This is a genomic window from Microbacterium sp. NPDC055312, assembly GCF_053645675.1.
Genome location: NZ_JBSHMU010000002.1, coordinates 574,638 through 629,177 on the forward strand (window position 1 = coordinate 574,638; position 54,540 = coordinate 629,177).

Genomic DNA, 54,540 nt, shown 5'->3' on the forward strand with positions numbered 1-54,540 from the left:
TGCAGTCGCCGGCGAGAGCGAAGTCACCGGTGAGCAGGATGACCGCGTCGTCGGAGCTCTCCGACGTCGAGGTGCGCACGGTGATGTCGGTGGCGTCGGCGGGGATCCACGGCGCGTCGACGTCCGCCTCGGCACGGAAAGCCGCGAGATCGTCGAAGGTGTGCGTGGACTGCTGGTGGACGAGCTCCTCGTACACCGCGCATCCGGTCAGGGAGAACCCCGCTGCGGCGATCAGAGCGGAAGCGGCGAGGGCTGTGCGTGCGTTCATGCTTCCAGCCTCGCCGCAGCGGATCCGCGCCGCGTCGTGCGTGCGAGGTATCCGCGTACCTCGCACGGATGATCCGCCACGCGGCGAGCGGCGTCAGCTGCCTGCTTCGGGCCGTCCCGCCCACCAGCCGATCACGTGGCCGATGTGCTGGTGCATGAGGCGCTCCGCGCGCTCGCCCTCGCCTGCCGCCAGCAGGTCCAGCAGCTCGTGGTGCTCGGCTGCCGAGCGCGACAGCTGCTCGGTCGCCAGCAGGCCGGCAAGGCCCGGCAGGCGGGTCTCCTTGCGCAGCTGCGAGATGAGCGCGGCCAGGCGCGGGTTGCCGCTGTGCACGTTGATGGCCTCGTGGAAGGCGCGATCGGCTTCGAGGTACGTGGTGAGGTCGCCGCTGGAGGCGCCCTCGACGATGGCATCCGCCGTCGCGCGCAGCTTCTTGATGACATCCGCCGGGATCTGTCCCGCGAGCTCGCGCATCACCGGCGGCTCGAGCAGTCGCCGCACCGCGACGATGTTCGCCACCTCGTCATCGCGCACCTCGGTGACGCGGAATCCCTTGTTGCGCACCGCCTCGACGAAGCCGAGCTTCTCGAGGTTCAGCATCGCTTCGCGCACCGGCGTGGCCGAGACGTTGAATCGGGCGGCGAGCGCGGGCGCCGAGAAGAGCTCGCCGGGGGCCATCTCTCCGGCGCGGATCGCCGCCTCGAGCGCCACCTCCACGCGCTCACGCAGGTTCATCACCGGCTGCAGGGGAGTGACGACGGAGGGGAGTGTCATGAACGACCACCGATCAAGAAGCGTAGGCAGTGCCATGCGGCATGGCACTGCCTACGAAACTATCGGATGCCGTGGATGCGCGGCGACAGCACGCCGCCCGCGCATCCACGGCGTGGATCACTTGCCGTAGCCCTTGGCGGCGGCTTCTTCGGTGTCGGCGACGATGCGGTCGGCGACGTCCTTCGGAAGGGGCAGGCGCGGCGGGCGGCAGGGGCCGCCGTACAGGCCGAGCACGTCCATCGAGAGCTTGATGGACTCGACGAACTCCGTCTTGGTGTCCCAGCGCAGCAGCTTGTGCAGGTCGCGGTAGATCACCTTGGCGCGCTCGAGGTCGCGCACGTCTCCCGAGGTCGACAGGCGGAACAGCTCGACGGTGGCCTGCGGGATGGCGTTGGGGTAGCCGGCCACCCAGCCGACGGCTCCCGCGATGCCGACCTCGAGAACGCTGTCGTCGGTGCCGATCAGGATGTCGATGTCGGGAGCGAGCTCCTTGATCTCGTAGATGCGCCGGGGGTCGCCGGTGAACTCCTTCACGCCCACCATGTGGCCGGCCTCGTGGATCTCGGCGATCAGGTCGGGCACGAGGTCGACCTTGGTGTCGATGGGGTTGTTGTAGCCCACGATGGGCAGGCCCACCGCTGCGACGGTGGCGTAGTGGTGCTTCACCTGCTCACGGTTCGCCCGATACGTGTTCGGAGGCAGCAGCATGACGCAGTCCGCGCCGGCCTTCGCGGCCTGCTCGGCCCAGTGCGCCGACTGCAGCGCACCGTACGCGCCGACGCCCGCCATCACCGAGAAGCCCTCGGGGGCGGCGTCAACGGCGACCTCGATCACCTTCGCGCGCTCCTGCTCGCTGAGGTTCTGGTATTCACCCAGCGAGCCGTTCGGCGCAATCCCGTCGCAACCGTTCTCGGCGAGGAAGCGCACGTGATCGGCGAAACGGTCGTAGTCGACCGAGAGGTCGTCCTTGAACGGCAGGGCGGATGCGACGATCACGCCATGCCAGGGAGCCTTCTGAGACATCTTTGTTCCTTTCCAGCTTTCGCGGCGCTGAAGCCGTTGGTCATATGTAACATATTACAGTACGGAGGCCATCCAGTGCTCCAACCCTGCGGAATCGATCGGCAGCGCGTCGCTGAGCACCTCGATCCCGCTGTCGGTCACGACGACGTCGTCCTCGATGCGCACGCCGATACCCCGCAGCTCCGGCGGCACGGTCTCATCCCACGCGTGGAAGTACAGACCCGGCTCGACCGTGAGCGCCATGCCCGGCTGCATGCTCGCCTCGAAGTACTGCGCGTACGATGACGCCCCGCAGTCGTGCACGTCGAGTCCGAGGTGGTGTCCGACGCCGCACACGATGTAGCGGCGGTGGTGCTGACCATCCGCCGCGAGCGCTTCGTCGACCGAGACCGGCAGCAGCCCCCAGTCGGAGAGACCCTGTGCGAGCACCTCCATGCACGCGATGTGGAAGTCCCGCCAGTCGCGACCGGGTGCCACCGCGGCGAGGCCGGCGCGGTGCGAGCGCTCGACCAGGTCGTGCACCTCGCGCTGCGCCGTGGTGAAGCGTCCGCTCGCCGGGAGCGTTCGCGTCACATCGGCGGTGTATCCACTGCGGTTCTCCACTCCCATGTCCAGCAGCAGCAGCGCTTCGGGATCGACCGGGCTGTCGGCGCGCACCCAGTGCAGGATGGGCGCATTCGCTCCCGAGCCGACGATGCTCGCGTACCCGGGTGCCTGGCCGACCGTGCGGGCGTGCCGGTCGAAGGTCCCCTGCAGCCAGCGCTCGCCGCCGTGCTGCACGGCGTGGGGGATCTCTCGGCGCACCTGGGCGAATCCCTCGACGGTGTGCTGCACGGCCGCGCGCAGCTCGGCGAGCTCCCACGCGTCCTTCTGCATTCGCAGCGCGGAGAGCGTCTGGGCGAGCTCGGCTGAGCGTGCCCGGCCGCCCAGCTGCCGACCGGGCACGGCGCCCACGACCGCACTGCCCGCGATGAGCGCGTCGTCGGGCACAGCGAGCTCGTCCAGCTCGCGTACGCGCACGTCCAGGGCGTCGGCCAGCTCAGCGGTGCCGGCGAGCGGACCGATCCAGAGCTCGCCGTGGGTGGGGTCGGCGTGGAAGGCGGCGGCGCCGGGACGCGCGGGCGGGATGATGTACAGCGTCGCGTCATGTCCTCCGGCACGGGGGGTGAGCACGAGCACCCCGTCCTCCACGCCGAAGCCCACCAGCCAGAGGAAGTCGCTGTGTGCGCGGAAGTCGAAGAAGAAGTCGTTCAGTCGCGCGTGTGCGCGCCCCGCGGCGACGACGAGGGTGCGACCCGGAAGGGCGGTCGAGAGGCGCTCGCGGTGACGGGCGGCCGCCTGCGCGGCGCCGGGCTCCACCCGAGGCGTGCGGTCGGCATCACCCCAACCGGTTCTCATCCAGTCGGTGAAACCCGAGGCGGCCGCGAGTGACGGCATCCGTGGATCCTGCGAGTCGGAGCGGGCGTTCGGGATGCCGCTCTCCCAGTCGACGACGTGCACCTCGGCGCCGTAGCCGGTGGGCTGGTGGTGGTGATTGCTCATGCTGTCTCCAGAGGGTCTTCGGGCGGGGAACAGGTGCGGATGGCGCACCCGCCGGGTCAGGATCGTTCGCCGCCGCGCCCGCCGAGGCGCCATTCGAGTGCGGTGAACAGCCGCTCGGCGACGCCGTCCATGACGATGCCGTCGTGCTCGTGCTCGTTGGTGACCCACGCGTGCAGCCCGCCCACGCGGGCCGCGGTGTCGAGCGAGAGTCCGGCGTCGACGTACATGTCGTCGAAGTACACCACCGCCTCGACCGGCACTTCGTTCGCGCCGAGCCGCGCGGTGTCGTACAGCTCGATCGGCCATTCCTGTGTGGCGAGCAGCTCGACCCCCGCGCGGAAGCCGCGCAGCGCACGGACTTCCTCGAACATCCAGGGGAACACCATCTCGCCGGTGAACAGCACCGGCCGCGCATCCTCGTCGAACTCCGGGTGCAGTTCCCGCTCGCGCTGCGCCGCCCAGCCCGTCGGCCCTGCGCCGTAGATGCTCTCCTGCAGGGCGATGAACAGCGGGTTGCCGGCGCACGCGGTGGCCGCGCCCACCGAGGCGAGGAAGGTGTCGCTCAAGCGTGTCTCGGCCCGATCGGCGAACGCCTCGTCGAACAGCCAGTGCACCCGATCGAAGCCCGGGCCCATGCCGAAGTCGAAGCCCAGCGTCTGCAGGCGGCGCACGGTGAGGCGGTCGCCGTCTGCGAGGCGGACGTCCTGCGCCTGCAGGGTGTCCGCGACCCGCGCGATGCGCTCGGCGAGGTGCGGGGCGCGCTCACGGAACTGCCGGTTCTTCTCCACCACGCGCGGGAACGTGCGCCGGTAGACCTCCGCCGGGTCGGGATCGAGCGAGGGGAGCCCGCCCGCGACCGCGGAGGCGACGATCGCCTCGGGGAAGGCGGAGAGGTAGTGCAGTGTGAGGAAGCCGCCGTAGCTCTGCCCGATCGTCCACCAGCGGCGCCCGCCGTAGTGTGCGGCGCGCAGCGCCTCGAAGTCGCGCACGATCGAGTCCGCCCGGTGCAGCGACAGCCGTCGCGCGGCCTCCTCGGCCGGCATCTCGGCGAACCGCGACCCCGACAGTGGCGTCGACCGGCCGGTGCCGCGCTGGTCGGGCACGATGAGCCGGAAGCGCGACAGCGCGGCGGCGACCCAGTCGCCCCGACCCACCGGTCGCACGCCCTTGCCGCCGGGACCGCCCTGCAGGTGCAGCAGCAGCGGCAGGTCGTCGTGGCGGCGCTCGGCGGCGACGAATTCACGGGCGAAGATCTCGATGGTCTCGCCGTCGGGGTCGTTCCAGTCCAGGGGCACGGTGGTCCACACGTCGCGGGCCACGATGTCCTTGCCGACGAAGTACGTGCTGTCAGAGGTCACGCAGGTCACCTTGCCTTCCGATGGGGATGCCCGCGGTTCGCAGGCTCCGATCCAGTCTGCCCGGGGCTGCCGGGTCCGGTGGCGCCGCGCCCGCCGTGACCGGTGCCGCGCTCACTGCGCCCGGGTGCGCACCCGGGAGTCGAGCAGCGCGTAGAAGAGGTCGACGATGAGGTTCGAGAGCACGACGAACAGTCCGCCGAGCAGCACGATGGCGATCACGACCGGCCGATCCTGCATGGCGACGCTGGTCACCGCGAGCGCCCCGACGCCCTGCAGGCCGAAGACCTGCTCGATCACGATGACACCACCCAGCAGCAGCCCGATGTCGATGCCGAGCTGGGTGACCAGCGGCGGCATGGCGCTGCGGAAGGCGTGCACGTAGATCACACGCCGCTCGGTTAGTCCCTTCGCGCGTGCCGTGCGCACGTAGTCCTCGCCGAGCACGTCGAGCATCTGCCCGCGGGTGAGCCGCGCGTACACCGCCGCGGTGACCATCGCGAGGGTCAGCCATGGCAGCGCCAGATGCCACGCCCACTGCAGAGGGTCGGTCGCGAAGGGCACGTACCCCGACGGCGGGAACAGGTTCACCCCGAAGCGGGTGGGCAGGTAGTACAGCAGGTACAGGGCGAGCATGCCCAGCACGAAGGTAGGGAAGCTGATGCCGACCAGCGCGAACCCCTGACCCAGGCGGTCGCGGACGCTGCCCGGACGCTTGGCCGAGGCGATGCCGATCGGGATTCCGATCGCGAGCCAAAGGACCACCGCGCCGAAGACCAGCGACATGGTCGCGGGGATCCGGGCCAGTACGAGATCGGCGACAGGCAGGCTCGAGCGGTACGAGAAGCCGAGGTCACCCTGCAGCAGGTTGCCGATGAAGATCAGGTACTGCTCCCAGATCGGCTTGTCGAGGCCGAGGTTCGCCCGAATCTGCGCCATGAGCGCCTCGGTCGCCTTGTCGCCGGCGATGATCCGCGCCGGGTCGGAGGGCGTCACGTAGAACAGCACGAAGATGAACACGCTGAGCAGGAACAGCACCAGCAGGCCGAACCCGATGCGCGACAGCAGGAAGCGGATCATGCCCGCGCTCCCTTCGCAGAGGACGGATCGAGCGCGTCGCGAAGACCGTCGCCGACGAGGTTGAACGTGAGGGTCAGCGCCAGCAGGGCAAGGCCGGGCACGAGCACCATCCAAGGAGCGACGATGTACATCGATCCGTTGGAGGCGTCGGCGAGCATGTTGCCCCAGCTGGGGGTGGGCGGCACGGTGCCGAGGCCCAGGAACGACAGCGTGGCCTCGAACACGATGGCGGCGGGGATCATCAGCGTCGTGTACACCACGATCGGCACGACCAGGTTCGGCAGCACATCGCGAAACATCGTGGCGATGGGGGACTGACCGAGCGAGCGGGCCGTCTCGATGAACTCCCGCTCACGCAGGGCGAGCACCTGCCCGCGGATGACGCGGGCCAGGCCCGCCCAGCTGAAGAACACGATCACCGAGATCGACAGCTGCAGGCTGGGCCCGAGCACCGACACCGTGGCGATCGCGACGAGCAGGAACGGCACGCTCATCACCAGATCGATGACGCGGCTGAGCACCGTGTCGACCACCCCGCCGAAGAAGCCGGCGGTCATCCCGATCAGGATGCCGATCGCCGAGGCCGCCAGTGACGCGACCACGCCGACCAGCAGCGACACCTGGGCGCCGTAGGCGAGCCGCACCAGCAGGTCGCGGCCGAGCTGGTCGGTGCCGAGCAGGAACTCGCCGTTCGGTGGCACGGGCATGCCGGCGGGCGACAGCCCGGTTTCGCGGAACTGCTCGGTGGGACCGTGTCCGGTCCACTGCGCGATCAGGGGCGCGCCGAGGGCGAAGATGACGATGAGCACGATGACGACGGCCGAGCCCACGCTGGCCGGGTCACGGCGCAGCCGGCGGAGGGTGAGCTGCCACGAGCTCTTCACCCCGGATGCCGCGTCGGCGGCGCCCTTCGCCGGGATGAGCAGGGTCAGGGTCTCTTTCGAGAACGGGCTCATGCGTGCGCCTCCGACGGGGTGGGGTCACCGGCATCGCTGAGCGCGCCGAGGAACGCCGCGGCCAGCAGCTTCTTCGTGAACGGCTGCTGCGGCGCGTCGTAGATGGTCTCTGCCTCGCCGAGCTCGATGATGCGCCCGTGCTCCATCACGGCGATGCGGTCGCACATGTGGCGGACGACGGCGAGGTCGTGCGAGATGAACAGATAGGTCAGCCCGAGCTCGCGCTGCAGGTCGTCAAGCAGCTGCAGCACCTGGGCCTGCACCGTGACATCGAGCGCCGAGACCGGCTCGTCGAGGATGATCAGATCGGGGTTGAGCGCGATGGCGCGCGCGATCCCGATCCGCTGACGCTGCCCGCCCGAGAACTGGGCGGGGAAGCGGTTGTAGTGGTCGGGGTCGAGGCCGACCTGCTCGAGCAGCTCGAGGACGCGGCGTTCGCGTTCGCGTGGGGTGCCCACGCCGTGGATGCGCAGCGGGTCGCCGATGATCGATCCGACGCGGCGCTTGGGGTTGAGCGATGAGAAGGGGTCCTGGAAGACCACCTGTACGCGCTGGCGCATCCGCCGCCACTGCGCACCGTTGAGGGTGCGCAGGTCGGTGCCGTCGAAGCGCACGGTGCCCTCCGACGGCGGTACGAGGCCGGCGATCGTGCGGGCGAGCGTGGTCTTGCCGCATCCGCTCTCGCCCACCAGGCCCAGCGTCTCGCCTCGGCGCACCTCGAGGCTGATGCCGTCGAGAACCTTGCGCTCGACGCCGCGCCGCGCCGAGAACGAGACGCTGACATCCGACACCTCGGCGATCGGTGCAGCCGTGACCGGACCGGCCGCGGCGGGGGCGGCATCGCCCGGGGCGGCCTCGGCGAGCTGACCGAGCGGAGCCCGACGCTCGCTCTGCGTGAAGGCGGACGACGCGATCAGGTCGCGCGTGTACGGCTCTCGTGGGCGGCGCAGCACCTCGTCGCTCGTGCCGACCTCGACCTGCTCGCCGCGGTACATGACCATGACGCGGTCGGCGACACTCGCCATCACGCTGAGGTCGTGGCTGATCATCAGCACCGTCGCCCCGAAGTCCTGTTTCATCTCACCGAGGAGCTGCAGGATCTGCGCCTGCACGGTGGAGTCGAGCGCGGTGGTCGGCTCATCCGCGATGATCAGCGCCGGGTCGAGCGAGAGGCTCATGGCGATCATCACGCGCTGACGCATGCCGCCGGAGAACTGGTGCGGGTATGCGTCGAACCGCGACGCCGCATCGCTGATGTGCACCTTGTCGAGCAGCTGGATCGCCCGCGCCTTCGCCGCTTGGCGGGAGACGTTCTCGTGTGCGCGGATCTGCTCGACGATCTGCCATCCGACGGTGTACTGCGGATGCAGGCTGGACAGCGGGTCCTGGAAGATCATGCTGATCTCGCGCCCGCGCTTGCGGCGCAGCCGCTCGGGATCGAGTGTCAGCAGGTCCTCGCCCTGGAAGCGCACCGCGCCGGAGGTGCGTGCCTGCGGGATGAGACCCATCACCGACTGCACGAGCACCGATTTGCCCGAGCCGGATTCGCCGACGATGCCGAAGAACTCGCCCTCGGCGACGTCGAACGAGACGTCCTTCACAGCATGCACGTCGCCGCCCTCGGTGGGGATGTCGACCTTCAGATGGGACACCTCGAGAATGGGCATTCGTTCTCTTCTCTTCCGAGTGGGGCTGCTGCGGCGCGAGCGGGTCGCGCCGCAGCAGCAGGTCGAGCAGCGGCTACTTCGTCAGCCAGACGTTGGCCCAGTCGCCGTTCTGCGCGAGAGCGTAGATCGAGAAGTTCTGCACACGCGCCGAGTGGTAGTTGGCCTTCTTCTTCGCCGCGATGCTGACGATGGGCGAGTCCTCCATGACCGTCTGGTCGACCTGGTGCCACAGCTTGGCGGCCTCTTCGGGCGTGCTGGCCGCCAGAGCCTGGTCGGCCAGGGCGTTCGCCTCGTCGTTGTTGTAGTCGACGTAGTTGTACGCCTGCGGCGTCCCGTCGAAGGTGAACTGGGGCTGGTACACGCTGCGCGCGGCACCGCCGACCCAGTCCGGCGACCAGCCGACCAGCGCGATGTCCCACTCGCCGCCGGACGCGTTCTCGCGGTTGGTCATGAAGTTGGCGTAGTAGTCGGTGGGCGGGACGGGGAAGAGCTCGACGGTGATGCCGGCCTTCTCGAGGCTCGCCTGCACGGTCTGGGCGATGTCGGGCTGCGAGCCGAGGTTGCGGTAGGGGAACTTCAGGGTGAGGTTCTGCACGCCGGCCTTCGCGAGCAGCTCCTTCGCCTTCTCGGGGTCGGCCTTCCCGCTCCCGTCGCCGTACGGGGAGTACTCCTCGTACCCGTTGATCCCGGGTCCGAAGATGCCGTTCGTGACCGTGGCGATGTCGGCACCGCCCATGACCTGCACGACGGCGCTCTTGTCGATCGCGTACTGCAGGGCCTGGCGAACCTCGAGCTTCTGCAGCGCGCCGCCGTTGTTGTCGGACATCGTGTTGATCCACATGAACTGGTCGACCCCGCCGTTCTCGAGCGTCGAGAACTTCTCGTCATTCGCGGCGGTGAGCTGCTGGATGTTCGCAGGTCCCGGCTGGATGTCGAACAGCATGTCGGCGGAACCTGCCTGGAGCTGCTGCATGGCGGCATCCACCTCCACACCCATCGTCATCTCGATGCTGTCGACGTACGCCTTGCGCAGCGGGTCGCTCTTCGCGTTCCACGACGGGTTGCGCGTGAGGGTCAGCTTCACGTCGGGCTTGTGCTCGTCGATCGTGTACGGGCCCGACGAGATGAAGTTGTTGCGGTACTCCGGGGAGTCGGGAAGGTAGTCGAGCACCTCGACGGGGGCCGGGTTGGCGGTCGTCAGGCTGAGCATGGACGTGAAGTCGGATGCCGGCTCGGTGAGGCGGAACACGACGGTCTTGTCGTCGGGCGTCTCGATTCCGGTGATGTCGTTGGCCTCGATGTACTCCTTCATCGCGCCGGCCTCGGGAGCGACATCGGCGAAGCCGTCGCAGAACTGCGCCATGCCGTCGATGAGCGTGATGAAGTAGCTGCCCAGGGCGGCACCGATGTGCGGGTTGCAGATGCGCTTGATGCCGCGCTCGACGTCTTCCGAGACGATCGGGCGGGCGCCGTCGGGCGCATCCCAGGTGGCGCCGTCGCGCAGGGTGATGGTGTAGGTCAGCCCGTCATCGGTCGGCTTGGGCACCTCGGTGGCGAGGTCGCCGACGAGCTTCGAGCGCGTCTCGGCGTCGTTGGATGCCTCGTAGCTGAGCAGCGAGCGGGAGATGACGCGCGTGATGCTGTTCGAGGGCACGTACGCGATCAGCTGCGGATCGATGCGATCGGTGTCGCCGTTGGAGAGCACCTTGAGGGTGCCGCCGGTCTGCGGTTCGCCGGCGTCGCCACCACCGCCGCCGGCGGACGAGCAGCCGCTGAGCACGAGCGCGAAGGCTGAGGCGACGATGAGGGGAGCCAGGGGGGACAGCTTCTTGCGGGCCATAGAGTCGTCCTTGATTCTCGGTCGGATGCCCGCGTCTTCGACGGGCGATGGTCACGGGCCGGCCGTGACGCGCATGTAACATAGCACATGTGAGATGGTGGTCACCAGGGGTGTGAACGTCCTCGGGTCGGCCGTCTCGGACGTCGGCCGCGGGGCCCGAGGTCACTCCGCCGGCGCGGCGCCCTCCAGCCGGTAGCCCATGCCGGCCTCGGTGATGAGGTGCACCGGCCGTGCCGGATCGGATTCCAGCTTCCGGCGCAGCTGTGAGAGGTACAGCCGCAGGTAGCCGGTGTCCTCGACATGCTCGGATCCCCAGATCGTCGTCAGCATCGTCTGGCGGGTGACCAGTCTGCCGGGGTTGCGCACGAGGATCTCGAGCACCCGCCACTCGGTGGGTGTGAGACGCACCTGCCGCACGCTGTCGGCGCTCGAACGGGTGACGCTGCGAGCGGCGAGATCGACGGTCACGTCTCCGAAGCGCACGATCGGCAGCGAGTCATCCTGTGCAGCGCGGCGGGTGAGCGCGCGGATGCGCGCGAGCAGCTCCTCCACGGCGAATGGCTTCGTCAGGTAGTCGTCGGCGCCGGCGTCGAGGGCCTCCACCTTGTCACCCGCTCCGGCGCGACCGGAGACGACGAGGATCGGAGCGTGGGACCACCCCCGGATGGCGCTGATCACCTCGAGACCGTCGAGCTGCGGCATCCCGAGGTCGAGCAGGAAGAGGTCGGGGCGGTGGTCGATCGCCGCGGCGATCGCCTGCGTCCCGTCCGCAGCGGTGACGATCTGGTACCCCTTCGCCGTCAGGGTGATGCGCAGCGCCCGCACGATCTGCGGATCGTCGTCGGCGATGAGGATCTTCACGGCGTCTCCTGTTCGGCGGGCTCCTCCACGACGACGGTGGGGAGTGAGATCACCATCGTGAGGCCCCCGGCGGGGGTGACCTCGGGAGTGAGAGTACCGTGCATCGCCTCGACGAAACCTCGCGAGAGAGCGAGGCCCAGGCCCAGGCCGGTGGTGTTGTCGGTGTCGCCGAGCCGCTGGAACGGCAGGAACATGTCGTCCCGTTTCTCGGGTGGGATGCCGGGGCCGTGGTCGACGATCCGGATCTCGAGCACACCGGAGAACGTGCTCGTGCTGACATGCACCGGCATCCCGGCCGGACTGTAGCGCAGCGCGTTGGTGAGCAGGTTCACGATCACCCGCTGCAGCAGCACCGGATCGGCGCGCGCGAGGACATCGTCGTGATTGACGGCGAGCGAGACATCCCCGGGGCCGAGGTCCAGCTCGTCGAGCGCTGCGGCGATCGCCCCGGCGGGATCGGTCGGGATGTCGGCGATGGCGAGCGATCCCGCCTGCAGCCGACTGACGTCGAGCAGGTCGGTGACCAGTGCCGACAGCGCGGTCAGGCTCTCGTCGGCCGTGTCGAGCAGCTCCTCCCTGTCGTCGGGTGCCATCTCGGCGCCGGCCGACTTCAGCCCGCCGACAGCGGCGGCAGCGGCGGCAAGAGGGCGCCGCAGGTCGTGGCTGAGTGCCGAGAGCAGCGCGCCGCGGACACGATCGGAGGCGGCGATGGGCTCCATCTCCTTCGCGGTGCGCTCGAGATGCTCGTGCTCGAGGGCCGCTTTCAGCTGGGCTGTCACGACGGCGAGCAGCCTGCCCTCGGACGCGGCGAGATCCGCGCCGTGCAGCTCGAGCACCACATCGTCGGCGATCGCGATCACCGTGTGCCGGTTATCCGCCAGCGGCTCGCCGGAGCGGGCGAGCACGTCGCCGGCGGCGACGAGACGGACGCCGGACAGATGAAACGCCTCGCGGGTGCGGTCGACGAGCGCCTGGATCGCGCTCTCACCGCGCAGCACGCTGCCGGCGATCGTCTGGATCAGCTCGGCCTCAGCGGCTGAGCGTCGTGCCGCGCGCGTGAAGTGAGCGGCACGGTCGACGATGAAGCTGACCAGGCTGGCGATCACGACGTACAGCACCAGCGCCAGCGCGAGGTGCGGCTCGTAGATGTGCACGGTGAAGAGCGGCTCGACGAACAGGAAATCGATCGTGAGCCCCGAGAGCACGGCCGCGAACAGCGCCGGCCAGAATCCGCCGACCAGGGCGACGACCACCACGAGCAGCTGGAAGCTCAGCACGTCAGTGGTGATGGAATCCTCACCGCGCACGAGGAAGAGCGCACCGGTGAGGAGGGGGCCGGCGATCAGCGCCAGCACGAAGCCGAGGATCCGCCTTCTGATGCTGAGCGCGCCCGTGAGAGGCGGAAGCGTCATCCTGCGTCCCGCCGCGGCGTGGTTGACCATGTGCACGTCGATGTCGCCCGACTCGCGCACCACGGTCGCGCCGATGCCAGGCCCGGTCACGGCGGCGGCGAATCGGCCCCTGCGACTCGCGCCCAGCACGAGCTGCGTGGCGTTCACCGAGCGGGCGAACTCGACGAGCGCCGTGGGGATGTCTTCGCCGACGACCTGGTGGTACGTGCCGTTCAGCTTCTCGACGAGCGTCTGCTGCTGAGCCAGCGCCCCGGGGCTCGTGCTCTTGAGCCCGTCCTGACTGGTGACGTGCACGGCGATCAGCTCGCCGCCTGCCGATCGCGCGGCGATGCGCGCCCCGCGGCGCAGCAGCGTCTCTCCCTCGGGGCCGCCGGTGAGCGCCACCACGACGCGCTCGCGTGCCTCCCACGTGGAGTCGATGCCGTGGGCCCTTCGGTATCCGTTCAGCGCCTGGTCGACCTCATCCGCGAGCCAGATGAGGGCCAGTTCCCTCAACGCGGTCAGATTGCCCAGGCGGAAGTAGTTCGACAGCGCAGCGTCGATGCGCTCCGCCGGATAGACCAGTCCGGTGCTGAGCCGGTCGCGCAGTGCCTGCGGCGCAAGATCGACGAGCTCGATCTGATCCGCGCCGCGCAGGAAGCTGTCCGGCACAGTCTCGCGTTGCGGGGCGCCGGTGATCTGCTCGACCACGTCGTGCAGCGACTCCACGTGCTGGATGTTCACCGTCGAGATCACGTCGATCCCCGCGTCGAGCAGCTCCTGCACGTCCTGCCAGCGCTTCTCGTTCACGGAGCCCGCCGCGTTCGTGTGCGCCAGTTCGTCGACGAGCGCCACCTCGGGCCGCCGCGCGAGCACCGCGGCGAGGTCCATCTCCTCGAGGGTGACGCCGCGATGGGTGACGCGGGCGCGGGGGATCGACGGCAGGTTCTCGGTCAGGGCGGCGGTGGCATGTCGGCCGTGCGTCTCGATGATCGCGATGACCACGTCGGAGCCCTCGACCTGCAGTCGCCGACCCTCCTCGAGCATCGCGAACGTCTTGCCGACGCCGGGGGCGGCGCCGAGCAGCACTCGGAGCCGCCCGCGTCGTGACATGATCATCCCCTCGCAGAATCCAGTGCGACGTTCATCTCCAGCACATTGACCGTCGGTGAGCCCAGGTAGCCGAGCTCGGGGCCGCTGGTGTGCGCCTCGAGCAGGTCGCGCACCTCGGCGACGGAAAGCCTACGGGCATCCGCGATCCGCTGGACCTGGATCGCGGCGTACTCCGGACTGATGTCCGGGTCGAGACCGGACGCCGACGCGGTGACGGCGTCGGCAGGGACCGCCGATTCGGCGACGCCGTTGAACCGCGCGATCTCGGCCCTGCGCTTCGCGATCGCGGCGATGAGCTCCTCGTTCTCGGGCCCGTAGTTCGAACCCGACGAGGCGCCGCCGTCGTAGCCGTCGCCGGCTGCCGAGGGCCGCGGCTGGAAGTACTCGGGCAGCGGATCGCCGTCGGCATCCGTGAAATTCTGACCGATCAGGGCCGAGCCGACGATCCGGCCGTCGTGGTGCACCAGGGAGCCGTTCGCCTGGACGGGGAGCAGGAGCTGGCCGATCAGGGTGATCGCCAGGGTGTAGCCGACGCCGAGCAGGATCGTCAGCAGAGCCATCGCGCGCAGCGCGACCCAGCTGGTGCGCGCGGAGCGGCGGGTGAAAGTGCTCATGGTTCGTTCTTCGTTCGTCAGCTCAGAATCCGGGGACGAGGCGCACGACGAGGTCGATCAGCCAGATCCCGATGAAGGGGGTGAGGACACCGCCGATGCCGTAGACCGCGAGATTGCGGCCGAGGATCCGCGTTGCGCTGCCGGCGCGGTACCGCACGCCGCGCAGGGCGAGCGGGATGAGGAACACGATCACGATCGCGTTGAAGATCACGGCCGACAGTACGGCGGATGCGGGGGAGTGCAGGCCCATCACGTTGAGTGCGCCGAGCTGCGGGAAGACGCCCATGAACATCGCCGGGATGATCGCGAAGTACTTCGCGATGTCGTTGGAGATCGAGAACGTCGTCAGCGCTCCTCTCGTGATGAGCAGCTGCTTGCCGACCCGGACGATGTCGATCAGCTTCGACGGGTCGGAGTCGAGGTCAACCATGTTGCCGGCCTCTTTCGCGGCGGACGTGCCCGAGTTCATCGCGACCCCGACATCCGCCTGCGCGAGAGCGGGCGCGTCGTTGGTGCCGTCGCCGGTCATCGCGACGAGGTTGCCGCCTTCCTGCTCCTTGCGGATGTAGGCGAGCTTGTCCTCGGGGGTGGCCTCCGCGAGGAAGTCGTCCACGCCGGCCTCTTCGGCGATCGCTGCGGCGGTGAGCGGGTTGTCTCCCGTGATCATCACCGTGCGGATGCCCATGGCCCGCATCTCCGCGAATTTCGCAGGCAGACCCTCCTTGACGACATCCTTCAGATGCACCACGCCGAGCACTCGGCCTTCTCCCTCGGCGTCGCGCACGGCGACGACGAGAGGAGTGCCGCCGGTCTGCGAGATCCGCTCCACGGCATGCTCGATCTCCGCCAGTTGCTCCGACCGCGGGGCGGAGCCTGCGCTTTGGAGCCAGGCCACGATCGCTGAGGTCGCGCCCTTGCGGACGCTCACCCCATCTGAGGTGTCCAGCCCCGACATGCGCGTCTGCGCGGTGAACGGCACGATCTCCCCGGAGATCGTCGTCTCCACCTCCACGCCCTTCTCACGAGCGAGGTCGACGATGGAGGTGCCCTCCGGTGTGGGATCCGCCAGGGAAGAGAGAGCCGCGTAGCGCATCAGCTCCTCGTGACGCGCCCCTGTCGTAGGGACGAAGGCGGTGGCCCGTCGGTTGCCGTACGTGATCGTTCCGGTCTTGTCGAGCAGAAGCGTGGTCACGTCGCCTGCTGCCTCGACGGCGCGGCCCGACATCGCGAGGACGTTGCGCTGCACGAGCCGGTCCATTCCCGCGATGCCGATCGCGCTGAGCAGCGCGCCGATGGTCGTGGGGATGAGGCACACCAGCAGCGCAACCAGCACCGCGACGCTCACCGGCGCCGCCGCGTACGACGCGATGGGGTTCAGGGTGAGGCCCACGACGACGAAGATGATCGACAGGCTCGCGAGCAGGATGTTGAGGGCGACCTCGTTGGGCGTCTTCTGCCGTGCCGCGCCCTCGACGAGCGCGATCATCCGGTCGACGAACGTCTCGCCGGGACGTGAGGTCACCCGGACGACGATCCGGTCGCTGAGAACGCGCGTTCCGCCGGTGACCGCCGAGCGGTCACCGCCCGACTCGCGGACCACGGGGGCGGATTCCCCGGTGATCGCCGACTCGTCCACCGATGCGATACCGGACACGATGTCGCCGTCAGCGGGGATGAGCTCACCGGCTGCGACGATCACGATGTCGCCCAGGGTGAGCTGCGACGACGCCACCTCCGAGACGGCGGCGCGCTCGGCAGCCGGATCGGCGGCCGCGTCGTATCCCTCGACACGCCGTGCCGTCGTGCTCTGGCGGGTCTTGCGCAGGGTTTCCGCCTGCGCCTTGCCGCGGCCCTCGGCGACCGACTCGGCGAAGTTCGCGAAGAGCACGGTCAGCCAGAGGCAGATCGCGATGGCGCCGGTGAAAGACCAGGGCACCTGCGTGCCACCGGACTCGGCCGGACCGCCGACGAACGGCTCGGCCACGGCGAGGACGGACGTGAGGACCGCGCCAACCCAGACGATGAACATCACCGGGTTGCGCCACTGCTCCCGCGGGTGCAGTTTGCGCAGGGCGCCGGGAAGGGCGGCGCGCACCTGCGGCCACGAGAACGATCCTCGTGTGCGGGGAGCGGTCGTCGACTGGGGACGAGGTTCAGTGAGTACGGACATGGTTTACATCAGCCCTTCCGCCAGGGGACCCAGCGCGAGAACGGGGAAGAAGGTCAGGGCGGTCACCAGCACGGTGACCGCTGCGAGCAGTCCGACGAACAGCGGACGATGTGTGGGGAGGGTGCCCACGGTCGCCGGCACCTTGCCCTGCGCGGCCAGCGATCCGGACAGCGCCAGAACGAAGACGATGGGAACGAAGCGGCCCAGCAGGATGGCGATGCCCAGAGCGGTGTTCATCCAGGGTGTGTTCGCGGTCAGACCGGCGAACGCCGAGCCGTTGTTGTTGGCTGCCGAGGTGAACGCGTAGAGCACCTCCGACATGCCGTGGATGCCCGGGTTCCAGATCGAGGTGGTCGCCACCTCTTCCCGGATGCCGGCGAGGGCGAAGCTCAGCGCTGTTCCGGCGAGCACCAGCGTGGGTGTCACGAGGATGTACAGCGCGGCGAGCTTGATCTCGCGCGGACCGATCTTCTTGCCCAGGTACTCGGGGGTGCGCCCGATCAGCAGACCCGAGATGAAGACCGCGATGATGGCGAGCACGAGCATCGCATAGACCCCGGATCCGACGCCGCCCGGGGTGACCTCGCCGAGCATCATGTTGACCATCGGCATCATCCCGCCGAGGGCGGTGTACGAGTCGTGCATCGAGTTCACCGCACCCGTCGAGGTGCCGGTGCTCGTGGTGGCGAACAAAGTCGATCCGATGATGCCGAACCGCTGCTCCTTCCCCTCCATCGCGCTCCCGGCGAGCTGCGGCGCGGTTCCGCGGCCGGCGGTCTCGAGCGCGGTGAGGATGGCGAAGGATGCCGTGTAAAGGCCGCCCATGACGGCGAGGATCGCGTAGCCCTGACGGTTGTCGCCGACCATGCGACCGAAGACGCGCGGCAGCGAGAAGGGGATGACCAGCATGAGCAGGACTTCGAAGACGTTGGTCCACGCCGTCGGGTTCTCGAATGGATGCGACGAGTTGGCGTTGAAGAAGCCGCCGCCGTTCGTGCCGAGCAGCTTGATGACCTCCTGTGAGGCCGTCGGCCCGCCGGGGATGCTCTGGGCCGCTCCGGCGACGGTGGTGATCTCGGTGAAGCCGTTGACGTTCTGGACCACGCCGCCGATCATCAGCACGATCGCACCGACCGCCGAGATGGGCAGCAGGATGCGCAGGATGCCGCGTGTCAGGTCGACCCAGAAGTTGCCGATCGTGCCGGAGCGCCGGTACGCGAATCCGCGCATGAGCGCGACGGCGACGGCGATGCCGACTGCGGCCGAGACGAAGTTCTGCACCGCGAGTCCGGCCAGCTGCACGGTGTACCCGACGGTGAGTTCGGGCGAGTACGACTGCCAGTTCGTGTTGCCGACGAATGAGGCGGCGGTGTTGAACGAGAGATGCTCAGACGGCGCGGGCAGCCCGAGGGAGTAGGGCAGCCACGGCTGCAGCCGCTGCATCGCGTAGACGATCAGCAGACCGACCGCCGACACCGTCAGCACGGCGCCGAGGTAGGAGCGCCAGGTCTGCTCTGAGCGTGAGTCGACGCCGATCAGCCGGTAGAAGCCGCGCTCGATCTTCCAGTCCTTCGCGGAGGTGTAGACCCAGGCGATGTAGTCGCCGAACGGCCGGTACAGCACGGCGATCACCGCGGCGACGGTCAGCAGGGCGAGGCCCGCATACAGCCACGTCATCAGAATCGCTCCGGTTTCACGAGAGCGAATACCAGATAGACGATCGCCGCGACGGCAAGGGCAGCCGCGAGGAGCTCGAAGACGATCACAGCCTCTCCACCGCCTTTCCCAGCAGTCCGACGACGACGAACACGGCGATCACACCGAGCACGTAGACGAGGTCAAGCACGCAGAGCTCCCTTCGGGTGACAGGCAGCAGACGGAGCTGCTCGCACGCCGTGGATCGGCGCACCTCCCGATGAGACACCCGCGCGAAGCCGAATACTGCGGCTCTAACGGAACCCATACGCCGACGACGAGAATCCTGACGGACTTCTCATTCCCGGAGGCATCAGAAGCCTGTGCCACACCGGGCGGCATGCCGCCCGCAAGCCGGTGGCCGGTGCGAGACTTCAGCGATGGCATCCATCTCCCTCCGCCTGTGGTCAGACGCCGACCTGCCGCTGCTGCGGCGGGCGAACACGCCTGAGATGACCGAGCACCTCAACGGGCCCGAGACCGAGCAGCAGCTGATCGCGAGGCACGAGCGCTACCTGCGTCACGTCGCGTCAGGCGAGTCGCGCCTGTTCGTGATCGCCGACGGCGAGCATCCGGTCGGTTCGATCGGGTACTGGAAGACGGCCTGGCACGGCCAGCCCGCGCTCGAGACGGGCTGGTTCGTTCTCCCCGAGGCGCAGGGGAAAGGCATCGCGTCGGCCGCCCTCGCGGCCATGATCCCGGATGCCAGGGAGCATCGCGACCGAAGACGCATGCTCACCGCGTTCCCGAGCGTCGACAACCCGGCCTCGAACGGCGTCTGCCGTCGCAACGGCTTCACGCTCGTCGGCACCGTGACCGAGGTGTTCCGCGAGAAGGAGCTCACCATGAACGAGTGGGCCCTCGATCTCTGCGCCTGAATCGCACGCGGCACGAGCAGAGGCGTCGCTCGCACGCCCATATGATGAGCGGAATGCTGCGCTCCGCGCACACGCGCGCCGGGACTGAGGGGGACCGGGCTCGCCGCCCTTTCGTGCGCCCTGCGCACCTGACAGCCAGTCGTGCCCGGGTGCTGGAGCATCTCGGCCTGCTGGCGGAGTGGTTGAGATGAGATGACGAGCTCCCCCGCGACCGGTGTCGGGCAGGCAGCCCAGGCCGAACCCGTCAGGAAGAAGCTGCCGCTCTGGGCGTGGATCGCGATCGCTGTCGCGGCGGTGGGCCTTCTGCTGACCGGCAGCGTCGCCAACGCGGTGATGGGTCGCGGCGGCAACGAGGCCTCTCCCGTAGCATCCGTGTCGCCGAGCCGGACTCCTGCCGCGGCCACTCCGTCTCCGGAACCCACCGACGCCGACACGGAGGCCGGCGACAGTGACGCCGAACCGATCGCGTTCGTCGGGGAGCCGTCCACCGCGGCGGACACGTCACGCACCGACGGCGCGACGGCGCTCGAGGTGCTCGCGACCCTCCCGGTGAAGGGCCGCGCCGCGAAGACCGGCTACGACCGCGCCCTGTTCGGTCAGCGCTGGCTCGACGTCGACCGCAACGGCTGCGACACTCGCAACGACATCCTGTTCCGCGACCTGACCTCCGTCACGCGGGCCGGTACGTGCCGGGTCATCTCGGGCACCCTGACCGACCCGTTCACCGGCCGGGTGATCGACTTCACGCGCGGTCAGGGCACCAGCGCGCTCGTCCAGATCGACCACGTCGTCGCGCTCTCCGACGCCTGGCAGAAGGGCGCGCAGCAGCTCACCGCCGATCAGCGCGCGACATTCGCCAACGATCCGCTCAACCTGCTCGCCGTCGACGGGCCGGCGAACTCGCAGAAGGGCGACGGTGACGCCGCCACCTGGCTGCCGAAGAACAAGGGCTTCCGCTGTGCGTACGTCGCCCGGCAGGTGGCGGTGAAGGCGACCTACGGGCTGTGGGTCACCCAGCCCGAGCATGACGCGATCGCCGCCGTGCTCAGCGCGTGCCCGGACGAGGAAACTACGACCTCGGCCTTCGCCCAGGTCGCGCCCGAGCCCGCCCCAGCGCCCGTGGCGGAGGAGCCGGTGCCCGTCCCGGCGCCCGTTCCGGCCGCCCCGGCGGCCCCTGCACCGGTCGCGCCGAGCACGACGTACCACGCGAACTGCACGGCTGTTCGCGCGGCAGGGGCCGCCCCGATCCGGGCGGGCGACCCGGGGTACACGCGCAAGCTCGACCGTGACGGCGACGGGGTCGCCTGCGAGTAGCGGCGACATATGAACGTGCGGGCATGCACCGGCTCGGGGCGATGCGCCGCGCGCTTCAGCGGCCACGCTGGCGCGACAGTCCCGTCCGGAGCCGTGCGGGAACGGGCTCCGCACCCCTTCTCGGCCGCAGCGGGTGAGATCGTGAACTCGGGTATCGCGCCGTGTCGGCCGGTCGATGTGGGGACAACGACCATCTGATCGCCCACCCCCGGTCGGCCTGACTGTGACCGGAGGGCGCCTGCCGCTGTGGAGATCGACGCGTAAGCTCGAATCCATGGCGGCAGGCGCGACGATCCACACGTTCGATGTGCAGCTGGCCGACATCGATCGCGGTGTGTACGACGAGCTGAGCCTGCGCCTCGCGCGCCACCCCTCCGAGACCGATGCGTACATGCTGACTCGGCTGCTCGCGTACTGCCTCGAGTATGAAGAGGGCATCGCCTTCACCGAGGGCGTGGCGGCGACCGACGAGCCGGCGGTGCTCGTGCGCGACCTCACCGGTCGTGTCACCGCGTGGATCGAGGTCGGGGCGCCCGACGCCGCCCGTCTGCACTACGGCAGCAAGCTCGCCGACCGCACGGTCGTGTACACGTACCGCGACCCGGCGAGGGTGATCGCCAATTGGGCAGGCAAGACGATCCACGACGCGGATGCCATCGCGCTGCACAGCTTCGACGCGGGATTCCTCGACGACGCGGCGGCGGCGCTCGCCCGTCGCAACACCATGACCGTCTCGGTGACCGAGCGTCAGGTCTATCTCGAGCTCAACGGCACGCATCTGAGTACCGCCGTGCACGAGCATCCGATTCGCGCGATCTGAACCGCCGCCGCCCCGGAACCGCATCCTCGACGTCAGGTGGACAGATCGGGAAGCTCGCGGATGCCGAACTCGTGACGCAGGGCGCTGAGCGCCGCGAGCCAGCCCGGCATCCCCGTGACGCCCGGCCCGGGCGCGACGGACGCGGAGGCGAGGTAGACGCCGGGGATCGGGGTGCGCCACGGATCCGGGCTGAGCACCGGCCGGCGGAAGAGCTGCCAGAGGTTCGGCGCGCCGGCGGCGATGTCTCCGCCCGGATAGTTCGGGTTGTGCTGCTGCACCTGCTCGGCGCTGCGCGAGCTCGTCGCCAGGATCGTGTCGCGGAAACCAGGCGCGAACCGCTCGATCTGGCGGATCACCGCTTCACGGCGATCCGCGGTGCTTCCGGCCGGCACATGCGTGTATGTCCACAGCGTGTGCTGTCCAGCGGGGGCGCGACTCGGGTCGAACAGCGTCGGCTGCGAGACCAGCACGTACGGGTTCTCGGGGAGCCGGCCACGGTGCACCTGGTTCTCGGCATCCGCCATCTCGGCACGGGTGCCGCCGACATGCAGCGTGCCGGCGCGACGCAGCTCGGGGTTCGCCCACGGCACCGGCTCACGCAGCGCGAAGTCGACCTTCGCGACGCCGTCGCCGTAGCGGAACCGCTGCAGTGCCCGCCGGTAGCCGGGCGGGATGACGTCGGCCGCCAGGCGCAGCAGCGCTCTCGGGGTGACGTCGAGCAGCGTCGCCCATGCGTCGGGCAGGTCGCTCAGCGTCTGGACCTCGTGGTCGAGCACCAGCTCGCCGCCGTGGCGGCGCAGGTCGTCGACCATGGCATCCGCGATCGCCTGACTGCCGCCGATCGGGATCGGCCAGCCCTGCGCGTGGGCGTAGGTGGTGAGCGCGAGGCCGGCGCCGGCGCCGGCGATGCTGGGCTGGGCGAGGATCGTGTGCGCGGCGACACCGGTGAGCATCGCGGGTGCGAGATCCTCCCGGAAGCGCGCATTCCAGGCGGGGCTGCCCTGCTCGAGCGCGCGCAGGCCGAAGAGCACCGCGGTGAGCGGATGCCGGGGAATGCGCAGCAGCGACGAGCCGGTGAAGTCGGCCACCTCGGTCGCCCGTTCGACCAGCGGTCGCAGAAGCCGCTCGTACGCCCGGCCGTCGCGTCCGAGCGCATCGGCGGTGCGGTCGAGGTCTCGGTACGCGATACCCGCGCGATCGCCGTCCATCGGCTGGCCGAACGACACCTCGGGGGTGACGAACTCGACGCGGTCGCGCAACCCGAAGTCGCGGAAGAAGCGCGACTCGAACGCCATCGGATGCACGGCCGAGCAGACATCGTGGTGGAAGCCGGGCAGGGTGAGCTCGCGCGTGGCGGCTCCGCCGCCGGGCTGGCTTGCGCGCTCGTACACGCGCACCCGGAGCCCTGCCCTGGCGAGGGTCACCGCGGCGGCGAGTCCGTTCGGACCCGCCCCGACCACGACGACGTCGAGGTCGCCCTCGCCCGAGCGGCGCCGGTCGGTCACGCAGCCGCCCTGCCCTCGGACAGATAGGCCAGGCGGTGCAGCGTCTCTGCGTTGCGCCAGCGCACCAGCGCATCCATGATCGGACGCGGCACGAAGCGGCCGGGGCCGGCGATGGGCTCCTCCTGAATCCGGACCAGGGTGTCGTCCCCCCGCGGTCGCACCTCGAGCGTCACCCGGGCCTCACCCATCGGCCAGCCGCGCGCTCGCACCACCATGCGGCGCGGCGGGTCGTACTGCTCGACGATGGTGCGGTCGTCGATGAGCATCGGCCACACCCCGAACGAATGGTGCAGCTCTGAGCCCTGGGCCGGCCAGGTGGCGTCCACCGCACGCATGCGTGAGGCGCCGACCACCCACGCCGGGTACAGCCAGCCGTCGCTCAGCACCTCGAACACGTCTTCCGGTGCGCAGTGCAGCACCCTCACATTCCGGGCCATCGTTCGCTCCTCAGGAGTGGATTCCGCTGTCGGTCATTCGGCTGCCGGCGCCCGCGACGTGCTCTCGCACCCATCTTCGCTCAGGTCATGAGCGGCGTGGTGCTCCCTGTCGTGGCTGCCGGTCATCCTGTGAGCACACCGCACCGCCGCGTCATCCGGCAGGGCCGTGACGGCGGGCGCGGTCGTGGGTATCATCTGCGCCCGCCGACGATCCACCTCACAGCCGGGCCAGCGCGTGCCGCGCCTGGTCGAGGGCATCGGCCGTCGCTGCCGCATCGGCGGCCGCCTGCTCTCGCCGATCGGCGGCGGCCCTGGCATCCCTCTTCGCCTGTGTCGCGTCGTGACGGGCGCGCTCGAGCTCATCCTCGAGCTCGGCGATGCGCTTTACCAGCCGGCCGATCCGCTCTTCCGCCTCCTGTGCGTCGTCCGCCGCACGCCGATCCTCCCGCACCGCGCGGTCGTGCGCCTTCTCCGCCTCGCGCAGCGCCCGCTCGGCGTCGCGCCGCCGGCGCCGCGCGCCCACCTCGTCGGCCGAAGGCGTCGCGACGACCGGGGCGTCCGGCGGCCCGCCTCCGACCGCCGCGTCGAGGTCGAACGACCCCGTCGGCTCGAGATCGCGCACCAGTCGTCCGGATGCCACGGCCGCGGCCGCGCGGGGGTCGAAGAACGCCGCGGAGATCGTCTGCCGCACCGCCTCGCGGGTGGCATCCGTCACCCGCCCGCCCTGGGCGACGGCGAGCGACGCCGCCTCGGTCGCGAGCTGAGCGGTCAGGGCCCGGCGCTGCCGCCCGAGCTGCGAGAGCGTCGCGGCGTCGAGATCCTCCTGGGCCTCACGCAGCTCGGCGGCCAGCTGCAGCGCCTGGTCGAGCCGGGCGGCGCGCTCGCGGGCGAAGAGGTTCACCACCCACGCGGCGACGCTCGGCTTGCGTAACGCGCGGATCGCCGCCGAGAGCGCGGGGTCGCCCGCGTCCTTCGCACGCGCGTTGCGCGTCGCGATGAAATCGTCGGGTGGCCCCGCGTACAGCTCGGCGGCGATCGTCTCGAGGTCACCCGCTGCGCTCATGCGAGCGACCTTATCGCGTGGGCGATCAGTCGTTCTTCGTCGCCTCTTCGGCCGCGCGCATGGCTGCGTCGCCCTCCTCGGGCGACTCCGCGCCCGCGTTCGCCGCGGGGTCGTCGCCGGACGCCGGCTCGCCGTCGGTCGTCGGCATGTTCTGACTGTCGAACTGGCCGTCGGGCAGCGCCTCGTCGGCGGTCTGGGGGGAGTCTGCGGCCGCGTCGTCGTGCAGGTCGTCGGGGTTTCCGTCGTGATGAGTCATGATCCGAGTGTCAGCCGCTCGACCACGATCCGGGCAGGGCCGTGACGGCCGGCATCTCGAGGGGTATCATCCGCGTCGATCCGACACCACCGGCTCCGCCGCGTGCGTCCGGTCGGGCAGGCGGCGCACGTCGACCAGCGCCAGCATTCCGCCGGCCACGAGACCGCCGAGTCCGCCGAGCATCATGTCGCCGATCGTGTCCTGATAGCCGACGTGGATCTGATCGCTGATGTACTCGGCGCCGAACCACTCGATCATCTCCCAGACCGCGCTGAGCGCGAGAGCGATCAGCGGCACGAGCGCCAGGGGCGTCCGCGGCGGCGGACTCGCGGTGATCGCGGCGATGCCGGTCCGCGTCAGGATCTCCGCCGCGATCACGGCCAGAACCGCGGTACAGGCGAAGTGCAGCACCAGATCCCACCACCAGATCGCCGCGTACAGATCGAACACGTTGCTCCACGCGGCGGCGAGGACGATCGCACCGGCGGCGGCGTCGAACCAGGCGCGCATACCCAGCATCCGCGGCAGCATGAGCGCGGGCAGGGCCAGCGCCGCGATACCGGCATCCGTCGGCTGCAGCAGGATGGCGGCCGTGATCACACCCAGGATGCCGATCACACGCAGCGCATCGGCCGCCCACTCCGCAGGGGTGCGCGGCGGTCGCAGGAAGTCCTCTTTCATGCGGCCGCCTCTCCGAAGCGCAGAACCGCCTGCACCGGCAGATGGTCCGACGGCGAGCGGCCGCCGGGGGTGCGGGCGTTGATGCCGACCGCGCGCACCCGCACGTCCGGCGTGGTCAGGATCCAGTCGAGCTGCCGCGCACCGGCGCGCGGGCGCCGGTATCCGGGATACGTTCCCCACCGCGGGCCGTTCGTGCCCTCGGCGGCACCCCACGCGTCGACCAGAGCGCGTCCGGTCTGCAGTGCGCGCACGGTCGTCGAGTCGGCACCGGCGTTCAGGTCGCCCGTGACGACCGCGGGCAGCCCACGCTCGGCCACGAGCCGGCGGATGGCGAGGGCCGAACGACGCCTCGACCCCGCGGAGACGGGGTCGAGATGGGTGTTGATCGCGACGAACCGCGTGCCGGTGCGGCGTTCGACGAACTCCGCCCAGACGAGGATCCGCGGGATGAGGTTGCCCCATCCGATCGATCCGGCGCGTTCCGGCGCATCCGACAGGGCGCGCTGCCCCCAGTCGCGCAGCTCGAGATGCGTACGGTCGAACAGGATCGGAGTCCCCTCGCCGCGCCCGCCCGAGCCCCGGCCGGCGCCGATGGCGCGATGATCGGGTCCGAGCGCCTCGCGCACGAGCGGCATGACACGCGGCATGGCCTCCTGCAGACCGATCAGCGTCGGACGCTCCGAGGCCAGCAGCTCGCGCACGGCGGGAGCGCGCCACGACCACCGGTCGGCACGACGGCGCAGCACGCCGTCGGCGGCGCGGCGGATGTTGAAGGTCATCACGTGCACGTCGGGTGCTTCGCGCGGCCCGACCAGGGCATCCGCAGGCTCATCGGGTTCGGGGGTGGCCACGGTCACCCGTCCCACCCCTGCTGCGGCGTCTCGCACGTCTCGCGGAACACGAACTGCGACGGATGCTTGCGCTGCGAACTCGACCAGTCGATGGCGGGGCGCCGCTGCTCGGCAGGCAGATATCCGAGGCGGTACACGGCCATCAGCTCGAGGTCGTCGGGCACGTGCAGCAGCTCGACGATCTCGTCCCAGCGGCCCGGCGCCTCCATCGGGAACGAGATGAACTGGATGCCCATCCCGAGCTCCACCGTGGTCAGCCAGATGTTCTCCATCGCCGCGCCCATGCTGAACACCGAGTAGAACGACGACAGCTCGCCGGGGCGGTACTCGCTGCGATCGAGCATCACGCCGAGCAGCAGCGGCGAACCCGCCACGAGCTTCGCGTTCTCGGCGCCCAGGGTCTTGGGCACGCCGAGCGAGTTCATCAGCTTCTGCCCACGAGAGGTGAACACCTGGCTCGTGAACGGGCGCAGCAGCGCGGGCAGCTTGTCGAACAGCATGCCGCTGCGCTTCTGCTCCATCTCGGCCTCGCTGAAGCGGAAGTACGGCTTGTAGCGCTCGAAGAACGTGCCGTTCGACATCACCTCGGTCATGCTCTCGCCCGAGATCTTCGCGATCCGTTCGATCGTCTCGCGCTGCTCGATCACGACGAAGCGCCACGGCTGGCTGTTCAGCTGCGACGGGGCGCGGCTGGCCGCCTCGATCAGCAGCCGCTGGTGCTCGTCGCTGACGGCGTCGGGCAGGAACGGCCCGTTCGTGGTCTTGCGTCGGCGGATGACGTCGAGGAATTCCATGATGCTCCTATCGGCGGGAGGTGATCACGCCGGCGACGACGAACGGCGCGGCGGTGAGGGCGATGACGGGATGCCGGCGGGTGTGCGTGCCCGCGTACGGGATGACGGCCAGGGGCACCAGCGCCGGGGCGAGGGCGAGCGCGGCCCTCCGATCGCGGCCGATGCCGACGATCAGCGCGAGCATCGTCGTCGATACTGTCGCGATGTACAGCGCGTGGTGCACCCAGCGGAAGCGCCTGGTGTCGACGAGTCGGGTCGCGACGGCGGTTCCCAGTGCGCAGTTCGCGGCGTAGCAGATGCCGGATGCCAGGAACGCGGCGGACGCCGCCCGTCGGTGCCCTCGCGCTCGCCGCCTGCGTGTCATGGGATCAGCACATCACGTCGCGCGCATTCGGCGCGAGGGGTTGCGCGCGCGGCATCCGGATCCCATGCATCCGAAGCAGGAGAACACGCCGAGGCAGGTGAATACGGCCGACATTCACCTGCTTCCGCGTGTTCTCCTGCGCTCAGCGCGTCGGGTCGGCCGCGGGAAGGGGGTCCGCGGGCTCGGCGGGGTTGCGCCGGATGCCGATCCACGACACCACGCCGCCTGCGGCGAACAGCGCGGCGGTGACGATCACGGCGCTGTGGAAGCCGTCGAGGTCGAGCGACCCGCCGACGATGGTCGACAGCAGCGCGACCACCAGCAGCCCGGCCACGCGCGAGACGGCGTTGTTCACGGCCGACGCGATCCCGCTGCGACGCTCGTCGATCGCACCCAGGATCGCCGACGTCAGCGGGGCGACGGTCAGGGCGAGGCCGAGACCGAGCACGATCATCGACGGCAGCACCTGCCACCAGTAGTCGAAGTCGCTGGCGACGGTGAGCAGCAGCAGAGACCCGACCGCCATCAGCAGCGGGCCCGCGGTCATGAACAGGCGAGGCCCGAGTCGCCCGGCCCAGGCTCCGGCACGCGACGACAGCAGGATCATCAGCACGGTGACCGGCAGGCTCGCGAGCCCTGCCGCGGTCGCGCTGAGCCCCGGCCCCTGCTGCAGGTAGACGCCGATCACAAAGCCGTTAAGCGACAGCGCCGCGTACACGAACAGGGTCGACACGTTGCCCCAGCCGAAGTTGCGCACCGCGAACATCGACAGGGGCAGCAGCGGATGCGCCGCACGAGCCTGGCGCCACAGGAAGACGGCGAGCAGGGCGACGCCCGCGGCTCCGGGCATCCAGATCGCAGGCGCCGACCAGCCCAGCCGCTCCTGCTCGATCAGCGCGAAGACGACCGCGCCCAGACCGAGCGCGCACAGGATGCCGCTCGTCCAGTCCACCCGCACGTCGCGCTCGTGCTCGGGCAGGTCCAGCCGGCCGAGCAGCACCAGGGTCGCCGCGATCGGCAGCACGTTGATGAGGAAGACGAACCGCCACGAGAGCAAGTCGACGAACAGCCCGCCCATCAGCGGACCGATCAGCTGCGCGGCGGTGGTGAACGCCGTCCACACGCCGATCGCCCGCGACTGCAGCTCGCCGCGCATCGTCGCGGTGATCAGCGCGAGCGAGCTTGGCACGAGCAGCGCGCCCGCGGCACCCTGCGCCGCGCGGGCGATGATCAGCACCAGCGGGTCAGGAGCCGCTGCCACGGCGACCGACGCGATGCCGAAGGCGATCAGGCCGATCCGCATCACGCGCACGCGACCGTAGGCGTCCGACAGTGACCCGGCCAGCAGGATCAGCGCGCTCAAGGTGATCAGGTAGGCGTCGACCACCCACTGCTGGGTGGCGATGCCGCCGCCCAGCTCGCGGCTGATCGCCGGCAGCGCCACCGTGACCACGGTTCCGTCGAGGAAGGTGACGAACGAGGCCAGCACGGCGACCGCGACGACGAGTCTCTGCACGGTGTCGAATGCGGGCACAGGGGTGGACGTGGGCACAGGCCGACACTACTCCCGCCGTCGACGTACGGCACGAGCACCCATCGACCCGCGGCGCGAGCAGGCGTACTCTGGCCGCAGGCGGGACGACCTGCCCCGTCTCGACCCTCGGCGTGAAGCCGATGACCCAGGCGGAGCGAACCATGGATTCGATGATGATGGACGCGATGGCGTCCGAGATGAAGACGTCCGGCATGGAGATGATCGACATGGCGGTCATGCAGGCCTGCATCGACGCGTGCGCCGCGTGCGAGCAGGCGTGCACGGTCTGCTCGACGCAGATGATGGACTGCAGCGTCTCGTGCATGAACTGCGCCGACATGTGCGGCACGATGATGCGCTCGATGCTGCGCATGCAGGGCATGACCGCACAGGCGATGATGTCGATGCTCGACGCCTGCATCGCGATGTGCCGGATGTGCGCCGACGACTGCCAGTCGCACGCCGAGAACAGCGACGTCTGCCGGATGTGCGCTCAGGCGTGCAGGGCGTGCATGGACGCCTGCATGGCGATGCGCGACGCCATGACCAAGATGGCCTCCTGACGGCGCCCCGCTGAGCCTGCTCCTTCTGGGCCCCTGAGCCTGACGAAGGGCCCTGAGCCCGCTCCTCCTGGGCCACCCTCGGCGTCGTTCCTTCTGGGTCCCTGAGCCTGCCGAAGGGCCCTGAGCCCGACCCTCCTGGGTCCCTGAGCCTGCCGAAGGTCCCTGAGCCCGCCGAAGGGTCAGCGCGCGACGTTGTAGAGCACCCTGCCGACGGCCAGCACGTCGTACTCGGCGTGCAGTGCGACCGGCGTGCCCGCGGGCGCTTCGAGCGCCGCGCCGGCTGCGCTCCACACCGCATGCGCGTCGCCGTCGAGGGTGCGCAGACGAAGCACTCCGGATGCCGCATCCGCCGCCTCGACGATGGCATCCGCCCAGCCGAGCGGCGTCGCCGACGCCATCCGCGCCTGGATCAGATGCAGGGCGTGACCGGGGGCGTACGACGAGCAGACGTCGCCGTGGTCGCACATGCACGCCGCACGCTCACGCACCTCGAGGGGCGAAAGGCGGATGGGCGGCGTGGTCACGGTGGGTCTCCTCACGATCGGTTCACCGAGAATACGTCCGGCTCCGGCGAGCGTCGAGAAGAGCCGACACGGGGCGACACAATGCCTCGATCCGCCGGCGGGCGTCAGCGCGACTGTGCCTCGACGATCGCCCTCTCGAGGTCAGCCGGTTCGGTGAGGGCGACCATCCGCCCGTCGACGAAGAACGTGGGCGTGCCCTCGACCCCGAGGAAGGTGCCCTCGGACCGGTCGCGTCGCACGCGTTCGGTGGTGGCCGGGTCGGCGACGGCCGCGTCGTAGGCGGTCATGTCGAGACCGAGGCCGTCGGCGAGGTCGCGGAAGACCTCCGGAGTCGGCTCGGCAGCGCCGACCCAGTCCGCCTGGGTCTCGAACAGCCGGTGGTACATCGCCTCGAACTCGCCCTGCTGTCCGGCGGCTTCGGCGGCGAGCGCCGCGGGCATCGAGTTCACATGCCCCGGCAGCGGGAAGTACCGCACCGCGTAGGTGATCTGCCCGTCGTACTTCCGCCGCAGCTGCTCGACCTCGGGGTACACGGTGCGACACGCCCCGCACTCGAAATCGAGGAACTCCACCACGGTGACCGCACCTGGGCCGCCGTCGTCGAGAACGTGCGACTCCTCGCGCAGCACCTGCGGCTTCGGGTCGTTCTCGGACTCGGCGCGCTGCGCGACGGTCCACACGAGCACGCCGATCAGCAGCACCATGACCAGGCCGCCGGTGATGATGACGGCCTTGACGGAGTTCTTCATGCCTCGATCCTGTCAGCTTCCGCCGACGGCATCCCGCGCGTGCGCGAGCGCCGACGGGGCGAGGGCCCGCGACAGCCGCTCGAACTCGCGAGCACTGCGCTCACCGGGCCAGTCGGCGGGCAGCAGGGTCGCGGGCAGGCCCGGGTCGACGTAGGGCAGCACCCGCCAGCTGTCGATCAGGCGGACGTACGCGGTGAACGGCTCGACCTGGTCGATGCCGTCTAGGGATGCCAGGAACCGCTCGTGCTCCGCGCGCAGCGCGCCCAGGTCCCACCATCGCGCGGCGGCGTCGGCGAGGGGGTCGGCCGGCACCGGATCGCTCGTGCGGAACAGGGTGGCGAAGGCGCGGGCATGCAGCTCGGCCAGCAGCTGCTCCGCCTCGGCGGACAGGTGCCCGGGCAGGATCCACAGCCCCGCCGAGACGGCGCCCGCGCCGAGGAACTGCAGTCGGCGGCGCAGCTGATGCCTGAGGTCGCGACGCGTCTCGGGGATGGTCACCGAGACGAGCAGCCAGTCTTCGCCCGCCGCCATCGTGCGCACCGCGAAGATGCGCCGGTCGCCGCGCTCGAGCATCGGCAGCGCCGCAGGGTTCAGCGCGTATCCGGCATCCGGCGTCGCGAGCAGCAGGCCGCGCTGCTTGAGCCGGGTGATGGCGGTGCGCGCACGGGCGGCCGGAATCCCCAGGTCGCCGGCCAGCCGCACGAGGGCGGCCGACGAGATGCGGCCGCCGAGCGGGCGCAGGTACAGCCCGATCAGGGTGCGCAGCAGCGAGGTCGCGCTGCCCGGCCGCGCCTCGATGTCGTCGAGCACTGCCGCCGAGGGCGGGGTCATGACTGCAGCGCGTCGCGCACGGCGATCACGCCGCGCAGCGTCTCCTCGTGCGAGGTGCTCAGCGGCGACAGGCCGAGGCGGATGCCGTCGGGGAAGCGGAAGTCGGGGATCACCCCGTCGGCCCACAGCTGCGTCGTGACCTCCTGGAACGAGTCGTGCCCGATCGTGACATGGCCGCCGCGGCGCGAGGCCTCGCGCGGCGAGAGCAGCCGCACGCCGAGCGGGGCGAGCAGCGCGTCGTAGGCGCGGATCGCGAACTCGGTGAGCGTGATCGACTTAACCCGCAGGGCGGTGACCCCTTCCAGCTCGATCAGGTCGAGCATGCCCTGCATGGGCAGCATCGACAGCACCGGCGGGGTGCCGCTGAGCAGCTGCCGGATGCCCGAGACGGGCGTGTACTCGGGTCCCATGGCGAAGATGTCGGCGGCGCCCCACCAGCCGTGGATCGGCTGCACGACCGTGCCGTGATGCTCGGCGCGCAGATAGCCGAACGCGGGCGAACCGGGTCCGCCGTTCAGGTACTTGTACGTGCAGCCGACGGCCATGTCGACGCCCCAGTCGTCGAGCTGCATGGGCACGACGCCGGCCGAGTGGCACAGATCCCAGAGCATCAGCGCTCCGGCATGCTTCACCGCCTGGGTGATCGACGGCATGTCGGCGAGCGACCCCGAGCGGTAGTCGACGTGACTGAGCACGACGAGGGCGGTGCGCTCGGAGACGACCGCTGCGACCTGATCGGCGGTCACCCCGAGGATCGGGTCGGGCTCGACCCAGCGCAGCGTCGCGCCGGTCTCGTTCGCGATCCCGGCGGCGATGAAGCGATCGGTGGGGAAGTTGCCCGCTTCGATGACGATCTCGTCCCGACCCGGTCGCGCGGCGACACCGGCGCGCATGAGCTTGTAGAGCAGCACGCTGGTCGAGTCGGCGACCACGGTCTGGCCGGCCGCGGCGCCCAGAGTGATCGCGCCGATGCGATCGCCGAGCTGCATCGGCAGCTGCATCCACTGCTCGTCCCACGAGCGGATGAGACGCGTGCCCCAGTCGTCACGGACGAACGCCGCGGCCTTCTCGGGCAGATCGCGCAGCGGGCGGCCCAGCGAATTGCCGTCGAGATAGGCGGTGACACCGGGGGCGTCGGCGAACTCGGCGAGGTGGTGGGCGAGCGGGTCGGCCTGGTCGAGCTTGCGGGCCTCGGCGAGCAGGTCGGCGGTGATGTCGGTCATGTCACGGCTCCGTGATGTCGGTGTCGATGTCGGCTGGTGTGAGGCGGCGGGCCCGATTCGGGTCGCCGTCGGGCAGAAGCAGCAGAGGGCCGCCCGCGAGCGGGTCGGCGGGGGAGAGGGATGCCAGCAGGTCGAGTCCGTCGAGGCCGGCGGCGCGCAGCAGGTCGATCTCGGCCTCGCGCAGGTCGACAGGGGTGTCGCCGTTTCCCATGTCGGTGCCGTAGAGCACCTCGCCGCCGCCCGCGATGAAGCGCCGCACGTTGTCGAGCGCGAGGGCGAGCGTGTCGCCATCGTGGATCGCGAGAGTCGAGATCCAGGATGCGGATGCCGCCTGCGCCGCGATCTCGGCATCGGTGAGGCGCTCGCTGAACGGGGCGTGCGCCAGGCGGGTCGCGCCCAGGCGCACTGCGCGCTGCGCTTGACCTGCTCCTTCGGCATGGGCGACGACGGGCAGGTGGTGCGCGGCCGCCTGATGTACGACGGCGCGGAAGGCATCGTCGTCGAGCACCGGACCCGCATCGCTGTGTGCGACGACCTTGATCAGCGAGACGCCGGCGGCGGCGAGCTCGTCGACCGTGCGCGCCGCGTGCTCGGCATCCGTGATCTCCTGCACCGAACCGGCCGGAGCCCATGCGCGATCCGACGGATAGCCGCCTGGTGCGGTGAGGAACGGCCCGGCGTACTCGACGACGGGGCTGCGCAGCACGTCGGCGATCCACTCCGGATCCGCGCCCAGATCGACCACCCGGCCCAGCCGCGACGCCGGCAGCAGGGAGGGATCGACCAGCTGCAGGTGCACGTGGTGGTCGGTGAACAGGCCGGTGATCACGCCCTCGATGCGGGGTGTTCCGGCGAGCGGCGGCCCTTCGACAAGCTCAGGGGCCCAAAAGGGGAGACGGTCAGGGGCCCAGGAGGGGAGACGGTCAGGGGTCGCGGCACGCACCTCGAGGGTGCCCTCGCGCATCGCCTCGCCGTCGAAGAAGGTGACCGCCCGCATTCAGCGGCCGATCTCGGTGCGCACGCTGTACAGCTCGGGGAAGAACGTGAGATCGAGTGCGCGCTGCAGGAAGTTCACGCCGCTCGATCCGCCCGTGCCGACTTTCATGCCGATCGTGCGGGTGACCGTGCGCAGATGCCGGAAGCGCCAGAACTGGAAGTTGTCCTCGACGTCGACGAGCTCTTCGCACGCCTCGTAGAGGTCCCAGTGCTCGTGCGGGTTCTCGTAGATCTCGCGGATCGCGGCGACGAGCTCGGGATGCTCGCGGTAGGGCTGGCGCACGTCGCGCTCGAGCACTTCGGCGGGGATCGGCAGGCCGCGCCGGGACGCGTACCGCAGGAACTCGTCGTACAGGGTGGGGCGCTCCCACTCGGCGGTGAGCATCGCGAGGTTCTCGGGATGGTCGCGGAACACGCCGAGCATCCGCTCGTTCTTGTTGCCGAGGGCGAACTCGACCGCGCGGTACTGCACCGACTGGAACCCCGACGAGCTGCCGAGGTCGCCGCGGAACTGCGCGTACTCGGTGGGGGTGAGGGTGGCGAGCACCGACCACTGCTGGGTCAGCACCTCCTGGATGTGCTTGACCCGCGCGATGTGCTTGAGTGCCGCGCGCAGGTCGTCGCCGGCGAGGCGGTCGCGGGCGGTGCCCAGCTCGTGCTGCACGAGCTTGAGCCACAGCTCGGTCGTCTGGTGCTGGATGATGAACAGCATCTCGTCGTGGTGCTCGGGCTGTGAGACCGGATGCTGTGCGCCGAGCAGCCGATCCAGGTCGAGGTACGAGCCGTACGTCATCCGATCCTTCAGATCAGTGACGATGCCGTCTTCGAGTGGGCGTTCATTGTCGGCTGCGGCCATGCGGGGAACCTATCAGTTTCGTGGCGGTCGTCACAACAGTGAAACAGCCCTCGGTTAGCACCCACCGCCCGTATCGGCAAGGGGCGCCGCTCGACCCGAGGTGATCGACGGGCAGCGGATATTCTTCCGAACATGGGAGACAGCATCAGCTCACAGCGGTTCACTCGGCAGGACCGGGCGCGGTTCCGGCAGCAGGTGCAGCGCGGGCTGGAGGCGCTCGAGCTCATGCTCGGCGACGGCTGGTTCGAAGAGGCGTCGCAGCCGCAGCTGGGGCTCGAGCTCGAGCTGAACCTCGTCGACGGCGACCGCAACCCTGCCATGACCAACGAGCAGGTGCTGGATGCGATCGCGAACCCGGCCTTCCAGACCGAACTCGGGCGATTCAACGTCGAGATCAACGTGGCTCCCCGGCCACTGGGCGGTGACAGCCTCACCGAGCTCGAGAAGGTGCTGGGGTCGGCGTTCTCCGCCGCCGACGAGCGCGCCCACAGCGCGGGCAGCGATCTCGCGATGATCGGCATGCTGCCCACTCTCGACGAGACGCACTTCACCGAGCGCTGGCTGTCGAGGGAGCCGCGCTACAAGATGCTCGGCCAGCAGATCCTCGCCGCGCGCGGTGAAGACATCGAACTGCGCCTCGACGGTGTCCCCCTCACCGACACCGCAGACCCGGAAGACCTCGACATCGTCTGCGACACGATCGTGCCCGAAGCCGCGTGCACGTCGATGCAGCTGCACCTGCAGGTCAAGCCCGAAGAGTTCGCCGCTCACTGGAACGCCGCGCAGGCGATCGCCGGCGTGCAGGTCGCGCTGGCCGCGAACTCGCCGTTCTTCGCCGGCCGCGCACTCTGGCACGAGACGCGCATCCCGATGTTCGAGCAGGCGACCGACACGCGCTCGCAGGAGCTGAAGAATCAGGGCGTGCGCCCGCGCGTATGGTTCGGCGAGCGGTGGATCACGTCGATCTTCGACCTCTTCGAAGAGAACTCGCGTTACTTCCCCGCCCTGCTGCCGGAGAGCTCCGACCAGGATCCGCTCGAGACGCTGCGATCAGGCACCGCGCCTGACCTCAGCGAGCTGCGGATGCACAACGGCACGGTCTACCGCTGGAATCGCCCCATCTACGACACGCAAGACGGCGGCTGCCACCTGCGACTCGAGAACCGGGTGCTGCCCGCATCGCCGTCGATGGCGGATGCCCTGGCCGACACCGCGTTCTACTACGGGCTGCTGCACACCCTCGCCAGCAGCGAGCGCCCGCTGTGGAGCCAGATGACCTTCGACGCCGCGCACGAGAACCTGCACGCCGCCGCGCGGCAGGGCATCGAGTCGCAGCTGTACTGGCCCGAGCTCGGCTGGGTCGGGCCGCGCGAGCTGGTGCTGCGCCGGCTGCTGCCGCTGGCCGCGGAGGGACTCGAGGCCTACGGTGTCTCGACTGCGGCGCGCGAGAGGTACCTCGGTATCATCGAGCAGCGCTGCGTCACCGGCCGCAACGGCGCCACCTGGCAGCGTGCGAACGTCGCAGCCCGAGAGGCGGCGGGCGAGTCGCGTCCGCAGGCGCTGCACGGCATGCTCGACGACTACCTGCAGCACATGCACTCGGGCGAGCCCGTGCACGCCTGGCACCCCTGACCCCCTGAGCCACCTGGATCCCTGAGCCCACCCTGGGCCCCTGAGCCACCTGGGTCCCTGAGCCTGCCGAAGGGCCGCCGCCGCCCCCACCCTGGCCCCCTGAGCCTGCCTTGGGCCCCTGAGCCACTTGGGTCCCTGAGCCACTTTGGGTCCCTGAGCCTGCCGAAGGGCCGCCGCCGCCCCCCTGGCCCCCTGAGCCTGCCGAAGGGTCAGCCCAGGATCTCCGCCGTCGTCCGCAACACGATCTGCGGCGGGTAGAGCCCCATCACGTGCACTGCGGCGGCGTGGTTCTCGGCCGTCGATCCCGCGCACGCGTCGGTCGCGACGGTGAGGTGCGCACCGGCATCCACCCCGGCCAGCGCCGTCGACAGCACGCAGCAGTCGGTCGAGACGCCGGCGAGCACGACGTGCGCGCCGCGTCCGACGATCGCCTCCAGCTCACCGCCCCACTTGCCGAACGTGGGCAGGTCGAGAGTCGGGTGGGGTGACAGGTCGCGCGCCGCGGGCACGAGGTCGAACAGCTCGTCGGTGGGCGCCTGGTCGGCGAACGGCCACGCCGTGAAGTACTCGCCCCACGACGTGGTGCGGTCAGCCGTCGGAATCCATCGGGTCACCAGCACCCGCTCGCCGAACCGTTCGGCGAGACGCGCGATGTTCTGCATCGCCTCGGTGAAGAACGGCGAGCCCCACTCCGATTCCGGCGAGGCGAAGATGTTCTGCGGGTCGATGACGACGAGCCACTGATCCGTCACGCCTGCTCCTGACGGCGGATCCGCCCGGCGCGCGCGAACCACGTGACGACGAACGAGAGCACCAGGGCGGCGAAGACGCCGAGGTTCGCGTACGCCCACTCGCCGTCCTCGCCTCCGATCAGGAACAGCAGGTAGCCCTGCCAGTTGTTCCACGCGGCATCCTCGGCGAACAGGTTGATGACCAGGCCCCAGCCGATGATCGACGCGACGACCATGGTGCCGATCGAGGTCCAGTCCCACGCGCCGTAGCGGCCGCGGGCGTCGAACAGCGCCGCCTCGTCGTAGTCGCGCCGGCGTCGCAGGATGTCGGCGATGAGGATGCCCGCCCACGCGGCCAGCGGCACGCCGAGCGTGATGAGGAACGACTGGAACGGCCCGAGGAAGTCGGCGGCGAAGAACACCACCCAGATCGTGCCGAGGGTGAGGATGACGCCGTCGATCCCGGCGGCGGCGGGGCGGGGGATGCGGATGCCGAGGCTGATCAGCGTGAGGCCCGACGAGTAGATGCCGAGCACGGCGCCTGAGACGAGCGCGAGCACGGCGGTGAGCAGGAACGGCACGAGCACCCAGATCGGCAGGATGCCGGCCAGGGCGCCGATCGGGTCGGCGGCGACGGCGTCCCTCAGCTTCGGGTCGGAGCCGCCGAGCAGCAGACCGAAGATGACCAGGATCACCGGGGCGATCGCGCCGCCGAAGGTGTTCCAGAACACGATCGCGCCGTCGGACGCGGTGCGCTTCTGATAGCGCGACCAGTCGGCGGCGATGTTGATCCAGCCCAGCCCGAACCCGGTCATCACCATGACCAGAGCGCCGATGACCGCGCCGACGCTCCCGTCGGGGATCGACATCACCGCGCCCATGTCGATGCGGCCGCTCGCGAGGATGATGTAGAGGATCGTGACAGCGCCGGTGACCCAGGTCAGCACCGACTGCATCTTCATGATGGTGTGGTAGCCGAGCACCGAGGCCGCGACGATGAGCGCCGCGACCACGACGGTGGCGATGATCTTCAGGGCGACGCTGTCACCCGGCCCGCCGAGCTGGGTGATGACAGTGGCCGTGGCGAGCACCGCCATGATCGCCAGGAACGTCTCCCAGCCGATCGAGGTCAGCCACGACACGATGCCGGGCACCTTCTGACCGTGCACGCCGAACGCGGCGCGCGAGAGCACCATGGTCGGCGCCGAGCCCCGCTTGCCGGCGATCGCGATGAGCCCGCACAGCAGGAACGACACGACGATGCCGATGATCGACACCAGCGTCGCCTGCCAGAACGAGATGCCGAAGTCGAGCACGAACGAGCCGTAGCTCATGCCGAACACCGACACGTTGGCGGCGAACCACGGCCAGAACAGATCGCGCGGCTTCGCCGTGCGCTGCGACTCGGGGATGATCTCGATGCCCGCTCGTTCGATGAGCGCGGGCGACGTGGTATCGGTCATGCCCTCATCCTGGCACCGCCGTCGGCGCCTCGGGTGCAACAACGGGGCTCAGCGGCCGAGCAGCTCCGCGACGGCGTCGATCGCTCCGTCGGCGAGGCGGAAGTACGCCCAGGTGCCGCGCTTCTCGCGCTCGAGGAATCCGGCGGAGACGAGCACCCGAAGATGGTGGGAGACCGTCGGCTGGCTCAGGCCCAGAGGCTCGGTCAGATCGCACACGCACGCCTCGCCGTCGGCGTGCGCCGAGATCATCGAGATCAACCGCAGGCGAGCAGGGTCGGCCAGTGCTTTGAGCGAGGATGCCAGCGACTCGGCGTTCTCGGCCGAGATCGGCACCCGGGTGAGCGGCGCGCAGCAGGAGCGCAGATCGCGCAGGGGGATCAGCTCGGAAGTGGGCACGAATCGATTGTGGTTCATGTATTGACGAACGTCAATATATGCGCGACGATGGCGTCGCAACACATTGATGAACATCGATGAATGGAGGTGCGAGATGGACGACTGCTGCGAGATCCTCGACGACGGAACCTGTGTCTCCGAGTGCTGCTGACAGCGTGCGATCCTCGCGGGCCGGCCTTCTCCGGCCGGCCCGCGGCGGCATCACGTAGGCTGACCACGCACCCCCGCACCCCGCCCTCAGGAGCTTCGATGACACACAGCGCGACCAGGCCCTCCGTCCTTTTCGTGTGCGTGCACAACGCGGGCCGCTCGCAGATGGCCGCAGGGTTCCTGCGCGATGTTGCGGGCGACCGCATCGAGGTGCGCTCCGCAGGCTCGATGCCGGCAGATCAGATCAACCCGGTCGCCGTAGAGGCGATGGGCGAGCTCGGGATCGACATCACGACCGAGCAGCCCAAGGTGCTCACGCCCGAGGCTGTGCAGGCGTCGGACGTCGTGATCACGATGGGCTGCGGGGACGCCTGCCCGTTCTTCCCTGGTAAGCGCTATGAGGACTGGAAGCTCGACGACCCGGCGGGACAGGGCATCGACGCGGTCCGCCCGATCCGCGACGAGATCCGCTCACGCATCGAGAAGCTAGTCGCCGAACTGATCTGAGCGCCGGTCGGGCTCTGCCTCTCAGCCGGCGAAGAAGGCGCGCGCGACGCGCGACAGGTCGTACAGGTCGCTCACACCCGCGAGTTCACGTGCGGAGTGCATCGAGAGGATGGGGATGCCCACGTCGACCGTGCGGATGCCCAAGCGCGTCGCCGTGATCGGGCCGATCGTCGACCCGCACGGGACGGCGTTGTTCGACACGAACTCCTGCGAGGCGACGCCCGCCGACTCGCACCAGCGCGCCCAGGCCGCAGCCCCCACCGCGTCGGTGGCGTAGCGCTGGTTCGCGTTGATCTTCAGGATCGGGCCCGAGCCGAGCACCGGCTGCACGACCGGGTCGTGCTTGTGGGCATGGTTCGGGTGCACCGAGTGCCCGACATCGCTCGACAAGTGCCACGACGCGGCGAACGCGCGGCGCTGCTCGGTGGCGTCGGCGCCGAGCGACGCGTACACGCGCGCGAGCACGTCTTCGAGAAACGGGCCGGCCGCGCCCGAGCGCGACTCGGATCCGAGCTCCTCGTGGTCGAAGGCGGCGAGCACCGGGATCACCGGCTGGGCCGTTGACCCACCCGGGGCCGCTGAGCCTGCCGAAGCGCCGTCTGACTCGCTCTGGGTCGCTGAGCCTGTCGAAGCGCCGTCTGACTCACTCTGGGCCGCTGAGCCTGTCGAAGCGCCGACCGTCTCGATCAGCGCGACCACTCCGGCGTGCACCGAGGCGAGATCGTCGAGGCGGCCGGATGCGAAGAACGCGTCGTCCTTGCCGAAGACGGCGCCGCGCGCGGCATCCGCCACCACCGCGTCGAAGCCGCGGATATCGGCCGCGTCGACTCCTGCGGAGGCCGCCAGCTCGGCGAGGATGTCGGCGGATTCGGCATCCCCCAGCCCCCACACCGGCTGGGTGCCCGTCTGCCTGTCGAGCGCGAGGCCGTCGTTGACACCGCGGTCGAGGTGGATCGCGAGCTGCGGCAGGCGCAGCAGCGGGCCGGTCGCCGCGAGCACGACGCGACCGTCGGCGAGGGCGAGGCGCCCGGCGAGGCGGAGTTCGCGGTCTAGCCACGAGTTCAGCAGCGGTCCGCCGTACACCTCGACGGCGGCCTGCAGCCAGCCGCGGACACCCGTCGTGGGCTTGGGTTTGAGCTTGAAGCCGGGGGAATCGGTGTGCGCCCCGAGCACGTGCACGGGTGTGGTCGCCGCGGCATCCGTCGGCACCGACCAGGCGATCGCGGCGCCGTCGCGCACGACGACGAATCGCCCGCCCGCCTGTGCCGGCCACTCGGCGGTCTCGTCGAGGCGGGTGAAGCCGGCCTCTTCAAGACGACGCGCGACCTCTTCGGCAGCGTGGTAGCTCGACGGCGAGGCGGCGACGAAGTCGGCGAGATCGGCGGCATGCGTGTGGGCGGCGGAGACGGCAGGCATGGCTACGAGCCTAATCCGCCCGCCCCGATGCGGCCCGCCTGTCACGCATCCGGCAGGGGGTAGCGTCGTCGCAGCACCCAGCGCTGTCCGAGCGTCCAGGTGACGGTGACCACGAGGTAGAGGGCTGCGGCGAGCGGCACGAACGCCGCGAAGACCGCGGTGAGGTAGTGCAGCGCGTTCATCGCGCCGAGCACGCCAGGGGTCGCCAGCGGGCCCTCCGTCGGTACCTGCGGCCGGAACACGCGGCGGGTGATGTCGGCGACGACCACGATCACCACGAGCACGACCGCCCAGACGGCGGCGGTCTGCCCGTCGAGGCCCACCCCGACCGCCGCGATCAGCGAGTCGCCCAGCGGAGCCCCGAGCAGGTCGTGCGCCAGCAGCGCGTTCGGGTGGCCGGCGATCTCGGGGCGCAGGAACAGCGTGTACAGCACCCCGACGACGGCAGCCTGCACGATCAGCGGCAGGCAGCCGGCCAGCGGCGACGCCTGTTCGTCGCGGTACAGCGCCATGGTCTCGCGCTGCAGTCGCTCGCGGTCTCTGCCGTGGCGCTGCTGCAGAGCGCGCAGACGCGGAGCGAGTCGAGCGCGCAGCTGCTCGGCCCTGGCCTGGGAGATGCCGACGGGGATGAGCGCGGCGCGCACCCCGATGGTCACGAGCATGACCGCAAGCGCGGCAGACGCCGAGCCGGCAACGGGGTCGAGAACCCCGGAGAGCGCGAGCAGTGCCGAGTAGGCGGCGTCGAGAAGAAGGGTCAGTGGAGGAAAGGCGAAGATGTCCATGAACGTCCGTTCGCAGAGAGGGTGGGGGTCGGCCGATGGCCGCCAGACCCGCCCCTCGAGTGCGAGGACGGATCAGGCGGCGGGCGCGACTCCGGGCGCTCGCGGACGCGGATGCCCGTCGGCATTCGGATCGCTCTGCGACAGCAGCACAGACGCATCGATGGCGCGTCGCGGATGCGGCGCCGATCGCAGGCCGAAGCACGGTGTCAGCAGCGTGAGGGCGACGGCGAGCACGGCGGCCGCGACGATGATCGCGGCGACGCCGAGCATCCCGCCGGCCGTCAGAGACTCGGGAAGGGGGAGGGCGCCGAGGGCCACGAGCAGCGTTCGCAGCAGCATCCCGATCGCGTCGATCATCACCCCTCCTTCGCGCCCGACGCTACCACTCGCTCCCCCACGCAGACATGAGAAGGGCGAGAGGATGTCGTCCCCTCGCCCTTCACACCCTCCGGGGGCTCAGCCGTCCTTGACCTCGAGGCTGCCGCGCTGCGCGTCGTGCTCACCGCGCACGTAGTCCGGGCGGGCGGGCTGCGGCGGCTGGTCGTCGAGCTCGCCGCCCTCGCGTCCGCCGAACGGGCGACCGTGGTCGGCGAACTCCTCGCGACCGAAGACGAGGATCCAGTCCGCGACGGTGAAGCGGGCGCCGGTGCGCAGGATCTCGCTGCGGTCGCCGGCGGTGCCCTCGGCCGGGTTCGCGTTCATCAGACCGTCGCCGTGCAGGGTCAGGACGTATTCGTCGCGCTCGTCGTGCACGATCGTCGCGTGCACCGGGTCTGCGCCGGCGATGACGAGCGAGCACTCCGCGCCCGAGCCGATCGTGGTGCGCTCGTCGACGAGTTCGAGGCGGCTGCGATCGCCGTCAGGGCTCGTGATGCGCAGGTGCGGCTCGCCCGCACCGCGTTCGGCGTGCGTGGTCGTGGGCTGTGCGCCGTCTGACGCGGCGAGCTGGTCGATCTGATCATCGACGTCGGGTGCGCTGCGGGCGGGGGTCGCGCCGGCGGTCTGGTCGGTCATCTGGTCCTCCTCTGTGGGGTGGGCGTCGGGCGCTCCGGGGGCGGATTCGTGCGGGCGGCGTCAGCGGGAGATGACTCCCACCGTCTCGCCGGTGGTCGACGGTTCGAGGTGCCGGGCGATGTCGGCCTGGCTGATGATGCCGACGAGCCGGTGATCCTCGAGCACCGGGACGCGACGGATCCGGTGCTCGCGCATGAGCGCGAGTGTGCGATCGATGTCGTCGTCGGGGGAGACCATCACCGGCACTCCGGTGGCGAGCCGGCCGGCGTTCGTCGTGTCGGGGTCGAGTCCGGTCGCGATCGCCTTCACGACGATGTCGCGGTCGGTGAGCATGCCTTTCAGCCTGCCGTCCTCCCCGCAGATCGGCAGGGCGCCGACGTCCAGCTCGAGCATCCGCTCGGCGGCGACCGACAGCGCGTCGTTCTCGCCGATGCACTGTGCGTTCGGTGTCATGATGTCTCGCGTCCGCGTCATCGTTCCGTCCCCCTCGCTCGGTGTCCACCTGTCTCACTCACGTGCCTTCGACGGTAGACATCCGGAGCGGGGGCGGTAATGGGGTTGACAGCCTGCCGCGCGTTCGTCAAGCGCTCAGTCTTCGAGGTCCTCAGGCAGCAGGCACAGCCCTCCGCTGCTGCTGGCCGAGGTGGCGAGAGCAGTGATCCACTGGGTGCTCAGCTCGGGAGTCTCCGGCTCGTCGAACACGAATCGGAGGGGGATCGACGGGTGCAGCCAGATCGTCGAACGGCCGGTCGGGTCGAGATGCGGATGCTGCCACGACAGGGTGAACGACTCGTTGCGACGCAGCTTCATCGCGATGACGACCTTGAGATGAGCGAGAGCGCGGTCCTCGATCTCGATGGGATCCGGACTGGCGCCGTAGAAGAGCATGCCCATCTGACTAAGCTAACTGCAGGCGTTCGGCAGACGCCAGAGCATTGTCGGATGTCGGAGAGGTGCATTTCCTTGGGAAAGTTCGTTTATGAAGGCTCGGTCAAGACCGAGATCGAAGACCGCGCCCTGACCCACCTGCAGCTCGTGATGACCGCGAAGCTTCGTCGCGGAGAGCCGTTCCCGTTCAGCTGGCGGGAAGACGCGAGCGTCGGCGGCGGACGCACGACCGTCTGGGTGCAGCCCAGCAGCGCGCTGGTGTTCAAGTACTTCGGCAGCCGGCAGCCCGCGATCAACCGCGCGTGGATCGAGGCCCTTGCCTATACGGCCAACACTCCGTCCGGCCTGCACCTGGTGCCCGAGCCGGCGGACGACCCGAACGCCGGCCTCGAGGGCTGATCCGTCCCGGCAGGGTAGGGGCCACGCCCGTGGCATCGAGCGCGCGGCTGCGGGAACCGCTGGTCGCGGAACCCGCAGCCGTCGGATCCAGCTAGCGAGCGCTCTCCTCGTGCACCTCGCCCGAAGGGGCCTCGGTGCGCAGGTCGGTGGGGGCGTGACCGGAGTGGAGCTGTTCGTCGTTCTCCGCGAGGTCGCCCTGACCGTCCTCGCCCAATTCGGCGTCGAGAGGCTCGTCGCCCTGCGAGTCGGGCTGCAGATCGGGTCGACCCACGACCGCGGCATCCGCCGGCGGGACCTCGGTGGTCTCGCGATCGTCGGGGGTCATGGAATCGCTGCTCATGGTGCCGTCCTTTCGTCGTGGACGTTCAGCCTGTGCGATCGTGCGCGGTCGCAGCACGCCCCTTGACAGCATCGTTCCTCGCCCGCCAACGCCCACTTGCGCGCGTGCGACAGCCTGTTCGACCTGTCAACCCCCTGGCCGGGCGCGGCGCACCGGGAGAGAGTGAGCACACTGGCACAGGTGCCGGCACTCCCCAACAACTTCAGAGAGGCGCACGATGAGCGACAGCACTCCAGATCCTCGCCACCAGCACCACGATGAGAACTTCCCCCCGCAGCAGCAGAGCCAGCCCGGTCTCACCGACGAGACCGGCCCCACGCCCGATCACGGCGAGTCGTCGTATCAGGGGCACGACCGGCTCGCCGGGCGTCGCGCGCTCATCACCGGCGGCGACTCCGGCATCGGCCGTGCCGTCGCCATCGCGTTCGCGCGGGAGGGCGCGGATGTCGCGATCGTGCACCTTCCGGAGGAGCAGAAGGATGCCGACGACACGGTCGCACTGATCCGTGACGCCGGGAGGACGGGGGTGAGCATCGCCGGCGACCTGCGTGATGAGCAGTTCGCCGAGGACGCCGTGTCCCATGCGCGAGAGAGGCTGGGCGGACTCGACATCGTGGTGCTCAACGCGGCGTACCAGCACGACGTCGACGGCTTCGAGTCGCTCAAGACCGACGAGATGCGCCGGGTGTTCGACACCAACCTCCTCGGAACGCTGTTCACGGCGCGCGCGGCGTACCCGCACCTCGAAGACGGCGCGAGCATCATCGTGACCGCATCGATCCAGGCTTACGACCCCTCGCCCGGCCTCATCGACTACGCCATGACGAAGGCCGCCCAGGTGGCGTTCGTGAAGGCGCTCGCAGCAGAGGCGGGAGAGCGCGGCATCCGCGTGAACGCCGTCGCACCGGGGCCCATCTGGACCCCGCTCATCCCCGCCACCGGGTGGGATGACACGAAGGTCGAGCAGTTCGGCAGCGACACCCCACTGGGCAGGGCCGGTCAACCGGCCGAGCTCGCCGGGGCGTACGTGTACCTCGCCGCGGCCGAGTCTTCGTATACCTCGGGCACGGTGCTCGCGGTGACAGGAGGTAAGGCGCTGTGACTGTCATGCTCGACGACCCCATACCGGCCACCCCTCACGGGGACTGGGAGCTCACGCCGTTGGGCCGGGACAGCTGGCGCATCTGCGACCCGGCGCGACGGCATGCCGACGCGGACTGCCTGATCGCGTACGTCGACCGCTCGCCGACCGGCGTGCTCGACGTGCTCTGGCTGCGCACACCGTGCCCCAGGACGACGCGGTTCCGCAGCTTCACGCAGCTGTTCGAAGCGCTCGACCTCGCGGTCGCGAACGCATCGAACCGTGCGCAGAAGCCCTCGCCCATCCCCGGGCGGCGGCCGCCGCGCGGCTGAAACACGCTCACGGCACGGGCGTAGCCTCGGAGTATGAGTGATCTGCGCGAACTGCTCGGCATCCGGCATCCGGTCGTCCTCGCGCCGTTCGGCGGACTCTCATCGATCGAGCTGACCGCGGCGGTGAGCAACGCCGGCGGTCTCGGCTCGTACGGACTCTACGGGTACGACGCGCCACGGATCCGCGAGACGGCGGCGGCGCTTCGCGCCGCCACCTGGGCGCCCTTCGCGCTGAACATCTGGCTGCCGACCGGCGACGAGGTCGAGCCCGGTGCCGAGCACGACGGATACGCCGCCGCTCTCGCCGACTTCTTCGATGAGGTGGGCATCGACCCGCCCGCGCGCCCCGACCGGTACCTGCCCAGCCTCGACGAACAGCTCGACGCGATCTGGCAGGCTGCTCCTGCCGTGCTGAGCGTCGTCTTCGGTGTGCCCTCGGGCGCGCTCGTCGACGAGGCGCACCGCCGGGGCATCCGGGTCATCGGCGCCGCGACGACGGTCGCCGAGGCCCGCGCCCTCGACGCCGCGGGCGTGGACGCCATCGTCGCCACCGGTGCGGAGGCCGCCGGGCATCGGGTGTCGTTCCTGAAGCCCGCCGAGCAGTCGCTGGTCGGGCTGGTCTCGCTGGTGCCGCAGGTGGCGGATGCCGTGCACGTGCCCGTCATCGCCGCCGGAGGCATCGCCGACCGACGCGGCGTCGCGGCCGCATTCGCGCTGGGTGCGTCGGGCGTGCAGGTCGGCACATCGTTTCTCGTCACCGCCGAGTCGGCCGCGAACGGTGCGCACCGCGCGGCGATCCGCTCGACGGCGGCCGACGAGAGCGTGCTCACCCGCGCGATGAGCGGCCGGCTGTCGCGGGGCGCGGCGAATCGCGCGGTGCGCGAGATGGAGGCATCCGGAGCCGTCGCACCGTTTCCCGCACAGAACTGGCTGACCGGACGCTTCCGGGCGATCGCCGGTCAACGCGGCATGGGCGAGCTGCAGTCGCTGTGGCTGGGCCAGTCGGCACCCCTGTCGCGAGGTCGCACCGCGGCCGAGGTGTTCGCCGAGCTGGTGGCGGGAGTGCCCGGCTGACCCGACCGGCGGGGCGTGATCGCCAGGTCAGAGGATGACGGTCGAGCGGCCGTGCACGATGACACGGTCCTCGGCGTGCCACTTCACCGCGCGGGCGAGCACGTACCGTTCGACATCGGCACCGCGCCGCTGCAGTTCCGCAGCCGACTCCGCGTGTGTGACCCGCGTGACGTCCTGCTCGATGATCGGGCCCTCGTCGAGGTCTGCCGTGGCGTAGTGCGCGGTCGCGCCGATCAGCTTCACGCCACGGTCCTTGGCCCGGGCGTACGGGTTCGCGCCGATGAACGCGGGCAGGAACGAGTGGTGGATGTTGATCACCGGCGCTCCGAGGCGCTCGATGAAGTCGTCGGTGAGGATCTGCATGTACCGGGCCAGCACGACCAGGTCGACGTTGCCCTGCAGCAGCTCGAGCTGGCGCGCCTCCATCGCGGCCTTGTCGCCGGAGGGGATGTGCATGAACGGCACGCCGAACGAGCGCACCGACTCGGCGAGGTCGGGATGGTTCGAGATCACCATCGTCACGTCGATGTCGAGCTCGCCGCGCTGGGTGCGCCAGAGCAGCTCCAGCAGGCAGTGGTCGTACTTCGACACGAAGATGGCCACGCGCTTGCGCTTCGACGAGTCGTGCAGCGACCACTCCATGCCGAAGCGGTCGGCGACCTCGGCGATCGACGCCTCGAGCTCGGGACGCTTGGCCGAGAGCCCCTCGAGGTGGATGACGGTGCGCTGGAAGAACCGGCCGCCCTCCTCGTCGGTGGAGTGCTGATCGAGGGAGATGATGTTCGCTCCGTGCGCGGCCAGAACTCCGGCGACAGCCGCGACGATGCCCGGCTGGTCGTCACAGGCGATGAGAAGGCGTGCGGTGTCCGTGTGCGGCATGGAATGCTCCTGAACTGGGGTGTCTGTCGATTCTGCCCGCATCCTGCAGGCCGCGCCCAATCGTTACCCTGGACGGATGGGTGCGACTCAGGAGCTGCTGCGCGATGCGCGGGCGCGCCTGGCCGGCGTGCCGCGCGAGTCTCTCGGTCGGGAGCGCACCTCGCGGTGGCGTGCCGATCGGATCGTCCGGGCGGGTGCCGCCTGGCATCTCGGGGTGCTGCTGCTGACCGATGACGGTGTGCTGTCGACCGCCGAGATCCTGCGCGCCGCCGAGCCCGTGCGCCGGGGATACACGGCCGACTCGGCGAGGGCCAGAGCGGAGCGTCGGGCGCAGGCGCGCAGGGGCGGCTTCGCGGAAGGCGAGGTCGTGCACGTCGGCTGGCAGGTGCTTGACGTCGCGGCGGTGGATGCCGGTGGGGCGTCCGGACCCCTCGCCATGCTCGACGGGGTGCCGAGCGTGCGCTGGTCGCCCGGCGGCGCGCTCGTGCCGCTGCGCGGATACCTCGACGAGCGGATCGCCCTCGCCCACCCGGGTCCCTGAGCCATTGTGTCCCTGAGCCTGCACCTGGGTCCCTGAGCCCGTCGAAGGGCCCCGCGTCCCACCCGAGCCCCTGAGCCCCACCTGGGTCCCTGAGCCCCACCTGGGTCCCTGAGCCCCACCTGGGTCCCTGACCCCACCTGGGTCCCTGAGCCTGTCGAAGGGCCGAGCTCAGCCGCAGACGAGTCCAGCGAACCGTCGCAGCAGATCCTCTCCCTCGACCGATGCCGCGAGCACAGCCCGCTCGGTGCTCTCATACTCGCGCGGGTCGAAGTACCCTGATGCCCGGTACACGGCCATCCGATCGGCGAAGTCCTGCGGTGACGCCTCGGGATGGAACTGCGTGGCGTACAGCCGCTCGCCGACGCGGTAGGCCTGCACCGTGCAGGCGTCGTTCGTGGCCAGCAGCACCGCGCCGGGAGGGGTCTCGCGTGCCGACTCCTTGTGCGCGGTGAACACAGACATGCTCGGAGCGCTCGGGCCGAACAGCCGATCCGCCATCCCGGCATCCGTGAGCTGCACGGTGGTCGCGCCGGCCTGCTCGGGTTGAGCGGTGTGCACGCTGCCGCCGAGCATCCGCGTCACGACTCCGATGCCGTAGCAGGTGAACAGCGCCGTCGCGGCGTCGTCGAGCACGCGCCTCGCGATGCGCTCGAGATCGTGCTCGACCGCCTTCTGGTGCTCGCCCTTCTCGGCATCCGTCACATTGAACGGCGACCCGCCGATGACGAATGCCTCGTACTGCTGCCACTCCACCGTCTCGAGAGAGGCGTGCAGCAGATCGATGCGGTCGAGGGCGGCCAGGCCCAGCCCGCGACGGAACGAGCGGTGCTCGGCATCCGCCGCGCTCCGTTCGGGTCGAACGCAGACGTACAGCACCGAGGACATGCGCCGAGTCTATTGGCCGGTTGACCTCGGCCGGGAATATCGGTCATGATCTGATGTTGAAGTTGATACAAGTGCGCTCAAGTTTGAGAGGAAGGGTAATGCCCAACGACTTCACCGACGCGGGATCAGGATCTTTCGACGACTTCCTGGCCCGTTACCTCGCGGGGGAACGCAACCGGCAGGCGCGTTCGATCGACCTCGCCCGGTTCCTCACCGCGCGCACGCAGCACATCCTGCAGCGCGCCGGTCGTTTCGCGCTCGAGCGCGGCCAGACTGATCTCGACTCCCTGCACGTGCTGCGGGTGATCGTCGAAGACGATGCCGTGTCCCAGGCGATCCGCCACCTCGGCATCGACCCGAAGTCCATCGCGGCCGCGGTCGATGCGGGTCTGCCTGTTCCGGCGGAGCCTGCAGCGCAGAACGCCGCGACGATCACGTCGAGCGCCAGCCGGGCCCTGTTCCACTCGTACCAGGTGGCCCGCTCGTCGGGCGCGACCTACATCGACCCCGAGCACCTGTTCTTCGCGCTCGTCCTGGGCCAGGACGTGCCCGCCGGGCAGATCCTCGCGCGCGCCGGAGTCACCCCGGAGGCCCTCACGCAGAGCCAGCGCGAGCCGGTCGCCGCCGGTGTCGACACCGACGAGGCGTCCGCCGAGCAGGCATCCGCCACCCCCATGCTCGACCAGTACGGGCTCGACCTGACCGCGCGCGCTCGTGCCGGCGAACTCGACCCCGTGATCGGGCGCGCCGACGAGATCGAGCAGACCATCGAGATCCTCAGCCGCCGCACGAAGAACAACCCCGTGCTGATCGGCGAAGCCGGCGTCGGCAAGACCGCGATCGTCGAGGGGCTCGCCCGCGCGATCGTCGACGACGCCGTGCCGGCACAGCTGAAGGATCGGCGCGTCATCGCGCTCGACCTGCCCGGGATGCTCTCGGGAACCCGCTACCGCGGTGACTTCGAGGAGCGCCTGACGAAGACGATGGACGAGATCGCCGCCCACAAGGGCGAGATCATCGTGTTCGTCGACGAGGTGCACACCGTCGTCGGCGCGGGCGGATCGGGCGACGGCGGCATGGACGCCGGCAACATCCTGAAGCCGCGACTGGCGCGTGGAGAACTCCACCTGGTCGGCGCCACCACACTCAGCGAGTACCGCCGCATCGAGAAGGACCCCGCGCTCGAGCGCCGCTTCCAGCCCGTGAAGGTCTCAGAGCCCTCGCACGATGACGCCGTGCTGATCCTCGAGGGGCTGCTGCCCGCCTACCAGCAGCACCACTCGGTGACGTACACGCCCGACGCCGTCCGCGCCGCGGTCGAGCTGAGCGCCCGTTACCTGCCCGACCGGGTGCTTCCCGACAAGGCGATCGACCTGATCGACCAGGCCGGTGCCCGACTGAGGCTGCGCCTGGGCGTGGTGCCCGACGTCGAGAGGCTGCTCGCCGAGCTCGCCGAGCTCGAGTCGCGCAAGAACGCGGCGGTGACCGCAGAGCATTACGAGGAGGCCTCCCGCATCCGCGACGAGATCGCAGAGGTGCAGCGCGAGATCGACGCCGTCGGCGCGTCGACTCCGTCCCCGCGGTCTGCCGCGGACGCCGTCGTGGACGAGCCGCAGATCGCCGCCGTGGTGTCGCGGGCGACCGGCATCCCTGTGAGTCGTCTCACCGAGACCGAGCGCGAGCGGCTCGGCGACCTCGAAGCCGACCTGCACGCCCGAGTGATCGGGCAGGACGACGCGGTTGCGGCCGTGGCGCGCGCCGTTCGGCGCAGCCGCACCGGCATGGGCGATGCGCGCAGGCCTGTCGGGTCGTTCCTCTTCCTCGGCCCGACCGGCGTCGGCAAGACCGAGCTCGCCAAGGCTCTCGCCGATCGTCTCTTCGACGACGAGAACGCCGTGATCCGCTTCGACATGAGCGAGTTCGGCGAACGGCACACCGTGTCGCGCCTGGTCGGTGCCCCTCCGGGGTACGTGGGATACGACGAGGCCGGTCAGCTCACTGAGCGGGTGCGGCGCAACCCGTACTCCATCGTGCTGTTCGACGAGATCGAGAAGGCCCATCCCGACGTGTTCAACCTGCTGCTGCAGGTGCTCGACGACGGACGCCTCACCGACGGTCAGGGCCGCACGGTCGACTTCCGCAACACGGTGATCGTGATGACCTCGAACATCGGCTCGGAGTTCCTGGCCTCGCGTTCGGGAGCCGTCGGATTCGTGGCCTCGCAGGACGCATCGGCCAACGGCTTCGCGTCGATCGACGACCTGCGGGCGAGGGTGATGGGCAGGCTGCGTGAGGCGATGCGGCCCGAGTTCCTGAACCGGATCGACGAGATCGTGCTGTTCCAGAAGCTCGGTCGCCACGAGCTGGGTCGTATCGTGCGGCTCATGCTGCGGGCGACCTCGCAGCGGCTCGATGCGCGCAGCGTCGTGCTCGACGTCACCGACGCCGCTGTCGAATGGCTCGGCGAACACGGCTACGAGCCGGAGTACGGTGCACGCCCACTGCGTCGCCTGATCCAGCGCGAGGTCGACGACCGCATCGCCGATCTTCTCGTCGCCGGCGAGCTCGTCGACGGCGAGCGGGTGCGCGTGGACGTGTCAGGCGACGCGCTGTCCGTCACCGCCGAGACGGCTCATCGAGCGGCGGCCTGACCCGTCCGGCATGGTGACCTCCGCCCTCGGCCGTGAGGGTGGAGGTCACCGCGACGAGTTCGCCGTGCGTCCGCGCACGATGCCGACGAACGTCTCGACATCGGGCGTGGTCGCATCGCGCGGCCACGCCAGCGCGACCGTCGAGGTGCGCCCGCCGAGCAGCGGCCGATAGTCGGCGTCCTTGCGGTGATGCAGTCGGGCGAGCGACATCGGCACGACCAGGATGCCGACGCCCGACGCGACGGTCGCGACGGCGTCTTCGGTGGTCCCGATCGTCGGGAACGACGGCGCCTCGGTCGGCAGGTCGAGCGGCCCCAGCACGTCGTCGCCGGGGACGATCAACACCTGCCCCGCGAGGTCGTCGGCGGTCAGCTGGTCGGCGGCCATCAGGTGCGAGTCCGCGGATGCCACGACCACCGGCACCTCGTCGTAGAGCGGGATCACATGCAGGTCATCGCGGTCGGAGAGGGGCAGGCGCACGAGCGCGGCGTCGAGGGCGTCGATGGCGGCGCGCTCGCCGGCGAAGGTGATCGGCACGAGTTCGATGTCGACGTGCGGCATCCGCCCCTTCCAGGCATCCACCCACTTGCCCGGGGTGGCGCCCGGGATCACGCCGAGGCGGAACACGCGCGGTGTCTCGTCGATAGGAGGGGTCGGCGCGGGCTGTGGCGAGGGCCGCGGGGTGCGCTTCTGCGTCGGCTTCTGCGTCTTCGCGGGGCGCGGCCGCCCGCCCTTCGGAGCGCGGCGGCGGTCGTTCTTCACCGGTTCAGCGTACCCGCCGCGTCGCCGGCACGTCGGGGCGGCCGGTCTCGCCGGCCTGCGCCGACCGCCCGATCGCCTGCAGGATCATCGCTGCGGGCGGATCGCCACGCAGCAGCGTCCCGCGTGCGGCTCGCCGAGCGCCCGCATGTGGTCGCAGTGCAGGCCGTCGAGCACACCGCGCAGCAGCGACAGATTGGCCGAGCACACCAGCTCGGTGTGTTCGCGGGCGAGGGAGTCGAACGGGCAGTTCGAGAGGATGACGGCGTCGCCGTCGCCGTCGGCTTCGCGCCGCGGCTCGAAGCCCTGCGCGGTCAGCACGGAGGTGAGACGGTCGATCTCGTCACGATCGGCGGCGTCTGCCGCGGACTCGGCGATCGAGCGGCCCTCGTCGTGCGAGACCTGGTCGAGGGCATCCCGCAACGGCATCCCCTCGCCGGCACGTTCGATCGCGCTCGCGAGCACGTGCCCGACCAAGTCGTAGCGGCGCTCGGGCAGTGAGATGCTCACCGTGCCGACGGCCCGCCGGTACAGCTTCGACGGGCGGCCGGCGCCGGGACCCGTGCGGCCGCTCAGTCGTCGGAACTCGGTTTCGAGAAGTCCGGCGTCGACGAGCTTGTCGAGATGGAAGCGCGCCATGTGGGCCGGCACTCCGAGAGCGGTGGCGGCCGCTTCGCGGGTGACCGCGTCGGGCTGGCCGACGACGTGCTCGTAGAGCGCACGCCGCGTCTCGTCGGCGAGGGCCCCGATACTCGACGCCCGTGCGGAGATGTCCATGATGCCTCTCTGAAAGCAGAAGCCCGTGTTTCAGAACCTCGTGCTTCTAATTTTAGCAATGACCTCATTTAGAGAAAATGGCTCGGAGGTGAGCGTTCGAACCGAGGCCTGCGGGTTCGACGGCGAAGACGTGCGAGCATGCGAGAGCCCGCCGGTCGTTGCGACCGCGCGGGCTCTTCAGATGATGGTCTCAGGCTGCCAGCCAGAGACCCTTCCGGTCGGTGATGACCGTGAGACCAGGGGCGACGCTCTCGTCGTGCCCGATGCGCGTGCCTCGTGAGACGTGCGCGCCCGCGCCGATCTCGGTGCGGACGCCGATCCACGCACCCTCACCGACGGCTGCCCCCGCGCCGATGTGCGCGTGCGCGTCGATCCGGGCGTTCTCTCCGATGACGGCATCCGGCTCCACCCAGGCACCACGCGCGACCCGTGCTCCGGCGCCCACTCGCGCGCCGGGTTCGACATAGGCGCCGGCCTCGATGAGAGCCTTCGGGTGCACCTTCGCGCCGTGCGCGACGAGTCCGCGGCCGTTGACGTGCTTGCGGTATCGCAGGGTGGCGCCCTGGTCGTCCTCGATATCGATGTAGTTCTTGCCCACGTTTCCTCCCGTGTTCCGGAGTCTTCCGGATATATCTACAACCAGGAGGGGGCTTGATTCATTCCCCGGGAGGGATTAGCTCACCGCTGACAGTTCGGGCACCAGAAGGTGATGCGCTCGCGCGTCGGGTCGGCCCCCAGCTCGCCCTTGCGGATCGGCGTGCCGCAGCGCCGACACGAGCGCCCCGCGCGCCCGTACACCCAGTCGGTGAAGCCGCGCCTGGCGTCGCCGGTGAAGGTGCGATCCATCCGATCGCGGTTCGCCCGGATCGTCCGGACTCCGAGATCCAGCAGCGCGGCGACATCGACCTCGGGAGTCGGCGTCTCGGGCCGGATTCCGCGCAGGAACAGCAGTTCTGCCGCGTACTCGTTGCCGAAACCGGCGACGTTGCGCTGGTCGAGCAGCGCAACGTGAATCGGTCGCGGGTCAGCGGCGAGGCGTCGGATCGCCTCGGCGAGATCCCAGTCCTCGGAGAGCGGATCGGGACCGAGGTGGTTCACCAGCTCGCCCTCGCTGCGGGTGGGCACGAGCTTCACCTCGGCGATGTCGACGCCCACGGCTTCGTGGTCGGCGGTGCCCACGATCGCGCGCACCTTGAACGCGGGGTGGCGCCACTTCTCGCCGGGGCGGTAGGTGAACCAGGCGCCGTCCATGCGCAGA

Annotated in this window: 59 protein-coding genes (2 of these 59 running past the window's edge); 12 read left to right on the forward strand and 47 right to left on the reverse strand. The window is 70.0% G+C overall.

Annotated elements, in window-relative coordinates; all coding sequences use genetic code 11:
- The 16 genes from ACWIDW_RS07120 to ACWIDW_RS07195 all read right to left on the reverse strand — a co-directional run.
- On the reverse strand, positions 1 to 268 hold the 5' portion of the coding sequence (locus tag ACWIDW_RS07120; protein WP_454124099.1) for a hypothetical protein. 173 nt of this gene lie to the left of the window's left edge; the window shows 268 of its 441 coding nt (coding positions 1-268); it begins with the start codon at positions 266 to 268; its stop codon lies beyond the left edge, outside the window.
- 93 nt (positions 269 to 361) lie between these two features.
- Complete coding sequence (locus tag ACWIDW_RS07125; protein WP_313480023.1) at positions 362 to 1,039, reverse strand: GntR family transcriptional regulator; 678 nt, start codon at positions 1,037 to 1,039, stop codon at positions 362 to 364.
- A gap of 117 nt (positions 1,040 to 1,156) precedes the next feature.
- The gene (locus ACWIDW_RS07130) at positions 1,157 to 2,062 is read right to left on the reverse strand and encodes a dihydrodipicolinate synthase family protein (RefSeq protein ID WP_071641672.1); all 906 of its coding nucleotides are present in this window, start codon (positions 2,060 to 2,062) and stop codon (positions 1,157 to 1,159) included.
- A 54-nt stretch (positions 2,063 to 2,116) separates the two neighbouring features.
- Complete coding sequence (locus ACWIDW_RS07135) at positions 2,117 to 3,604, reverse strand: aminopeptidase P family protein (RefSeq protein WP_454124101.1); 1,488 nt, start codon at positions 3,602 to 3,604, stop codon at positions 2,117 to 2,119.
- A gap of 56 nt (positions 3,605 to 3,660) precedes the next feature.
- On the reverse strand, positions 3,661 to 4,962 hold the full coding sequence (locus tag ACWIDW_RS07140) for an alpha/beta fold hydrolase (RefSeq protein WP_454124103.1): 1,302 nt from the start codon (positions 4,960 to 4,962) through the stop codon (positions 3,661 to 3,663).
- A gap of 111 nt (positions 4,963 to 5,073) precedes the next feature.
- A complete protein-coding gene (locus ACWIDW_RS07145) occupies positions 5,074 to 6,039 on the reverse strand; it encodes an ABC transporter permease (protein WP_071641670.1) in 966 nt (321 codons plus the stop codon).
- Positions 6,036 to 6,995: an ABC transporter permease gene (locus ACWIDW_RS07150; RefSeq protein ID WP_191712723.1), complete on the reverse strand. Its 960-nt coding sequence runs from the start codon at positions 6,993 to 6,995 to the stop codon at positions 6,036 to 6,038. The genes ACWIDW_RS07145 and ACWIDW_RS07150 overlap by 4 nt, the downstream gene beginning before the upstream one ends.
- The gene (locus ACWIDW_RS07155) at positions 6,992 to 8,662 is read right to left on the reverse strand and encodes an ABC transporter ATP-binding protein (protein WP_191712724.1); all 1,671 of its coding nucleotides are present in this window, start codon (positions 8,660 to 8,662) and stop codon (positions 6,992 to 6,994) included. Before ACWIDW_RS07155 ends, ACWIDW_RS07150 begins: the two co-directional genes overlap by 4 nt.
- Positions 8,663 to 8,735: 73 nt before the next feature.
- Entirely contained in the window at positions 8,736 to 10,502 is a 1,767-nt protein-coding gene (locus ACWIDW_RS07160) for an ABC transporter substrate-binding protein (RefSeq protein ID WP_454124105.1), read from the reverse strand.
- Positions 10,503 to 10,664: 162 nt separating this feature from the next.
- Entirely contained in the window at positions 10,665 to 11,363 is a 699-nt protein-coding gene (locus ACWIDW_RS07165) for a response regulator (RefSeq protein WP_454124107.1), read from the reverse strand.
- Positions 11,360 to 13,867 (reverse strand): ATP-binding protein, encoded by a 2,508-nt coding sequence (locus ACWIDW_RS07170; protein ID WP_454124109.1) that lies wholly within the window; start codon positions 13,865 to 13,867, stop codon positions 11,360 to 11,362. The genes ACWIDW_RS07165 and ACWIDW_RS07170 overlap by 4 nt, the downstream gene beginning before the upstream one ends.
- Before the next feature lie 2 nt (positions 13,868 to 13,869).
- Positions 13,870 to 14,481, reverse strand: a complete 612-nt coding sequence (gene kdpC, locus ACWIDW_RS07175; protein WP_454124110.1) for a potassium-transporting ATPase subunit KdpC — start codon at positions 14,479 to 14,481, stop codon at positions 13,870 to 13,872.
- A 22-nt stretch (positions 14,482 to 14,503) separates the two neighbouring features.
- On the reverse strand, positions 14,504 to 16,651 hold the full coding sequence (gene kdpB, locus ACWIDW_RS07180) for a potassium-transporting ATPase subunit KdpB (RefSeq protein WP_454124112.1): 2,148 nt from the start codon (positions 16,649 to 16,651) through the stop codon (positions 14,504 to 14,506).
- A 3-nt stretch (positions 16,652 to 16,654) separates the two neighbouring features.
- Positions 16,655 to 18,328, reverse strand: coding sequence for a potassium-transporting ATPase subunit KdpA (kdpA, locus tag ACWIDW_RS07185; protein ID WP_454124114.1), 1,674 nt, complete (start codon positions 18,326 to 18,328; stop codon positions 16,655 to 16,657).
- Positions 18,328 to 18,417 (reverse strand): potassium-transporting ATPase subunit F, encoded by a 90-nt coding sequence (locus ACWIDW_RS07190; protein WP_454124115.1) that lies wholly within the window; start codon positions 18,415 to 18,417, stop codon positions 18,328 to 18,330. The genes kdpA and ACWIDW_RS07190 overlap by 1 nt, the downstream gene beginning before the upstream one ends.
- A complete protein-coding gene (locus tag ACWIDW_RS07195; RefSeq protein WP_454124116.1) occupies positions 18,414 to 18,560 on the reverse strand; it encodes a hypothetical protein in 147 nt (48 codons plus the stop codon). The genes ACWIDW_RS07190 and ACWIDW_RS07195 overlap by 4 nt, the downstream gene beginning before the upstream one ends.
- 166 nt (positions 18,561 to 18,726) lie before the next feature.
- On the opposite strand from ACWIDW_RS07195, the gene ACWIDW_RS07200 reads away from it, so the two are divergent.
- The 3 genes from ACWIDW_RS07200 to ACWIDW_RS07210 all read left to right on the forward strand — a co-directional run bounded on the left by ACWIDW_RS07200 (position 18,727) and on the right by ACWIDW_RS07210 (position 21,358).
- Positions 18,727 to 19,224, forward strand: coding sequence for a GNAT family N-acetyltransferase (locus ACWIDW_RS07200; RefSeq protein WP_454124118.1), 498 nt, complete (start codon positions 18,727 to 18,729; stop codon positions 19,222 to 19,224).
- A gap of 192 nt (positions 19,225 to 19,416) precedes the next feature.
- Positions 19,417 to 20,538, forward strand: coding sequence for a GmrSD restriction endonuclease domain-containing protein (locus ACWIDW_RS07205; RefSeq protein WP_454124120.1), 1,122 nt, complete (start codon positions 19,417 to 19,419; stop codon positions 20,536 to 20,538).
- A gap of 274 nt (positions 20,539 to 20,812) precedes the next feature.
- The gene (locus ACWIDW_RS07210) at positions 20,813 to 21,358 is read left to right on the forward strand and encodes a YaeQ family protein (RefSeq protein WP_454124121.1); all 546 of its coding nucleotides are present in this window, start codon (positions 20,813 to 20,815) and stop codon (positions 21,356 to 21,358) included.
- Positions 21,359 to 21,390: 32 nt separating this feature from the next.
- On the opposite strand, the gene ACWIDW_RS07215 is transcribed toward ACWIDW_RS07210, so the two are convergent.
- From ACWIDW_RS07215 to ACWIDW_RS07255, 9 genes are all read right to left on the reverse strand, one after another.
- Positions 21,391 to 22,863 (reverse strand): phytoene desaturase family protein, encoded by a 1,473-nt coding sequence (locus ACWIDW_RS07215; protein ID WP_454124123.1) that lies wholly within the window; start codon positions 22,861 to 22,863, stop codon positions 21,391 to 21,393.
- Positions 22,860 to 23,300: an SRPBCC family protein gene (locus tag ACWIDW_RS07220; protein WP_454124124.1), complete on the reverse strand. Its 441-nt coding sequence runs from the start codon at positions 23,298 to 23,300 to the stop codon at positions 22,860 to 22,862. The genes ACWIDW_RS07215 and ACWIDW_RS07220 overlap by 4 nt, the downstream gene beginning before the upstream one ends.
- A 217-nt stretch (positions 23,301 to 23,517) precedes the next feature.
- A complete protein-coding gene (locus ACWIDW_RS07225) occupies positions 23,518 to 24,363 on the reverse strand; it encodes a transposase (RefSeq protein WP_454124126.1) in 846 nt (281 codons plus the stop codon).
- A 25-nt stretch (positions 24,364 to 24,388) separates the two neighbouring features.
- Positions 24,389 to 24,619, reverse strand: coding sequence for a hypothetical protein (locus ACWIDW_RS07230; RefSeq protein ID WP_454124128.1), 231 nt, complete (start codon positions 24,617 to 24,619; stop codon positions 24,389 to 24,391).
- 66 nt (positions 24,620 to 24,685) lie between these two features.
- Positions 24,686 to 25,300, reverse strand: a complete 615-nt coding sequence (locus ACWIDW_RS07235; protein ID WP_454124129.1) for a DUF2238 domain-containing protein — start codon at positions 25,298 to 25,300, stop codon at positions 24,686 to 24,688.
- The gene (locus ACWIDW_RS07240; protein WP_454124130.1) at positions 25,297 to 26,157 is read right to left on the reverse strand and encodes an endonuclease/exonuclease/phosphatase family protein; all 861 of its coding nucleotides are present in this window, start codon (positions 26,155 to 26,157) and stop codon (positions 25,297 to 25,299) included. Before ACWIDW_RS07240 ends, ACWIDW_RS07235 begins: the two co-directional genes overlap by 4 nt.
- Positions 26,154 to 26,945: a nitroreductase family protein gene (locus ACWIDW_RS07245; protein WP_454124132.1), complete on the reverse strand. Its 792-nt coding sequence runs from the start codon at positions 26,943 to 26,945 to the stop codon at positions 26,154 to 26,156. The genes ACWIDW_RS07240 and ACWIDW_RS07245 overlap by 4 nt, the downstream gene beginning before the upstream one ends.
- A gap of 7 nt (positions 26,946 to 26,952) precedes the next feature.
- Entirely contained in the window at positions 26,953 to 27,309 is a 357-nt protein-coding gene (locus ACWIDW_RS07250) for a hypothetical protein (RefSeq protein WP_454124134.1), read from the reverse strand.
- A gap of 142 nt (positions 27,310 to 27,451) precedes the next feature.
- Positions 27,452 to 28,861 carry an MFS transporter gene (locus tag ACWIDW_RS07255; protein ID WP_454124135.1) on the reverse strand — a complete coding sequence of 470 codons (1,410 nt, stop codon included), beginning with the start codon at positions 28,859 to 28,861 and terminating at the stop codon, positions 27,452 to 27,454.
- Positions 28,862 to 29,004: 143 nt separating this feature from the next.
- Between ACWIDW_RS07255 and ACWIDW_RS07260 the strand changes: the two genes are divergently transcribed.
- The gene (locus tag ACWIDW_RS07260; protein WP_454124137.1) at positions 29,005 to 29,406 is read left to right on the forward strand and encodes a hypothetical protein; all 402 of its coding nucleotides are present in this window, start codon (positions 29,005 to 29,007) and stop codon (positions 29,404 to 29,406) included.
- Between the two features lie 179 nt (positions 29,407 to 29,585).
- Here the strand turns inward: ACWIDW_RS07260 and ACWIDW_RS07265 are convergent, their stop codons facing one another.
- From ACWIDW_RS07265 to kynA, 6 genes are all read right to left on the reverse strand, one after another.
- Entirely contained in the window at positions 29,586 to 29,930 is a 345-nt protein-coding gene (locus ACWIDW_RS07265) for a hypothetical protein (protein ID WP_454124138.1), read from the reverse strand.
- Between the two features lie 104 nt (positions 29,931 to 30,034).
- Positions 30,035 to 30,679, reverse strand: coding sequence for a DsbA family protein (locus ACWIDW_RS07270; RefSeq protein ID WP_454124140.1), 645 nt, complete (start codon positions 30,677 to 30,679; stop codon positions 30,035 to 30,037).
- Positions 30,680 to 30,691: 12 nt separating this feature from the next.
- Positions 30,692 to 31,510 carry a PaaX family transcriptional regulator gene (locus ACWIDW_RS07275; RefSeq protein WP_454124142.1) on the reverse strand — a complete coding sequence of 273 codons (819 nt, stop codon included), beginning with the start codon at positions 31,508 to 31,510 and terminating at the stop codon, positions 30,692 to 30,694.
- The gene (locus ACWIDW_RS07280; RefSeq protein WP_454124143.1) at positions 31,507 to 32,733 is read right to left on the reverse strand and encodes a kynureninase; all 1,227 of its coding nucleotides are present in this window, start codon (positions 32,731 to 32,733) and stop codon (positions 31,507 to 31,509) included. The genes ACWIDW_RS07275 and ACWIDW_RS07280 overlap by 4 nt, the downstream gene beginning before the upstream one ends.
- A 1-nt stretch (position 32,734) precedes the next feature.
- Positions 32,735 to 33,730, reverse strand: a complete 996-nt coding sequence (locus ACWIDW_RS07285; protein WP_454124144.1) for a hydrolase — start codon at positions 33,728 to 33,730, stop codon at positions 32,735 to 32,737.
- Positions 33,731 to 34,585 (reverse strand): tryptophan 2,3-dioxygenase, encoded by an 855-nt coding sequence (gene kynA, locus ACWIDW_RS07290; RefSeq protein WP_454124146.1) that lies wholly within the window; start codon positions 34,583 to 34,585, stop codon positions 33,731 to 33,733.
- A 132-nt stretch (positions 34,586 to 34,717) separates the two neighbouring features.
- On the opposite strand from kynA, the gene ACWIDW_RS07295 reads away from it, so the two are divergent.
- Positions 34,718 to 36,217, forward strand: coding sequence for a glutamate-cysteine ligase family protein (locus ACWIDW_RS07295; protein WP_454124148.1), 1,500 nt, complete (start codon positions 34,718 to 34,720; stop codon positions 36,215 to 36,217).
- A gap of 209 nt (positions 36,218 to 36,426) precedes the next feature.
- On the opposite strand, the gene ACWIDW_RS07300 is transcribed toward ACWIDW_RS07295, so the two are convergent.
- Genes ACWIDW_RS07300 through ACWIDW_RS07310 form a run of 3 tightly spaced genes read right to left on the reverse strand, consistent with a single transcriptional unit; the run spans position 36,427 to position 38,807 of the window.
- Positions 36,427 to 36,969, reverse strand: coding sequence for a cysteine hydrolase family protein (locus ACWIDW_RS07300; protein WP_454124150.1), 543 nt, complete (start codon positions 36,967 to 36,969; stop codon positions 36,427 to 36,429).
- Positions 36,966 to 38,411, reverse strand: coding sequence for a purine-cytosine permease family protein (locus ACWIDW_RS07305; protein ID WP_454124151.1), 1,446 nt, complete (start codon positions 38,409 to 38,411; stop codon positions 36,966 to 36,968). Before ACWIDW_RS07305 ends, ACWIDW_RS07300 begins: the two co-directional genes overlap by 4 nt.
- Before the next feature lie 48 nt (positions 38,412 to 38,459).
- On the reverse strand, positions 38,460 to 38,807 hold the full coding sequence (locus tag ACWIDW_RS07310; RefSeq protein ID WP_313356642.1) for an ArsR/SmtB family transcription factor: 348 nt from the start codon (positions 38,805 to 38,807) through the stop codon (positions 38,460 to 38,462).
- 249 nt (positions 38,808 to 39,056) lie between these two features.
- On the opposite strand from ACWIDW_RS07310, the gene ACWIDW_RS07315 reads away from it, so the two are divergent.
- Positions 39,057 to 39,464, forward strand: a complete 408-nt coding sequence (locus tag ACWIDW_RS07315) for an arsenate reductase ArsC (protein WP_454124154.1) — start codon at positions 39,057 to 39,059, stop codon at positions 39,462 to 39,464.
- 21 nt (positions 39,465 to 39,485) lie between these two features.
- Here the strand turns inward: ACWIDW_RS07315 and ACWIDW_RS07320 are convergent, their stop codons facing one another.
- The 6 genes from ACWIDW_RS07320 to ACWIDW_RS07345 form a co-directional block, all read right to left on the reverse strand.
- On the reverse strand, positions 39,486 to 40,880 hold the full coding sequence (locus ACWIDW_RS07320) for a M18 family aminopeptidase (RefSeq protein ID WP_454124156.1): 1,395 nt from the start codon (positions 40,878 to 40,880) through the stop codon (positions 39,486 to 39,488).
- Between the two features lie 41 nt (positions 40,881 to 40,921).
- The gene (locus tag ACWIDW_RS07325) at positions 40,922 to 41,662 is read right to left on the reverse strand and encodes a YidC/Oxa1 family membrane protein insertase (RefSeq protein WP_454124158.1); all 741 of its coding nucleotides are present in this window, start codon (positions 41,660 to 41,662) and stop codon (positions 40,922 to 40,924) included.
- 72 nt (positions 41,663 to 41,734) lie between these two features.
- The gene (locus ACWIDW_RS07330) at positions 41,735 to 42,019 is read right to left on the reverse strand and encodes a DUF6412 domain-containing protein (RefSeq protein WP_454124160.1); all 285 of its coding nucleotides are present in this window, start codon (positions 42,017 to 42,019) and stop codon (positions 41,735 to 41,737) included.
- Positions 42,020 to 42,118: 99 nt separating this feature from the next.
- Positions 42,119 to 42,676: an FHA domain-containing protein gene (locus ACWIDW_RS07335; RefSeq protein ID WP_454124162.1), complete on the reverse strand. Its 558-nt coding sequence runs from the start codon at positions 42,674 to 42,676 to the stop codon at positions 42,119 to 42,121.
- A 60-nt stretch (positions 42,677 to 42,736) separates the two neighbouring features.
- Positions 42,737 to 43,129: a CBS domain-containing protein gene (locus ACWIDW_RS07340; protein WP_454124164.1), complete on the reverse strand. Its 393-nt coding sequence runs from the start codon at positions 43,127 to 43,129 to the stop codon at positions 42,737 to 42,739.
- Between the two features lie 135 nt (positions 43,130 to 43,264).
- Entirely contained in the window at positions 43,265 to 43,570 is a 306-nt protein-coding gene (locus ACWIDW_RS07345; protein ID WP_454124166.1) for a DUF7882 family protein, read from the reverse strand.
- Between the two features lie 69 nt (positions 43,571 to 43,639).
- Here ACWIDW_RS07345 and ACWIDW_RS07350 point away from each other — a divergent pair, with 69 nt between their 5' ends.
- Positions 43,640 to 43,963 carry a DUF7882 family protein gene (locus ACWIDW_RS07350; RefSeq protein WP_454124168.1) on the forward strand — a complete coding sequence of 108 codons (324 nt, stop codon included), beginning with the start codon at positions 43,640 to 43,642 and terminating at the stop codon, positions 43,961 to 43,963.
- A gap of 91 nt (positions 43,964 to 44,054) precedes the next feature.
- Here ACWIDW_RS07350 and ACWIDW_RS07355 read toward each other — a convergent pair whose 3' ends face one another.
- Entirely contained in the window at positions 44,055 to 44,303 is a 249-nt protein-coding gene (locus ACWIDW_RS07355) for a hypothetical protein (RefSeq protein ID WP_454124170.1), read from the reverse strand.
- Between the two features lie 217 nt (positions 44,304 to 44,520).
- Between ACWIDW_RS07355 and ACWIDW_RS07360 the strand changes: the two genes are divergently transcribed.
- Genes ACWIDW_RS07360 through ACWIDW_RS07370 form a run of 3 tightly spaced genes read left to right on the forward strand, consistent with a single transcriptional unit; the run spans position 44,521 to position 46,790 of the window.
- Positions 44,521 to 45,405: an SDR family oxidoreductase gene (locus ACWIDW_RS07360; RefSeq protein WP_454124171.1), complete on the forward strand. Its 885-nt coding sequence runs from the start codon at positions 44,521 to 44,523 to the stop codon at positions 45,403 to 45,405.
- 5 nt (positions 45,406 to 45,410) lie between these two features.
- Positions 45,411 to 45,716 (forward strand): hypothetical protein, encoded by a 306-nt coding sequence (locus ACWIDW_RS07365; RefSeq protein WP_454124172.1) that lies wholly within the window; start codon positions 45,411 to 45,413, stop codon positions 45,714 to 45,716.
- A 33-nt stretch (positions 45,717 to 45,749) separates the two neighbouring features.
- A complete protein-coding gene (locus ACWIDW_RS07370) occupies positions 45,750 to 46,790 on the forward strand; it encodes an NAD(P)H-dependent flavin oxidoreductase (RefSeq protein WP_454124174.1) in 1,041 nt (346 codons plus the stop codon).
- Positions 46,791 to 46,817: 27 nt separating this feature from the next.
- Here the strand turns inward: ACWIDW_RS07370 and purU are convergent, their stop codons facing one another.
- Positions 46,818 to 47,669 (reverse strand): formyltetrahydrofolate deformylase, encoded by an 852-nt coding sequence (gene purU / locus ACWIDW_RS07375; RefSeq protein WP_454124175.1) that lies wholly within the window; start codon positions 47,667 to 47,669, stop codon positions 46,818 to 46,820.
- A gap of 76 nt (positions 47,670 to 47,745) precedes the next feature.
- Here purU and ACWIDW_RS07380 point away from each other — a divergent pair, with 76 nt between their 5' ends.
- Complete coding sequence (locus ACWIDW_RS07380; protein WP_454124177.1) at positions 47,746 to 48,210, forward strand: glutaminase; 465 nt, start codon at positions 47,746 to 47,748, stop codon at positions 48,208 to 48,210.
- Positions 48,211 to 48,378: 168 nt separating this feature from the next.
- Here ACWIDW_RS07380 and ACWIDW_RS07385 read toward each other — a convergent pair whose 3' ends face one another.
- Positions 48,379 to 49,095 carry a glutamine amidotransferase-related protein gene (locus tag ACWIDW_RS07385; RefSeq protein WP_454124178.1) on the reverse strand — a complete coding sequence of 239 codons (717 nt, stop codon included), beginning with the start codon at positions 49,093 to 49,095 and terminating at the stop codon, positions 48,379 to 48,381.
- Between the two features lie 98 nt (positions 49,096 to 49,193).
- On the opposite strand from ACWIDW_RS07385, the gene ACWIDW_RS07390 reads away from it, so the two are divergent.
- Positions 49,194 to 51,746 carry an ATP-dependent Clp protease ATP-binding subunit gene (locus ACWIDW_RS07390; RefSeq protein ID WP_454124179.1) on the forward strand — a complete coding sequence of 851 codons (2,553 nt, stop codon included), beginning with the start codon at positions 49,194 to 49,196 and terminating at the stop codon, positions 51,744 to 51,746.
- Between the two features lie 45 nt (positions 51,747 to 51,791).
- Here the strand turns inward: ACWIDW_RS07390 and ACWIDW_RS07395 are convergent, their stop codons facing one another.
- The 4 genes from ACWIDW_RS07395 to ACWIDW_RS07410 form a co-directional block, all read right to left on the reverse strand.
- Entirely contained in the window at positions 51,792 to 52,508 is a 717-nt protein-coding gene (locus ACWIDW_RS07395; RefSeq protein ID WP_454124181.1) for a LysR substrate-binding domain-containing protein, read from the reverse strand.
- 84 nt (positions 52,509 to 52,592) lie between these two features.
- Complete coding sequence (locus tag ACWIDW_RS07400) at positions 52,593 to 53,282, reverse strand: helix-turn-helix transcriptional regulator (RefSeq protein ID WP_454124182.1); 690 nt, start codon at positions 53,280 to 53,282, stop codon at positions 52,593 to 52,595.
- A 190-nt stretch (positions 53,283 to 53,472) separates the two neighbouring features.
- Positions 53,473 to 53,880, reverse strand: a complete 408-nt coding sequence (locus ACWIDW_RS07405) for a transferase (protein WP_454124184.1) — start codon at positions 53,878 to 53,880, stop codon at positions 53,473 to 53,475.
- 80 nt (positions 53,881 to 53,960) lie between these two features.
- A protein-coding gene (locus ACWIDW_RS07410; RefSeq protein ID WP_454124185.1) for a DNA-formamidopyrimidine glycosylase family protein crosses the window boundary here: on the reverse strand, positions 53,961 to 54,540 show its 3' portion. The gene runs 194 nt beyond the window's last position; the window shows 580 of its 774 coding nt (coding positions 195-774); its start codon lies beyond the right edge, outside the window; its stop codon occupies positions 53,961 to 53,963.

What these genes read in the sequence shown, in the direction of transcription:
- ACWIDW_RS07260 (WP_454124137.1), top strand. Translation starts at nt 29,005, where the DNA reads ATGGATTCGATGATGATGGACGCGATGGCGTCCGAGATGAAGACGTCC.
- ACWIDW_RS07280 (WP_454124143.1), bottom strand. Translation starts at nt 32,733, where the DNA reads ATGACCGACATCACCGCCGACCTGCTCGCCGAGGCCCGCAAGCTCGAC.
- ACWIDW_RS07220 (WP_454124124.1), bottom strand. Translation starts at nt 23,300, where the DNA reads ATGGCCCGGAATGTGAGGGTGCTGCACTGCGCACCGGAAGACGTGTTC.
- ACWIDW_RS07145 (WP_071641670.1), bottom strand. Translation starts at nt 6,039, where the DNA reads ATGATCCGCTTCCTGCTGTCGCGCATCGGGTTCGGCCTGCTGGTGCTG.
- ACWIDW_RS07370 (WP_454124174.1), top strand. Translation starts at nt 45,750, where the DNA reads ATGAGTGATCTGCGCGAACTGCTCGGCATCCGGCATCCGGTCGTCCTC.
- ACWIDW_RS07170 (WP_454124109.1), bottom strand. Translation starts at nt 13,867, where the DNA reads ATGTCACGACGCGGGCGGCTCCGAGTGCTGCTCGGCGCCGCCCCCGGC.
- ACWIDW_RS07295 (WP_454124148.1), top strand. Translation starts at nt 34,718, where the DNA reads ATGGGAGACAGCATCAGCTCACAGCGGTTCACTCGGCAGGACCGGGCG.
- ACWIDW_RS07355 (WP_454124170.1), bottom strand. Translation starts at nt 44,303, where the DNA reads ATGAGCAGCGATTCCATGACCCCCGACGATCGCGAGACCACCGAGGTC.
- ACWIDW_RS07325 (WP_454124158.1), bottom strand. Translation starts at nt 41,662, where the DNA reads ATGGACATCTTCGCCTTTCCTCCACTGACCCTTCTTCTCGACGCCGCC.
- ACWIDW_RS07320 (WP_454124156.1), bottom strand. Translation starts at nt 40,880, where the DNA reads ATGCCTGCCGTCTCCGCCGCCCACACGCATGCCGCCGATCTCGCCGAC.
- ACWIDW_RS07330 (WP_454124160.1), bottom strand. Translation starts at nt 42,019, where the DNA reads ATGATCGACGCGATCGGGATGCTGCTGCGAACGCTGCTCGTGGCCCTC.
- kdpA (WP_454124114.1), bottom strand. Translation starts at nt 18,328, where the DNA reads ATGACGTGGCTGTATGCGGGCCTCGCCCTGCTGACCGTCGCCGCGGTG.
- ACWIDW_RS07150 (WP_191712723.1), bottom strand. Translation starts at nt 6,995, where the DNA reads ATGAGCCCGTTCTCGAAAGAGACCCTGACCCTGCTCATCCCGGCGAAG.
- ACWIDW_RS07380 (WP_454124177.1), top strand. Translation starts at nt 47,746, where the DNA reads ATGGGTGCGACTCAGGAGCTGCTGCGCGATGCGCGGGCGCGCCTGGCC.
- ACWIDW_RS07365 (WP_454124172.1), top strand. Translation starts at nt 45,411, where the DNA reads ATGCTCGACGACCCCATACCGGCCACCCCTCACGGGGACTGGGAGCTC.
- ACWIDW_RS07340 (WP_454124164.1), bottom strand. Translation starts at nt 43,129, where the DNA reads ATGACACCGAACGCACAGTGCATCGGCGAGAACGACGCGCTGTCGGTC.
- ACWIDW_RS07130 (WP_071641672.1), bottom strand. Translation starts at nt 2,062, where the DNA reads ATGTCTCAGAAGGCTCCCTGGCATGGCGTGATCGTCGCATCCGCCCTG.
- ACWIDW_RS07285 (WP_454124144.1), bottom strand. Translation starts at nt 33,730, where the DNA reads ATGCGGGCGGTCACCTTCTTCGACGGCGAGGCGATGCGCGAGGGCACC.
- kdpC (WP_454124110.1), bottom strand. Translation starts at nt 14,481, where the DNA reads ATGAGCACTTTCACCCGCCGCTCCGCGCGCACCAGCTGGGTCGCGCTG.
- ACWIDW_RS07135 (WP_454124101.1), bottom strand. Translation starts at nt 3,604, where the DNA reads ATGAGCAATCACCACCACCAGCCCACCGGCTACGGCGCCGAGGTGCAC.
- ACWIDW_RS07305 (WP_454124151.1), bottom strand. Translation starts at nt 38,411, where the DNA reads ATGACCGATACCACGTCGCCCGCGCTCATCGAACGAGCGGGCATCGAG.
- ACWIDW_RS07270 (WP_454124140.1), bottom strand. Translation starts at nt 30,679, where the DNA reads ATGAAGAACTCCGTCAAGGCCGTCATCATCACCGGCGGCCTGGTCATG.
- ACWIDW_RS07335 (WP_454124162.1), bottom strand. Translation starts at nt 42,676, where the DNA reads ATGACCGACCAGACCGCCGGCGCGACCCCCGCCCGCAGCGCACCCGAC.
- ACWIDW_RS07200 (WP_454124118.1), top strand. Translation starts at nt 18,727, where the DNA reads ATGGCATCCATCTCCCTCCGCCTGTGGTCAGACGCCGACCTGCCGCTG.
- ACWIDW_RS07390 (WP_454124179.1), top strand. Translation starts at nt 49,194, where the DNA reads ATGCCCAACGACTTCACCGACGCGGGATCAGGATCTTTCGACGACTTC.
- ACWIDW_RS07225 (WP_454124126.1), bottom strand. Translation starts at nt 24,363, where the DNA reads ATGAGCGCAGCGGGTGACCTCGAGACGATCGCCGCCGAGCTGTACGCG.
- ACWIDW_RS07210 (WP_454124121.1), top strand. Translation starts at nt 20,813, where the DNA reads ATGGCGGCAGGCGCGACGATCCACACGTTCGATGTGCAGCTGGCCGAC.
- ACWIDW_RS07315 (WP_454124154.1), top strand. Translation starts at nt 39,057, where the DNA reads ATGACACACAGCGCGACCAGGCCCTCCGTCCTTTTCGTGTGCGTGCAC.
- kdpB (WP_454124112.1), bottom strand. Translation starts at nt 16,651, where the DNA reads ATGTCCGTACTCACTGAACCTCGTCCCCAGTCGACGACCGCTCCCCGC.
- kynA (WP_454124146.1), bottom strand. Translation starts at nt 34,585, where the DNA reads ATGGCCGCAGCCGACAATGAACGCCCACTCGAAGACGGCATCGTCACT.
- ACWIDW_RS07125 (WP_313480023.1), bottom strand. Translation starts at nt 1,039, where the DNA reads ATGACACTCCCCTCCGTCGTCACTCCCCTGCAGCCGGTGATGAACCTG.
- ACWIDW_RS07160 (WP_454124105.1), bottom strand. Translation starts at nt 10,502, where the DNA reads ATGGCCCGCAAGAAGCTGTCCCCCCTGGCTCCCCTCATCGTCGCCTCA.
- ACWIDW_RS07345 (WP_454124166.1), bottom strand. Translation starts at nt 43,570, where the DNA reads ATGGGCATGCTCTTCTACGGCGCCAGTCCGGATCCCATCGAGATCGAG.
- ACWIDW_RS07385 (WP_454124178.1), bottom strand. Translation starts at nt 49,095, where the DNA reads ATGTCCTCGGTGCTGTACGTCTGCGTTCGACCCGAACGGAGCGCGGCG.
- ACWIDW_RS07230 (WP_454124128.1), bottom strand. Translation starts at nt 24,619, where the DNA reads ATGACTCATCACGACGGAAACCCCGACGACCTGCACGACGACGCGGCC.
- ACWIDW_RS07275 (WP_454124142.1), bottom strand. Translation starts at nt 31,510, where the DNA reads ATGACCCCGCCCTCGGCGGCAGTGCTCGACGACATCGAGGCGCGGCCG.
- ACWIDW_RS07245 (WP_454124132.1), bottom strand. Translation starts at nt 26,945, where the DNA reads ATGGAATTCCTCGACGTCATCCGCCGACGCAAGACCACGAACGGGCCG.
- ACWIDW_RS07360 (WP_454124171.1), top strand. Translation starts at nt 44,521, where the DNA reads ATGAGCGACAGCACTCCAGATCCTCGCCACCAGCACCACGATGAGAAC.
- purU (WP_454124175.1), bottom strand. Translation starts at nt 47,669, where the DNA reads ATGCCGCACACGGACACCGCACGCCTTCTCATCGCCTGTGACGACCAG.
- ACWIDW_RS07250 (WP_454124134.1), bottom strand. Translation starts at nt 27,309, where the DNA reads ATGACACGCAGGCGGCGAGCGCGAGGGCACCGACGGGCGGCGTCCGCC.
- ACWIDW_RS07155 (WP_191712724.1), bottom strand. Translation starts at nt 8,662, where the DNA reads ATGCCCATTCTCGAGGTGTCCCATCTGAAGGTCGACATCCCCACCGAG.
- ACWIDW_RS07205 (WP_454124120.1), top strand. Translation starts at nt 19,417, where the DNA reads ATGACGAGCTCCCCCGCGACCGGTGTCGGGCAGGCAGCCCAGGCCGAA.
- ACWIDW_RS07235 (WP_454124129.1), bottom strand. Translation starts at nt 25,300, where the DNA reads ATGAAAGAGGACTTCCTGCGACCGCCGCGCACCCCTGCGGAGTGGGCG.
- ACWIDW_RS07400 (WP_454124182.1), bottom strand. Translation starts at nt 53,282, where the DNA reads ATGGACATCTCCGCACGGGCGTCGAGTATCGGGGCCCTCGCCGACGAG.